This is a genomic window from uncultured Oxalicibacterium sp., from assembly GCF_913776015.1.
Classification (GTDB): Bacteria; Pseudomonadota; Gammaproteobacteria; order Burkholderiales; family Burkholderiaceae_D; genus Oxalicibacterium.
This window is the reverse complement of record NZ_CAJYMD010000067.1, coordinates 57672-115342: the sequence shown is the minus strand read 5'-3', so window position 1 is coordinate 115342 and position 57671 is coordinate 57672. Positions and strand designations below refer to the sequence as shown.

The following is a 57671-nucleotide window of genomic DNA, read 5'->3' as shown; positions in this document are numbered from 1 at the left end:
TCTTTCGGACGGCGCGAAGGTTGCACATAGGCGGCTCGCCAAGGTTCAGGGCCAATCGCACGCAGGAAGGTTGCGGTGTGCGAAGTGCCGGCGCCGACTTCCATGTCGTAGGGCTGCAGCAGGGCGCAGCCTTGCGCGTCCCAGTAGGACTGCAGCTTCAGGATGATTTGTTGAAATGTGAGCATCGTGGTGGTTTTTTGTTGTTCGTCCGGGAGGACGAGCGGCAAGCGTTGCCGAAACCCTGAATTTTAACGGGTTTTGGCTGCTTTCAGTACGGGAAAAGGTGCCGTGACCCATGCGTGTAGCCGGGCCTGATGAATCAGTGATGCTTTGCGCGGCGGCCGATCAACACGGCAGAGACCAGCGCCAGCAGGGCAAGCAGAACAATCGCTGCATTGCCAAGCAGGATGTAGGGCGTGGTACCGCGATAACCTTGTACCGATGCCGTTAGCGTATCCAGAGTGAAAGGCGCGAGTAGTGCAGCGACCTTGCCGTGCGGATCGATGACGGCCGTTGCGCCCGTGTTGGTGGCGCGCATCATGGGGCGCCCGGTTTCCAATGCGCGCAATTGCGAGATTTGCAGATGTTGCGGTAGCGCGATTGAATCGCCAAACCACGCGATGTTGGAAACGTTGAGCAGCATACTGGCTTCTGGCGTGCCATCAGCGCGGGCCGCACGTAACTGGCCGGCGATTTCTTCGCCGAACAGATCTTCGTAGCAGATATTAGGCAAGACCCATTGATCCTTGACGGCGAACGGCCAAGGTTTGTCGCTGCCGCGTGTGAAATCGCCGAGCGGGATGTGCATCATGTTGACGAACCAGCGGAAACCGAAGGGGATGAATTCGCCGAAAGGCACCAGATGATGCTTGTCGTAACGGTAGAGCTTCGGCGATCCGGTTTCTGCAGGCGCGATGCCGATCACGCTGTTGGCATAGGCTTGCGAACTGTCGCTGACGGGCACGCCGATAGCGAGGTGGCTGCCGGTCGCTGTCGCAAATTCGGCCAGGCGAGGCAGATAGTCCTCAGGCAACTGATGCAACAGCAGGGGCAGCGCGGTTTCCGGCGTGGCGATCAGATCGGCGGGTGCGGCGCGCATCAGGTCTTCGTACTGACGCAAGGTCAGGTTGGCCTGATCGACATCGAACTTGATTTCCTGCGGCACATTGCCTTGCAGCAGACGCACCGAAATCGGCGTGCCGTGCGGTTGCGTCCACAGAAAAGTCTGCAAACCCATGCCGCCGGCCAGCACGACAACCGGCAATGCGATCCATGCCTTGCGTTCGCGCACCAACAGCAGAGTGCCGGCGATCAGCGCGGCCAACCAGCCAATGCCATAGACACCGATCAGCGAAGCGTAGCCGGCCAACGGCGCATTGCTGTGTGCATAGCCGGAGGCAATCCAGGGAAAGCCCGTGAAAATCCAGCCGCGTGTCCATTCGGAGAGCGCCCACATGGCGGGCAGGACGAGCAACAGAAAAGCCGCGTGCGGCAAGGTGCAGCGTGTTCGCATCCATGCAGCAAAGGCAAAAGCGCCGGCAGGCAGCAGACTCAGAAATCCTGACAGCAGCAAGACGGCCAAGCCCGCCATTGGTGCCGGCATGCCGCCGTATTGATGCATGCTGATGAACAACCAGTACACGCCTGCTGCCAGCCAACCGGTGCCGAAAGCCCAGCCGATCAGAAAGCTTGTGCGTATCGAGGATGTCTGTGCCAGCAGATGGAGCAACAGAGCCAGCGTGGCATATTGCAAGGGCCACCAGCCGAATGGTGCAAAGCTGAAGACGGACAGGCCTCCGCCCAGCAATGCCAGCAGGATGGCATGCAAGGTCTTCGTCCGGGAAAAGGGAGGCGGCATGTTCACGCTGGCGAACCAATCAGTCCATGCTGATTGGTTGCGCGACGATCATTCCGCAACTGCTTGCTCGCTGGCCGGCAGTTTTTCCACCAGCAGCATGTGGATGTGACGGGCATCGGCACGTACCACGCGGAAGCGCAAGTCGTCGATGACGATCTCTTCGTCTTTCTGCGGCACACGCGCCAGATGATCAGTGATGAAGCCGCCAATCGTTTCGACATTCGGGTTGACTAGGGTCGTGCCGACTTCTTCGTTGAACTGGGCGATTTCGGTCAGTGCACGCACGCGCCAGCGTGGACCATCCTTGCCGGCGGCAATGGCGAGGATGTTGTCTTCTTCCTCGTCGAAATCGTATTCGTCCTCGATATCGCCGACGATCTGTTCCAGTACGTCCTCGATCGTGATCAGACCCGCGACGCCACCGTATTCATCCACCACGATCGCCATGTGATTGTGCTTGGAGCGGAAATCCGTCAGCAGTACATTCAGCCGTTTCGATTCGGGAATGAAGACGGCTTTGCGCAGCGATTGGCGTACGTCAAACGATTCTTCGGCGTAATAGCGCAGCAAGTCCTTAGCCAAAAGAATGCCGACGACGTTGTCACGCTCGCCATCGACGGCCGGGAAACGCGAATGCGCCGTTTCCAGCACCATCGGCAACCATTCCTCGATCGGCTTGCTGACATCGACCACATCCATCTGTGCACGCGGCACCATGATGTCGCGCGCGGACAGTTCGGAAACCTCGAACACGCCTTCGATCATCGACATGGCGTCGGCGTCGATCAGCTTGCGTTCGTGGGCGTCCTGCAGGATGGCGAGGAGTTCGGTACGGCTTTCGGGTTCCGGCGCGACCAGCGCCGTCAGACGTTCGAAGAGAGAGCGATGCGGCTTGGCATCGGCCGGCTTTTCAGATGGAGAGTTGTCTTGCATAAGGCGTAATGCCGGGTGCGGAGCGGTAGTTCAAGGACGATCAGGATACAACAAAACAACGCCGAGGCTCAAAAGTGCCGCTTCGAACGCCATGTTGAAACTTGCCGGTCAGGTCTGCTGGCAGAAAGATTAAATGTCATCTTCCTTTTGCGGCTGCTGGGCGCGGGCCTGATCGCGAAACTCCAGGAAAAGGTGCAATCCCCAGAAAACCCAAAGTGGCAGAGCGAAAACACAGAGAGCATAAAGCAGCGCGTTCATGGTGACCTCGGCATCAACTGTCGTTTTGATACGGATTGGAAAAACCAAGAGTTGCCAGAATTTCTACTTCCAGAGCTTCCATTTCATCGGCTTCTTCATCCGATTCATGATCGTAACCCTGAGCATGAAGCATGCCATGAATTACCAGGTGTGCGGCATGCGCTTCCAAAGTTTTTTTCTGTTCTTCCGCCTCGCGCACCAGTACGTCGGAACAGAAGATGATGTCGGCCTGCGTCTCGTCTTCCTCGTTTTCGGTATAGGCGAACGTCAGCACATTGGTCGCGTAATCCTTGCCGCGATAAGCTTGATTAAGCGCTCGGCCTTCTTCTGCATCGACGAAACGCAACGTGATTTGCGCCGGTGCGAACAGCGCCGCCTTGGCCCAGCGCCGCAGCAAGGGGCGCGTCAGGGTTTGTTGCAGGCTGGAATCGGCGTATTGCACCGACAGGGTGAGTTTGTTGGCTTGTTGCATGATCGCTTCTTGTGCGTCGATGTTCAGGTACGGGTGGCGCGGGGGCTGCGAGATTTTGCGGTAGTTGCGGCGGTTTTCGCAGCAGGCTTTTTTGCCTGATCATAGGCATCGACGATGCGTGCCACCAAAGGATGGCGCACCACGTCGGCGCTGGAAAACTGCGTGAATGCCAGTCCGCGTACCTTGCCGAGGACATCCATCGCTTCGACTAGGCCGCTGCGCTGGTTTTGCTGCAAATCGATCTGCGTAATGTCGCCCGTGATGACAGCCTTGCTGCCGAAACCGATGCGCGTCAGGAACATCTTCATCTGCTCGGGCGTGGTGTTCTGTGCTTCATCGAGAATCACGAAAGCATGATTCAGCGTGCGACCGCGCATGTACGCCAGCGGCGCAATTTCGATGGCTTGCTTTTCAAACATCTTTTGCGTGCGATCGAATCCCAGCAGGTCGTAGAGCGCGTCATACAGCGGGCGCAGGTAGGGATCGATCTTCTGTGACAGATCGCCGGGCAGAAAGCCCAGGCGTTCACCGGCTTCGACTGCGGGGCGGGTCAGGATAATGCGCTTGACTGCATCACGCTCCAGTGCATCGACCGCACAGGCGACGGCCAGATAGGTCTTGCCGGTACCGGCGGGCCCGATGCCGAAGGTGATGTCATGCTCCATGATCGCCTTCAGGTATTGCACCTGATGCGGCGTGCGGCCGCGCAAATCATGCTTGCGCGTCTTCAGCGTGATAGGTGTTTCCGTGACCGACTCGGTCGTTTTTTTCTTGCTGCCGCTTTTTGCGGGTGCGGTGATGATCAGGTCGGGTTCGGCCAGTTCGGCGCGTTGCTCAACCAGTGCCAGTTGCACTTCTTCCAGCGGAATGACGCGATCGGCCTCGTCGTAGAAGTGTTCGAGGATGGCGACGGCGCGTGCGGCATTGCTGCCGCTGACGATGAATTTCTCGCCGCGACGAAAGACGGTGACGTCGAGCGCAGCCGAAATCTGGCGCAGGTTCTCGTCCATCGGCCCGCACAGATGGGCAAGGCGCTTGTTGTCGAGCGGCTCGGGAATGAAATATGAAGGCTGGACGGCGGTTTTTGTTTTCAAGATAGGTCAGGAAAAGTGACTTACTGTTTGACAACGATTTCGCCGCGCAGCGTATAGCCGTGCGACTGCGTGATATTCAGATCGACCATCTGGCCGATCAGACGTTCCGCATGCGGGCCGCCGGCAAAGTTGACCACGCGATTGTTTTCGGTACGGCCTTGCAGGTCGTCGGCTTCCTTCTTCGATACGCTTTCTACCAGGACGCGCTGGATCGTGCTCACCATCTGGTCGCTGTAGCGGCGCGTATTAGCATCGATCACGGCTTGCAGGCGTTGCAGGCGGGCGAGCTTCACCTCATGCGGCGTATCGTCTTCCAGATTCGCGGCGGGCGTGCCGGGGCGTGGACTGAAGATGAAGCTGAAGCTGTTGTCGTAACCGATATCGGTGATCAGCTTCATCATCGCTTCGAAATCTTCGTCGGTTTCACCCGGGAAACCGACGATGAAATCGGACGAGATCGAAATGTTCGGGCGAATCGCGCGCAGTTTGCGCAAAACGGACTTGTATTCGAGCGAGGTGTAACCGCGCTTCATCGCTGCTAGGATGCGATCCGAACCGTGCTGTGCCGGCAGATACAAATGATCGACGAGCTTCGGCACCTTGGCATAGGTATCGATCAGGCGTTGCGTGAATTCCTTGGGATGGCTGGTCACGAAGCGAATGCGTTCGATGCCCGGCAGTTCGGCGATGTATTCGATCAGCAGCGCAAAGTCGGCAATCTCGCCATCCTCCATCTTGCCGCGATAGGCATTGACGTTCTGGCCCAGCAGCGTGATTTCCTTTACGCCTTGCGCTTCAAGCCCGGCGACTTCAGCCAGTACATCCTCGAAACGGCGCGAGACTTCTTCGCCGCGCGTGTAGGGCACCACGCAATAGCTGCAATACTTGCTGCAGCCTTCCATGATGGAAACGAAGGCGGTTGGTCCTTCGACGCGCGCCGGCGGCATGTGATCGAACTTTTCGATTTCGGGGAAGCTGATATCGACTTGTGAACGACCGCTGGTGCGGCGCTGCTTGAGCATCTCTGGCAGGCGGTGCAGGGTTTGCGGGCCGAACACGACATCCACATACGGCGCGCGCTTGACGATGGCATCGCCTTCCTGCGACGCCACGCAACCGCCGACGCCGATCAGCAGGTCGGGATTGTTACGCTTTAGTTCGCGCAGGCGGCCCAGATCCGAAAACACTTTTTCCTGCGCCTTTTCGCGCACCGAGCAGGTGTTGAGCAGGATGACGTCGGCTTCCTCGGGCTTGTCGGTCTTGATCAAGCCTTCCGATGCATTGAGGACATCGGCCATCTTGTCCGAGTCGTACTCGTTCATTTGGCAACCGAACGTCTTGATGTATATCTTTTTCTGCATGATTGCTACTTAATTGCTGCGTGGGTTGGTGTGTCACTCGTCACAGGGAGCGCAAATGGCGTGCCGTGCCGGTGACAGTCATTGACTGTTGCTATTCCGTCGTCTCAGTCGCGGGTTTCGGCGCCGGCTTCTTGATCTCTTCGTCGGTCAGAATCCACACGCGATCGATATTGCCTTCTATATCTTCCGTGTAGTGGACCGTCATCTGCGTGCTCGGCAGGCTGGCCGGCATCTGGATCAGGTTGTCGCGATTCCAGATGCGCGAACCGGCTGACAATCGGCGTGCCTTGCTGTCGAGCGTGATCTCGGGGTACATGCCCGGCGTCATGACACCGCGCTTGGCGCTTGGCGGAAACGGCCGCTCGAAGGCGTGTGCGCTCCATGTGGCAAAGGCTAGTGCGCAACAGATGACAAGACGAAACAGCGGCATGAGCGGCATGAAATGATGGTGTTCAGAAGAGACTGGCCCGCATGGGCACGCCGCGCAACCGGTTCGAAAGCGCACGGACTGTGCGAAACAAGACATGCCATACTGCATCGAATCGCCTGTTTTCGCGAACCCGCATGATATCACGCAGCCCTGCCGCTTACCGCCTGCATGTCGGCCGTTTCAATACATCCGCGAGGCTTGTGCTTGTATCAAGAAAATTCAGTATGATCATGATTCCACTTTGATGGGGACTACCACTATGGCAACCAAGAAAACCAATCCAACCAAGATCGATATCGGTATTTCCGAAAAAGACCGCGCCAAGATCGCCGAGGGACTGTCGGGCTTTCTGGCCGACAGCTACACGCTGTACCTGATGACGCATAACTTCCATTGGAACGTGACGGGCCCGATGTTCACCAGCCTGCACACCATGTTCATGACGCAGTACACCGAACAATGGGCCGCGCTCGATGAAATCGCCGAACGCATTCGCGCACTCGGTTATGCTGCGCCGGGCACCTATGCCCAATTTGCCAAACTGGCTACAGTCAAGGAAGTCGCCGGTGTGCCCAAAGCCATGGATATGGTGGCGTATTTGGTGGCAGCGCATGAAGCGACTGCACGTACTGGCCGAAACATTTTCCCCATCGTCGACAAGGCGAACGACCAACCAACGGCCGATCTGCTGACGCGTCGTCTGGAAGTGCACGAGAAAACGGCGTGGATGCTGCGCAGCCTGCTGGAAGAGTAAGCGCGACCGACACCTGCGGCTTTTACGCAGGCTGTCTTGAATCAAGCCGTGATCGCACAAGCTTTCACGGCTTTTTTTGTTGGCTGCGGCGCGGTGCCACCCTGTGCGGCAACGCTCCTGTTCTTATCAATGCAGTTGTGCGCCGCGTTGTGAACCGAACGTATCATCTTGGGGGCGTGTGGCAAGCAATACCCCAAGCGCTTCTACCGAAGCGGGTTTCGTCAAGTGGTGATGAAAGCCCACTTGCTTTGCCTGCACGATATCGGCCTCCGATCCCCAGCCGGTTAGCGCCACGAAAAGCGTGTTGTGCAAATCAGGCAGCTTTTGGAGCTGTTCAAGCACTTCATAGCCCGTCATGTCGGGTAAGCCGATATCGAGAAACACCATTTGCGGCTTGAAAGTCATGCTCGCTAGCAGCGCCTCCCGGCCACGATGGACTGCTCTTGTCTGATGCCCATAATGCGTCATGATTTCTGCCAGGCTGGATGCAGCATCCTCATTGTCGTCCACCACGAGGATGCGCAACGATGCCGGATTTCCGGTTTCTGGTTTTTCTACCGCCTGAGGCGCTTGTTCAGGAATGCTTTGGCGTAGCGGCAGCGTGACGATAAAGTTGCTGCCAAGACCACTGCCAGCGCTTTCCACGCGAACGTCGCCATCGTGTAATTCCACCAGTCGCTTGACCAGATACAGCCCGATTCCCAGGCCGCCCTGAGCGCGTTCAATATGGTTTGGTATCTGCGTGAACATGCCGAATACTGTTGCCAGAGCATCCGTCGGAATGCCGACACCGTCGTCCCTGACGCTGATCACAACCTGTTTTGCATTCTGCGTAACCGATAGATGGATGTTGCCACCTGCAGGCGTGTACTTGGCAGCGTTGTTAAGAAGATTGCTGACGACTTGTGCAATGCGGTGACGATCAATGGCGAGATGCAGGTTGCGATCGGCATTGTCTACCGTCAGACGGTGACGGCTGGCCTCGATCAGCGGCATGCTAATCTCGATTGCATCCCCTAGCACTTCGTTGAGTGAGGTGTCAGCTTTCTTGAGGTTGATCTTGCCACGCGTGATACGCGCCGTATCCAGCAGATCATCGACCAAATGGGTCAGATGACCAACTTGACGTTCAATCATGCGCTGTACGTTTGCCGCGTTTTTGAGCTTGCCTTCGCTCATGCGCAACAGTTCGAGGCCGTTGCGAATGGGTGCTAGCGGATTGCGCAGCTCATGCGCCAGCGTGACGAGAAACTCGCTTTGGCGGCGATTGCTTTCCGATAGATCGTCGGCGAGTACCTTGGTGTCATGAATATCCACCAGCGTTCCAACATGACCGATGAAATTGTTGTGTTCATCGAAATAGGGGGAGCCTGCATCGACGACCCAGCGATATTCGCCGTCGCGACGCAACAGGCGATAGTCAAAACTGAAGCGCGTTCGATCTGCAACGGCTTGCGCAAACTGCGCGCCAATCGCGGCGGCATCTGCTGGGTGAATTGCTTCCTGCCAGCCCGTGCCAAGATCGTCTTTGGCATTGCGTCCGGTGTAGTCTTGCCAGCGACGGCTCAGATAGGTACACATGCCTTTATCGTCGGTCAGCCAGAGAATGGCTGGCGACGAATCGACCAAGGACTGGAAGTAGCGCACGTTTTCTTCCAGAACATGACGACTCGCCTTGCGTTGCCGGCTGATGTGGATCTGACGTTGCGCCTGCGCCTGTAATTCCTTGGCCGAAAAAGGTTTGACCAGATAGTCATCTGCGCCTGCCTGCAGGCCTTCCAGCCGTGCCTCTTCGCCAGCGCGCGCCGAAAGCAGGATGATCGGCACATCGTGTATCTCGGGCGTATTGCGTATCTTGTGAATCAGACCGAAACCATCGAGACGCGGCATCATGACATCGCTCAGCAACAGATCAGGTGGTGAACGCAAGATGGCTTCATAGGCTTCTTCGCCGTCGGCACAGGTTTCGACAATGGCCTGTTTTTCAAACAGATGGCGAATGTAGCTACGCATGTCGCTGTTGTCGTCGGCGATCAGGATGCGCGCCGGTTGCGTGAGCAGGGTCTCGGCAGTTGTTTCTGCCGTCTGTGCGAGCGCGACGGTTTTCGTCGCAGCGTCGGGCAGCCAGCTCAATGCTTCCTGCAAAAAGGCAGCACCTTTGTGTGATGCATTTGGCTCGCTATCGGTATGACTGACGTTCTCGGCGGGCAGGTGTTCGTGGCCCAGCGGCAGGGTGACATGGAATGTCGTGCCGACATCGAGCGTGCTTTCTGCATCGATACTGCCACCGTGCAGCTTTACCAATTCCTGCACCAGCGCTAGGCCGATGCCCGAGCCTTCATAGGTGCGGCCTTGTGCTGTTTCAATGCGATGAAAACGTTCGAACAGTCGTGGCAACTCATGCGCCGGCACGCCTGTGCCGGTATCGTGAACCGACAAGCGCACCGTATCGTCTTCTTGCGCCAGATGGACGTTCACGCTGCCTTGCAGCGTGAATTTGAAAGCATTCGACAGCAGATTGAAGACAATCTTCTCCCACATGTCGCGATCGACATAGACATCTTCTGTCGTTGGCGCAACGCTGACGCGATAGTCGAGTCCGGCCTTTTCCATTGCTGAACGGAATACACTGGCCAGGTCTTCGGTCAGTCGTGCGAGATCGGTTTTGACATAGTGTGCCTGGATGCGTCCGGCTTCGATACGCGAAAAATCCAGCAAGCCATTGACTAGTTTCAGCAAGCGCTGGGCATTGCGATGCGTGACATCCAGTCGTTCGCGCTGCGTCTCGCTGAGCACTTCTTCGGTATCGGCCAGCGCATCTTCGAGCGGCCCCAGCATCAGTGTCAGTGGCGTGCGGAATTCATGCGACACATTGGAAAAGAAAACCGTCTTGGCGCGATCGATGGCAGCCAGTGCCTCGGCGCGTTTCTGTTCCTGCTCGTAGGCGACGATGTTGCCGACGGCCGTGTTGAAGGCATTCATCAGCAATTCGTAAAAACTTTCGTAATCCTTGTCGAGTGCGCGGCGCGCACTCACGCCAGCGACCACGAAACCGAACGGTTTCTCCTGCCCTGCAACCGTGATGGGTAAGAGCACCGCCGTGTGTGGCGCTTCCGGATAGGGTTCGCACACGAAATCGCCAAAGCGTGCAGCCAGATCGGACAACACCGTCAGCGTGCCGTTCTCGATCGTCTGCCCGAATGGCCAAGTCGATGCCTGATCGATGGCAACCTTGTCGATGGTCAGCGGGCAACCCACAGGCAAGCCGGCATGGCCGCCCAACTGCAAGGTCGTGCCATCGTCGTCGAAGGTATAGATCAGTAGAAATGGCAGATCGAGTTGCAATGCCGGATGCTGTTCCGCCGTCACCGTGCAGAGTTCTGTGACAGTCCGTGACTTGGCGATGTGCGCCGTCAGTTCGCGCAAGCCTTGTGTCCGGCGCGCTGCGAGAACCTTGTCCGTGCTTTCTGAAATCGGGTGGAAGACGCCGCCGACATTGCCGGATTCGACACGGATCGGCGAAAACGAAAACGTCATGAACGCTTCTTCCAGATAGCCGTAGCGATCGAGGAACATGCGCTGATCGCGAATGTAAGTGCCTTCACCCTCATGCGCACGATCAAAGGCATCGCCGACGACCGGCAGGGCCGAAGCCCAGCAGATCTTGAAGTTCTGTCCCATCGATGCAGGATGCAGATCGCCGCAGATGGGGCGATAGGCATCGTTGTAGATCTGGATATCTTCCGGCCCCCATGCTACCAAGATCGGAAAAGTGGAAGAAAGGCAAAGGCTGACCGAGGTGCGAAGGCTTTGGGGCCAGGTCTCGACCGGGCCGAGTGCCGTTTGCGACCAGTCCATCGAGCGGATCAGTTTGCCCATGTCGCCGCCGCCGGACAGCCAGCTCAGATCGGTAGAGGATGGTTCCATATTCCTGAAGAAAGTGTGGTGGACTCAGACCGAAGAAGCTTGGCCGGGAAGGGTGATGCGCAGTTGTAGACACAGGTTCCTACAAATCGTGCGCTTCGGAAAGCAATTTCTGCGAATGAAAACAAAAAACCCGTTCCAGCCGAAGCGTGAAACGGGTTTTAGGACGTTCCGAAGAACATGTCTTGGTGGTGATAGGTGGATTTGAACCACCGACCCCAGCATTATGAGTGCTGTGCTCTAACCAACTGAGCTATATCACCAGATAGCCCGCGATTATGGGTGTTTTCAGAAGGCTTGTCAACCATCGTCTCGTGGTTGTGTGTCCGTCAAGATGCGGGCGTATCAGGATGACAAACGGGACAAACTGCGCTGTATGGTTTGCAAAATGATAGTTGGGGCATTGGTGCTCAGACAATCCACGACGATGCGGTCCGGCATGGCGCGCAGCCACGTGATTTGCCGTTTGGCGAGCTGGCGCGTGGCAACGATGCCTTTTTCACGCAATTCGGCCATGCCGTAATAGCCATCCAGATAATCCCAGGTCTGGCGATAGCCAACACAGCGGATGGAAGGCAGGCCCGGATGCAAATCGCCGCGTTTGCGCAAGGCTTGGACTTCATCGATCAGAGCGTCATTGCGCAGCATCGCATCGAAACGCTGTGCAATGCGACGATGCAGCACACTGCGATCCGACGGTTCGAGTGCAATCGGCAAGAGATCGAAAGGCAATTCCTCTTTCGGTGCGCGTGCCAGCAGGGAAGACATGGGCTGGCCGGTGAGCTGATGGATTTCCAGCGCGCGCTGGATGCGTTGCGAATCGTTGGGTTTGAGTCGTGCTGCCGTGACAGGATCGACGAGGGCAAGTCGTGCATGCATGGCGGGCGTACCGTGCTTTGCTTCTTCGGCATCGAGTGCGGCACGAATCGCGGGATCTGCTTGCGGCAGATCGTCGAGACCGTCACGCAAGCCTTTGAAGTACAGCATGGTGCCGCCGACCAGTAGCGGTAATTTGCCACGCGACTGGATGTCGGCGACCAGCCGAATCGCATCGTTGCGAAACTGCATGACCGAATAGGCATCGAGCGGATCGAGAATGTCGATCAGGTGATGCGGGGCCTGTGCGCGCTCTTCGATGGTCGGCTTGGCCGTACCGATATCCATGCCGCGATAGACCAGTGCGGAATCGACCGAAATGATTTCGCTCGGCAGATGATGTGCGATCTTGAGTGCGGCGGCAGTCTTGCCCGACGCTGTCGGGCCCATGATGGCAACAGCCAACGGTTTGTGCGCGGAGATGTTCATGCGACTACGCGATTCACTGGCCGCGCAGGAACAGTTTGTCCAGGTCGGACAGACCCAGTTGTACCCAAGTCGGACGGCCATGATTGCATTGGTCTGCTCGTTCGGTAATTTCCATCTGGCGCAACAGCGCATTCATTTCGGGGATGGTCAGGCTGCGATTGGCGCGCACGGCGGTATGGCAGGCCAGTGTGCCGAGCATTTCATTACGTCGCTCTACCAGTATCCGTGAACCGCCGAATTCGCGTACGTCGCGCAGGACATCGCGCGCCAGCGATTGCGCATCGGCATTCTTCAACAATGCCGGTACGGCGCGTACCGCAAGTGTGGTTGGCGACAGTGGCGTGATGTCGAATCCCAGAGAGCGCAGGATGTCCTGGCTTTCGGTAGCGGTGCCGACTTCGACTTCATCTGCATAGAAAGTCACGGGGATCAGCAGCGGTTGCACTTGCATGGCATCGCTGTCGAGCGCGTTCTTCAATTGCTCGTAGAGGATACGTTCATGAGCGGCGTGCATGTCGACCAGCACCAAGCCCTTGCGGTTTTGTGCGAGCACGAAGATGCCGTGCAGCTGCGCCAGCGCGAAGCCTAGCGGATGTTCTTCCTCATCCGACATCGTGCTGTTCGATGGCAAGCCAATGGTATCGACAGGCGAGCCAGTTACGGTGTCGGTAAAAGTAGCTGAGAACGCAGGTCTGTCGGTTTGCGAAGTCGAGAACAGTGCGCCGTAATTCGCGGTTGTTTGCGCGACACCAAAACCACCACTACCGGCGAATTGACTGCTGAACGATGTCTGTTGCTGTTCGCGCAGCCATGGCAACACCGAGGACGAAGCGGGTGTCGGTGCCGGCGCGACACCGTGCGCCGTAGCCGAGGTTTGCGCCAGTGCACGCTGTACTGCATGGAACACGAATTGGTGCACGGCACGACTGTCACGGAAGCGCACTTCGATCTTGGACGGATGCACGTTCACATCGACCAGCGCCGGATCGAGATCGAGGCTGATCGCATAGGACGGATAGCGGTCGCCATGCAGCACATCCTGATAAGCCGAGCGCACCGCATGGGTGAGCAGCTTGTCGCGCACGAAGCGGCCATTGACATAGAAATACTGCGCATCGGCGCGTGCCTTGGCGGCAGTCGGCAAACCGATGAAGCCCGACAACGTGAGCGGACCGGCTTGCGCTTCGATCGGCAGGCGGGCACCGGCGAAGTCATTGCCGAGAACGTGTGCACTGCGCTTGGCAATGTCGGTCACATTCCAGTGATCGACCGTCTTGCCGTTGTGCGTGAGCGAGAAAGCGACGTCAGGGCGCGACAATGCAATGCGTCGCAGGACTTCGGCGCAATGGCCGAACTCGGTCTGTTCGGTTTTCAGAAACTTGCGGCGCGCCGGCGTATTGAAATAAAGGTCCTGCACATCAATGGTGGTACCGACTGCACCGGACGATGGTGCTACCTGCGCATTGTGATTGCCGACGATTTCCCATGCATGCGGGGCATCGGCAGTGCGCGAGGTCAGCGTCAATTGCGCGACCGAGGCGATCGAAGCCAGCGCTTCGCCACGAAAACCCAGTGTGGCGACGTTTTCGAGTTCATTCAGCGAGGCGATCTTGGAGGTTGCGTGACGCGCCAGTGCCAGTGGCATCTGCTCGGGCGGGATGCCGCGGCCGTTGTCCGTGATGGCAATGCGCTTGACGCCGCCTTGTTCGAGCCGCACCGTGATTTGCGTGGCACCGGCGTCGAGCGCGTTTTCGAGCAGTTCCTTGACGACTGCGGAAGGACGTTCGACCACTTCGCCGGCGGCGATTTGCGAGATGAGCTGGTCGGAAAGCGGCTGGATCGGCCGATGGGAAGACTGGGTGGCATGCATCGCCGCATTATAGCGGCTACGGATGGCGACTGCGGAAGGATGCGCTGTGCCTGACATTCTTCATGGCTGCGGTGGTGCGACGATTTCTGATGTCGTTCTGACCACATTTCATGGCTCAGGTATCATGTGCGGGCAACCAAGGAGAATTATGGAATTCATGCAGTTGGTCGACATGATCTTGCACGTCGACAAGTATCTCGGTGTCTTCATCGCACAATACGGCCCCCTCATTTATCTGGTCCTGTTCGCCATCATCTTCAGTGAAACCGGACTCGTGATTTTCCCCTTTCTGCCGGGCGATACCTTGCTGTTCATCGCGGGCGCTTTTTGCGCCAGCGGTGCCATGCATCTGGGCTTGCTGATTTTCTTGCTGAGCGTCGCAGCCATTCTGGGCAACACGGTCAATTACTGGATCGGCTCTGCCATTGGCGACAAGGTCTATACGCACGACTACCGCTGGCTGGATCGCAATGCATTGCAACGCACGCACGCCTTTTATGAAAACCACGGCGGCAAGTTTCTGGTGCTGGCGCGCTTCCTGCCCATCGTGCGCACGTTCGCGCCTTTCGTGGCGGGCGTATCGAAAATGACCTTCGGTAAATTCCAGTTGTTCAATTGCACGGGTGCGCTGTTGTGGATCGTGGGTTTGGTGACGGCCGGCTATTTGTTCGGCAACATTCCCATCATTCGCGACCACTTGAGTTCAATCGTTTTGATTGGCGTTGCCGCGGCGGCGGGTCCGGTGCTGATCGGTGTGTTGTGGAAGTTCGGCAAGCGCTTTGCACGCAAGCCTTCCTGAAGCACGGAGCAAAGAAAAAGGCGTGGATTTGATCCACGCCTTTTTTACATCATGCGGCCTTTTGCCAGCGGCGGATTCTTCGCAAAGTAGCGTTTGATACCTTGTGCGATGGCCTCGGCCATGCGGTCCTGATAGGCATTGTCGTTGAGGCGCGCTTCCTCTTCGGGGTTGGAGATGAAGGCGGTTTCGATCAGGATGCTGGGAATGTCCGGCGCTTTCAACACCGCAAATCCGGCCTGTTCGACCGCATTCTTGTGCAGGCGGTTGATGCCGCCGATTTCCTGTAGCACGGCCTTGCCCAGTTTCAGGCTGTCGTTGATCTGCGCGGTAGTCGAAAGATCGAACAGCACGCTGGCTAATTGCTTGTCGGCACCCGCTTTGAGGTTGGCGCCGCCGATCAGATCGGCCGCATTTTCCTTGTTCGCCAGCCAGCGTGCGGCGGTCGAGCTTGCGCCTTTTTCCGAGAGGGCAAAGACCGATGAACCATTGGCAGTCGGTTTTACAAAGGCATCGGCGTGGATCGACACGAACAGGTCGGCTTGCACACGCCGCGCCTTTTGCACACGCATGCCGAGCGGCACGAAGAAATCGCCGTCGCGCGTCAGCATCACGCGCATATTGGGTTCACGTTCGAGCTTGGCCTTCAGGCGTTTGGCGATCGACAGCACGACGTGTTTTTCATAACTGCCGCGTGCACCGATGGCGCCCGGGTCTTCACCGCCGTGGCCGGGATCGAGTGCGATCGTCAGCATGCGGGAAACTTGCGGTTTGCGTCCGGGCTTGGTTTCCGGCACGGGTGGGGAGACTTCCGCCATCGGTGGCGCAGAAGGCGTGTTCGGTGCCGGCGCTGGCGAAGGCGATGAAGGTACGGCCTCTGCAACCGGGTCGTCGATCGACCATTTGCCGTCGCGAATCAATGCGGCAATCGGATCGGGCGGATTGACCGGATAAAGATCGAATACCAGACGATGTTGATATTCGCCGACAGGTGCCAGCGTGAACACCTGCGGATTGATCTTTTCCTTCAGATCGAACACCAGCCGTACCACATGCGGCTTGTTTTGCCCGACGCGGATCTTGCTGACATACGGATCGTTGGCCTGCACCTTGGCGACCAGACTCTTCAGTGTCGGATTGAGGTCGATGCCTTCGATGTCGATGACCAGCCGATCAGGATTGTCGAGCGTGAAATGCTGCGTCTTGAGATCAGTATCGTTTTCCAGCGTGACGCGTGTGTAGTCTTCTGCCGGCCACATGCGCACCGCCAGAATCTGGGCGGCACGTGCCGTGATCGGCGTCAGCAGGGAAATGAGGAGCGTGCTGCCGGCCTTCAAGACCGTCCGGCGTCGCTTGGCGATTACAGATTGGGAGCGAATTTCAGTCGGTTCAGACATGCAATACCTTGATCGGACAACGCCAGCAATTCTACATCACGCCCCTGACCCGCGACTGCGAGGCTGATACGCAGATCGGGATCGGGCAGGACGCCTTCGGCCTTTTCCGGCCATTCGATGATGCAGACGGTTTCTGCGTTGAAATGTTCCCGAAAACCTGCATCGAGAAACTCTTCGGCGCTGCTCATGCGATACAGATCGAAATGAATCACCGTCAACACCCCGTTCGCTGTCGTGATCGCGTAGGGCTCGGCCAGTGTGTAGGTCGGGCTCTTGACATGGCCGGTATGACCCAATGCATGCAGCAATGCGCGCGTGAGTGCAGTCTTGCCGGCACCCAGATCGCCATGTAGGTAAATCGTGAGGCCGGGCATGATTGCGGCCGCCAGTGCGTTGCCAAGCGCGAGTGTGGCGGCTTCTTCATGCAGATGGGCGTGGATGGTTTGGGTCATGCGAATGTCCGGTTGGCGAGGGCGGGTAGTACGCAGGCGTGGATTAGCCAGCATGCACTTGCGCGAGGCATTACTGTAGCAGTGCCAGCCACAGAGGCAAACTTGCCATCGACAGCAAGGTGCTGGCAGAAATCAGGAATGCCGTGAACGGCCCGTTGCCACCCATGCGCACGGCCAGCACGTAGCAGCTCGATGCGGTCGGTAGCGCGGCAAACATTACCACCAGCGTCAATTGCTCTTGCGAGAGTCCGGCCCAGATGCCGAGTCCGTAGGTAATGGCAGGCACAACCAGCAGTTTCACTGTGAGGAACCATGCGGCGATGCCCTTGGATTCGTGCAGCCCCGTCATGCGCAGGCCTGCACCGACCATGATCAGGCCCAGTGCAATCGACGCATTGCCGAGGCGCGACAGGAAAGCCGATGCCAGTTCCGGCAGATGCAGACCGGCCAGATTGAATAGCACTCCGCTCAACGTTGCCACCAGCAGCGGATTCTTCAATAGTTCAAGCAGCAGCCCGCCCTTGTCTTTCACGAGCGCATGCACTGCCGCCATATTGCAGAGCGGTACGGCAAAACCGATGATCAGGCCCATCAGCGAGGTGCCTTCGGGGCCGCCGAGACGACTGGCGATCGCCAGTGCGATATATGAATTGAAACGGAAGGCCGTCTGCACACCCGATTCGAACATCATCGGCTTGGCCTTGAACAGCGGTTTGGCGAACCAGCCGAACACGATGCCGGAGATACACGCGGCCAGCGCAATCTGCAGAAAGGTACCGGTTTTCGAGAAATCGATAGGCGAGCGAGCGGTGGAATAGAACAGCAGTGCAGGGAAGAGGATGTAATAGATCATCTTCTCCATGCCTTCCCAAAATGGCGTACCCCATTTCGTGACGCGAATCAGGAGCGCGCCGAACAGAATCAGCAAAAAGTCCGGCAGCAGAAGGTTGACGATATGCATGGAAGATCGTGATGGGCGAATGGGCCGTTAAGCAGGTATCGATTCGGCAATCAATCAAAGATCGTCAGTAAAACACGAAGCGCATTGTTGCGGCTTGAAAAATAATGAAGGCGAGCATGCAGCTCGCCTTCGGATGTTGTTTCGGGTGGCACGCCGTTGTTTTACTTCAGCAGCCGCGCCAGTTCCACCGCTGTCTTGACGTTCATCTTGTCGAAGATGTGTGCACGATGGACTTCCACGGTACGCATCGAAATGCCGAGCTTGTCGGCGATCACCTTGTTCATCTTGCCTTCGAGGATCAGGTCCAGCACTTCGCGTTCACGGCTTGACAGCGCCGCCAGACGCGTATGAATCGCGGCGCTGGCAATCGCTTCTTCGGAAGCGATCAAGGCTTCCTGAACGCGGTCCATGAGCTTGTTGTCGTTAAATGGTTTCTCGAAGAAGTCGAAGGCGCCACGCTTGAGTGCATCGACCGCCATCGGCACGTCGCCATGACCAGTCAGGAAGATGACGGGGAAGGTTTGCGTCAGGCCACGCGTGGCCAGCAGATCGAACAGGGCAATGCCGCTCAGATCGGGCATGCGCACATCCAGCAGCAGGGCATGGCCCTGGGCGCCAGTACGTTGCATGGTGTCAAGCATGGCGAGAAATGCCTTGCCGTTTTCGTGCGGGATGGCGGGAATGCCACGCGACTTGGCTAGCCATAGCAGCGAATCGCGGATCACTTCTTCGTCGTCAATAATGTGCAGCATTGCAAAAATCCTGTCAGTCAGCCATGTCGTCAACGGCAGAGGTTTACGACATTTTCATGCCACGATAAAGATGCGTATCGTGCACGAAGCAAAAGCGGTACGTGTTAAAGAAGCGTTATTTTAGCTGGTCTGTGCTGGCGCGCATGGTCGATCCTATCCAGCGGTTGTGCAAGGCTGGGACATAGGCCGGTAGCGAGAAGCGGAAAATCGTGCCGCCGCCTGGATTGTCTTCGTGCGTGAGTGCGCCACCGTGGAATTCGATGGCAGTGCGGCAGATCGACAGACCCATGCCCATGCCATCCGCTTTGGTAGAAAAGAACGGTGAAAACAGGCGCGATGCGACATCGGGCGAAATGCCATGTCCCTGATCGATGATGGAAACGATCACATTGCGCGGCGAGCCATCATTGGTGGCCGCCGTGATGCGTAGCACTTGCTTGGACGGCGGCACGTTCTGCATGGATTCAATGGCGTTACGCGTCAGGTTCAGCAGCACCTGTTCCAGCAGCACGCGATCGGCGAGTACGGGAGGCAAATCTTCCGGTACGTCCATTTCGATGGAGACGAAATATTTTTGCGCCTGCAACTCGACCAGCGGCGTGACAGCTTCGATCAGTTCGGCCACGGTGATCGGTGCGCGCATCGGTTCGCGTTTCTTGACGAAGGTATGCACGCTGCGAATGATCTGACCGGCGCGCTGGGCTTGTGCATTGGTCTTTTCCAATGCTTCCTGCATCATGCCGAAATCCAGATTCTTCGGATGCTTGCTGTCGAGCATGTTCAGCGCGCCCGTTGTGTAGCTGGAGATGGCGGCTAGTGGCTGGTTCAGTTCATGCGCCAGCGTCGAAGCGATTTCACCCATGGTGGCCAGACGTGCGCTGGCCTGCAGTTTTTCCTGCTGCTGACGGTTCAGGTCTTCGACGCGCTTGCGGTCCGAAATGTCGAGGATCGATCCCATCCAGCCGGTCTGTTTGCCGGTATCGTCCACCAGCGGCGATTCGAAGAAGAGGACGGGAATGCGCGTGCCGTCGGCATGTCGCAGCACGGTTTCGAAACCCTGAGGTGTCACGGTGCCGGCCACCACCTGTGCAAAACGGCGCTGGTATTCGTTCATGGCCTCGGGCGCCCAGTAGAGCATCGGCGGATATTTGCCGACAATTTGCTCGGCCGGCATGCCAACCATTTCGCAGAAGGCCGGGTTGACGTAAGTGACGCGACCATCGAGGTCGCGTGCGCGCAAGCCGGTGATCAGCGAGTTTTCCATCGCCATCCGGAACGATACCTGTTCGCGCAATGCCGATTCGGCGGCGTTGCGTCGGTTGATGTCGCGCCACAGCGCGATCAGGCTCCACATCAGCCCGACCGATAGCAAGATGATGGCGTCGACCAGCAGGCTCGGCAGCAGCTTGGGCGCGCCCTTGATGCTGTCGGTTGCCAGTTGCAATGACACACCGGCCAGGTTCAATGCGCGTCGATGGGTATAGATGCCACGGCCCGCGCCACCTGACGCGCGCTTGTGGATGACGGTGCCATGGATGTCGGTCAGCGCAATCTCGTTGTCCTGCGCGAACCACCACGGCACCATGTCGTCCAGAATGCTGGAAGCCAGATAGCTGGCGATGATGCTGCCCGCGTATTGCTCATCGACGAAGATCGGTACGTGATAATCGAGCATGACCGGGCCCGTCTTGTCGGCGGCAGGCTGACTGTAGAGTGCGGAGCGTGTGGTGCGGGCTCGTTGATCTGCCTGACGCGAAGGCGTAGACAGGCTGTCGAGCGACATCAGGGTTTCATCTGTCGAGGTCAGCAGCTTGCCGTTGGTGTCCAGATAAATGATGCGATGGATTTCGTGATTGTTGCGGATCAGATTTTCCATGCGCTCTTGCAGGCGACGGCCTTTCAGATAGCCGGCGGCGACCTCGGCCGCCATCAGGCTCAGGCTTTCTTCATTGCGCTGCAATTGAAAACGGATGGTTTGCTCCACCCACAACGAATCGGCGACCAGTTGTTCCTGGCGCTCGGCGGTTTCCTGTTCCTTTTCATGGATCGGCAGCCAGATCAGGGTGGTGATGAAAAGCAGGCCGAGAAAGAGCGGCAACAGCCAGCGCCATGCCTGCTTGCGGCTGGGAAAGCTGAAGTTGGAAAAGCGTAGCTGTTTTGACATCATAGGAATAGGCGAAAGGCACATGGCCCGATACGCTTGTTGCGGGAAGGCATTGCATGACCCGAGGCATCGCGGTATGGTTCATGCAGGCGTCACGATACGCTTGTAATGCATGCGATCCTAGTGTCTGCGGTTTTCCACACTTGTGACCGTTCAGGCGACTGCGCATAGTACCAACAAAACTATAATTCGAGACTCCCCATTTCGCGCATGAAAATAGCAAGGAATTTGCATCTGTTTGTGCTCGGCCTGTTGCTGTTACTGGTCAGTGCAACCGTATCTGCGCAAACTACCACCGTCATCAAGTTCAGTCTGGTCGCTGAAATCGATACGCCAAAGGCGAAGGCCGCACAACGCTTCAAGGAAATCGTCGAGCAAGCAAGTCAGCGTCGCATTCGCGTCGATGTCTATCCCAACAACCTGTTATATAAAGAAACCGACGAGCTGGAAGCGCTGCAACTCGGCGCCATCCAGATGGCCGCACCCACGCTGTCACGCCTTTCGCAATTCGGCATCCAGGAATTCGAAGTCTTTGATCTGCCTTTCCTGTTCCGTGATCGCACGATGGTGTCGCGGGTCACGGATGGTCCGATCGGTAAGGCCATGTTGAAGAAGGTTGAAAGCAAGGGGATGGTTGGCCTGGCTTACTGGAATAATGGCTTCAAGGTCATGACGGGCAATCGGCCCATGCGCATGCCTGCGGATTTCGTCGGCATGAAAATGCGCATCTATCCCTCGCGCGTGCTTGACAAGCAGATGGATGTGCTCGGCGCCACGTCGCAAATCATCGAAAGCAAGCAGATTCATCTGGCGATGAAGGCGAAGCTGATTGATGGCAGTGAGGGCATTCCCTTGAGCATCTACACGCGCAAGCTGGATGAGGTACAGACGAATCTCACTGTGTCCAATCACGGTTACATGGGCAGTGCCGTCGTCGTCAACAAGAAATTCTGGGACAACCTGCCTTCGACTTCGCGCACCATCATCGAGCGCGCCATGCGCGAAGCCACGGCTTACGGGAACGATCTGGTGGAGCAGGACAATGCCCATGCCCTCTCGCTCCTGAGAAAAAATCCCAATCTGCGTATTCATGTCCTGACGAGTAGCGAAGAGCAGGCATGGCGACAAGCCTTGCAGCCAGTCCGCACGGATCTGGAAAACCGTATCGGCAAGGCGATTGTTTCCGCTGTCTATACGGAAGCAAGCCGCATTCGTCCTTCGGAGTAAGTGTTATCCCCTATTAGATGATGCGCGATCACGGCGCACCATCCATTCCCCCTGTTTACAAGCGGCTTTTTTACTTTGTCGATGCGCGACACTGTCATGGTTCCCTGCGTAAACTTTGTTGCGGGCTACAAATAAAATGGTTAGTCTTGGCTCACGCAAGCCTCGTGAAAGGTTCCATTCATAAAATGAGGCGCGATTGAAGGTGCTATAGCGGGCAGCTGACATATCTGTTTGATTCAAATCGTTATGTCGGCATGACCCGTCAAGGCAAAAAGGCAGATGGCGTCGCGATCGTCGTCCATCCACGATCCCAAAATAAATCCAATTCAGGAGACATCACATGCGTAACAAGATCCTCAAGACGCTGGCCGGACTCACATTGCTTGCCAGTGCCTTTGGCGCTTCTGCCCAAAATTATCCGAACAAGCCGATCACCATGGTCGTGCCGTTTGCAGCCGGCGGCCCTACCGATACGGTGGCACGTCTGGTCGCCCAGTCGATGGGCAATTCGCTCAAGCAAACCATCATCGTCGAAAACGTCGGTGGCGCCGGTGGCACGATCGGTGCTGCGCGTGTAGCGAAATCGCCGAACGACGGTTACACCTTGTTCCTGCATCACATCGGCATGTCGACCGCGCCTTCGCTGTATCGCAAACTCAGCTACAACGCCGTCGACGATTTCGAGCCGATCGGCCTGATCACCGATGTGCCGATGACCTTCATCGCCCGTGCGAATTTCCCAGCCAAGGACTTCAAGGAACTGCTGACCTACGTCAAGGCGCACAAGGCAAACGTCACTTATGCCAACGCGGGCGTGGGTTCGGCCTCGCATCTGTGCGGCATGCTGTTTATGACGGCGATCGATACCGAGTTGACCACGGTTCCCTACAAGGGCACCGGTCCTGCGATGAACGATATCCTCGGCGGCCAGGTTGATTTCATGTGCGATCAGACCACCAACACCACCAGCCAGATCAAGAGCGGCAAGGTGAAGGCGTATGCCGTGACCACCAAGACACGCGTGCCATCGCTGCCAAACCTGCCAACCATGAACGAAGCTGGTCTGCCTGGCTTTGAAGTGGCCGTCTGGCACGGTTTGTATGCACCAAAAGGTACGCCGAAGCCAGTAGTTGATGCATTGTCGACCGCGCTCAAGGCTGCCCTGAAAGATCCTGCCGTCATTCAGCGTTTTGCCGATCTCGGTACCGAGCCGGTGGCAAGCGACAAAGCCACGCCCGAAGCGCTGCGTGCGCATCTGAAGGCAGAGATCGCGAAATGGGCGCCAATCATCAAGAAAGCCGGCGTCTACGCGGACTGATTTTCCCGCTATTCCATCTGAAGAAGTGCCGGCCCGCAATGCCGGCATTTCTTCGTGATGCGCTGCCAATCTTTCACGCCGAGATGGCGTCCGTGTAGAGATTGCGGCTGAAGAGTTTCAAAACAAGGAGGCGCACGTGCCGTCATTCATCAAACATCACAAAGACTTCTGGACGGGAATCATTTTCGTCTTCTTCGGACTGGCTGCGGTCATCATCGGTCGCGATTACCCGATGGGTACCGCAGGCCGCATGGGTCCCGCTTACTTTCCCACTGTGCTTGGCTGGTTGCTGGCATTGGTAGGCGTGATTGCCATTGTGCGCTCCTTCTTTCGCGAAGAGCCTGATCGCATGGGCCGTTTCGCGATCAAGGAAACCATTCTGGTGTTGCTGGGCGTGATTCTGTTTGCCTTCACGGTACGCGGCGGCGGTTTGGTCATTGCCGTCATGCTGTTGATGATGGTCAGTGCATTCGCCAGCGCCAAATTCAAACTCGGCAGCAGTCTTGCTGTCGCGGTCGGCATCACGGCTTTTGCCGTGCTGGTTTTCATCAAGGCGCTTGGATTGCCACTGGCAATCATCGGCCCGTGGTTTGGTGGTTGATCGGACAAGCGGAGAAGGAAAAACATGGAACTGTTCAATAATCTCGCGCTGGGTTTCGATACCGCGCTGACGCTCGCTAATCTGGGCTACTGCCTGTTCGGCGTCTTTATCGGTACGGCCGTTGGCGTCTTGCCAGGCTTGGGGCCGATTGCCACCATTGCCATGCTGTTGCCAGCCACCTTTGGCTTGCCACCGATTTCGGCACTCATCATGCTGGCCGGCATTTATTACGGTGCGCAATACGGTGGTTCGACCACGGCCATTCTGGTGAATTTGCCAGGTGAGTCTTCCTCGGTCGTGACCGCAATCGATGGTTATCAGATGGCGCGTAACGGTCGTGCCGGCAAGGCGCTGGCTACCGCTGCGATTGGCTCGTTCTTCGCAGGTACGGTGGCAACGCTGCTGTTGGCACTGTTTGCGCCGCCGCTGGCTGATCTTGCGTTGAAGTTCGGTCCTGCCGAGTATTTCTCCCTGATGGTGCTGGGTCTGGTGGCATCGGTCGTGCTGGCGAGCGGTTCCTTGCTCAATGCGATCGGCATGGTGATTCTGGGCCTGCTGCTGGGTCTGGTCGGCTCTGATGTGAATACCGGTACGGCACGCTATACCTTCGATACGCCCGAACTGGCCGATGGCATCAACTTCGTGATCGTGGCGATGGGGATGTTCGGTCTTGGTGAAATCATCCGCAACCTCGAACACGAGGAAGGTCGCACGCTGGTCATGAAGAAGGTTTCGGGCCTGATGCTGGCGAAGGAAGATTTCAAGCGCATCATCGCGCCGGTACTGCGTGGCACGGTGCTCGGTTCAGCCCTCGGTATTCTGCCGGGCGGCGGTGCGATGCTGGCTTCGTTCGCTGCCTATTCGATCGAGAAGAAGGTATCGAAAAATTCCAAGGAGTTTGGCAAGGGTGCGATCGAAGGCGTGGCGGCACCGGAATCGGCGAACAACGCCGGTGCGCAGACATCGTTCATTCCAATGCTCACGCTCGGTATTCCATCGAACCCTGTGATGGCGCTGATGATCGGTGCCATGATCATTCAGGGCATTCAGCCAGGTCCAGCCGTGATGACCGAGCAGCCGACGCTGTTCTGGGGTCTGATCGCCTCGATGTGGGTCGGTAACTTCTTCCTGATCGTGCTGAACCTGCCGATGATCGGCCTGTGGGTGCGCATGATCATGGTGCCTTACCATCATCTGTTCCCGGCGATTCTGATGTTCTGCGCGATCGGCGTGTTCAGTTTGAACAATAGCGATTTCGACGTCTATCTGATGGCGCTGTTTGGTCTGTTCGGTTATATCTGCGCCAAGCTGCAGGCAGAGCCGGCACCGATGCTGTTGGGCTTCATCATCGGTCCGATGATGGAAGAGTATCTGCGTCGTGCACTGTTGTTGTCGCGCAGCGATCCGATGGTTTTCCTGCAACGTCCTATCAGCGCCACCATGCTGGCGCTGGCCGTGATTGCGCTGATCGTGGTTCTGTTGCCGTCATTGCGTAAAAAACGCGAAGAGGCGTTCAAGGAAGATTGATTCCGCTTTGCATTTCATGAAAAAGGCACGTCTGTGGACGTGCCTTTTTTGTTTTGAAAATCATGGGCTTGCAGAACTTCTCTCATATTTATGGTAAGTGCCACCATCATGCATTGATCGTGTCAAATGAAATGTTTTGAATTATTTCTTGCTTTCAATCTTGGCCATTTCTATAATCGCCCCAAGCGCTGCGAATTCATGCTTGTCCAGGCAAGCTAAGAAGGGGGAGCAGCTAAAACCAACACGGCATCAATGTCGGGATCAGCGAGGAGACCTGTATCGAATACAAGTTGCGATGGACACCATACGCAACGGCGATACAGAGTGGTATTTGAGAGGCGCATCGTACCGGCGATGCGCCTTTTTGTTTTATGCTGTGACTTTCTCCGGTTACGGCTTTTCTCATGCGTTCTTCCCAACAAGATCGGCTGTTCTCCGCCATTGTCGAAGCACGCTTCGGTGCCGTTGGCGTGCGGAGTGAAGCCGGTTTGATTCGCGAAATTGTCTATCTGCCTCCTTCATTTCATGAAAAGGCCGCCAGCGACGCGGTCGCCGAACGCGCGGCGGAGCAACTGACGCGTTACCTTGCTGATCCCGACTACCGTTTTGATCTGCCATTGGCGCCAGCGGGCACAGCCTTTCAGCAGAAAGTCTGGGCGGCGATTTCCGCCATTCCGCGTGGTGACGTTCTGACCTATGGCGATATTGCCCGCGGCATTCGCTCGGCACCGCGCGCGGTCGGACAGGCTTGTGGCGCCAACTGGTTTCCGTTGGTGATTCCCTGCCACCGCGTGACAGCTGCCGGTGGTCTCGGCGGGTTTGCGCATTCGGATGATGAAACGGGCTTTCATCTCGGCGTCAAACGCTGGTTGCTGGCGCATGAGCAGGTGGCAGGATATTGCTGATGGCCGCATCGAGCACGAAAAAGCACGCAGAAAAGACGGGTGAGATGACTGCTGACATGGACGCCCCGATGCAGGCAAGTCAGTCGCAGATCGATGCCTTCTGCGATACCTTGTGGCTCGAAGACGGGTTGTCAAAGAACACGCTCGAAGCGTATCGCCGCGATTTGCGCTTACTGGCAACCTGGCTGGCGCAGCAGCGTGGCAAGCATTTGCAGCAGGTGCAGGCCGAGGATCTCAACGCTTATTTCTTCGCTTGCCACACTGACACCAAGGCCACCACCTCCAATCGGCGTCTCGCCGTCTTCAAGCGTTTCTATCAACTGGCGATTCGCCATCGCGCCATGACGGTCGACCCATGCGTGACAATGCGTTCGGCTAAACAGCCGCCGCGTATTCCCAAGGTGCTGAGTGAGGCGCAGGTAGAGGCGTTGCTGGCAGCGCCCGATTTGCGTACCCCGCTCGGTTTGCGGGATCGCACCATGCTGGAGCTTATGTATGCGAGTGGTTTGCGTGTCAGTGAACTGGTGTTGCTCAAGACCGTTGAAGTCGGCATGAATGAAGGCGTGCTACGCGTGACCGGCAAGGGCAGCAAGACGCGACTGATTCCCTTCGGCGAGGAAGCGCGAACCTGGATCGAACGCTATATGAAAGAAGCGCGCCCGGCTATCCTTGAGGGGCAGATTGCCGATGCGCTGTTCGTGACGGCACGCGGCGGCCCGATGACGCGGCAAATGTTCTGGACGCTGATCAAGAAGCACGCTCGGGCAGCAGATATCCACGCGCCGCTATCGCCGCACACGTTGCGCCATGCCTTCGCGACCCACCTTCTCAATCACGGTGCCGATTTGCGCGTGGTGCAGCTCTTGCTCGGCCATGCAGATATTTCGACGACGCAGGTGTATACCCATGTCGCGCGTGAGCGTCTGAAATTGCTGCACAAGCAGCATCATCCACGCGGCTAGCATTTTACGGCGCTCGCCAACCGCATTTTTTCTGCAACTTGCCGTAGGGGACGTTATCCAAGAGCAGTTCTTGTATTCATAGCATGACAGTTTCCTGATTCGTCATGCATGAGATATCTCCGCTACACTGACTTTCGCATTGATGCCATCAACGTGCACGGTGGATTGCTGCGACGCCAGTAAATCTTGTTAATAGATTTAATGCATAGAAGTATTAGAAACATTTAATTTTATCTATTAGCTAGGGCTGGCTATCATCGACCCTGACAATCACACAAAGGAGCCGACCCCCATGAGCACCCCCAACGACAGCCAAGAAAAGCCATCCACTGGCAAGTGCCCGTTCAACCACGGTGGTAGCAATACCGCCCAGGCAAAACACGGCGCAGGTGGCGGGACCACCAATCGCGACTGGTGGCCGAATCAGTTGCGCGTCGACCTGCTGCACCAGCATTCGTCAAAATCCAATCCGTTGGGTAGCGGTTTCAACTATGCGGAAGAATTCAAGAAGCTCGACTACGAAGCCGTGAAGGCCGATCTACGCCGTCTGATGACAGATTCGCAGGATTGGTGGCCGGCAGATTTTGGTCATTACGGTCCGCAGTTCATCCGCATGGCCTGGCATGCAGCCGGTACCTATCGTACTGGCGACGGTCGCGGTGGTGCCGGACGCGGACAACAACGATTTGCGCCGCTCAATAGTTGGCCTGATAACGTCAACATCGATAAATCGCGCCGCCTACTGTGGCCGATCAAGCAGAAGTATGGCCAGCGCATTTCGTGGGCCGACCTGCTGATCCTGACTGGTAATGTCGCGCTGGAAACCATGGGCTTTCGCACCTTCGGTTTTGCCGGGGGCCGTGAAGATACGTGGGAACCGGATCAAGATGTTTATTGGGGGGCCGAGAAAACCTGGCTTGGCGGCGATGTGCGTTATGCACATGGGTCCGATGGCGTGCCGAAATCGCGTGACGACTCGGTGCTGGTTTCCGAAGATGACGCTGATGGCGATGTGCACAGCCGCAAGCTGGAAAATCCGCTGGCTGCCGTACAGATGGGTCTCATCTACGTCAACCCGGAAGGCCCGGACGGCAATCCCGATCCATTGTTGGCAGCGCATGACATTCGCGACACGTTCGCTCGCATGGCGATGAACGACGAAGAAACCGTCGCGCTGATCGCTGGCGGCCATACCTTCGGCAAGACGCACGGCGCTGGTCCTGCAGACAATGTCGGTGCCGATCCCGAAGCAGCCGATCTTGAGCAGCAAGGTTTTGGCTGGGCCAGCAAATTCGGCAGCGGCAAGGCAGGCGACGCCATCACCAGTGGTCTGGAGGTCACGTGGACCACCACGCCTGCGCAATGGAGCAACAACTTCTTCGAGAACCTCTTCAAGTTCGAATGGGAGCTGGAAAAATCGCCCGCCGGTGCCCATCAATGGGTTGCCAAGGATGCCGAGGCTATCATTCCCGATGCACATGATCCATCGAAAAAGCGCAAGCCGACCATGCTGACAACCGATTTGTCGCTGCGTTTCGATCCAGCGTACGAAAAGATTTCGCGTCGCTTCCTCGATAATCCTCAAGCCTTCGCTGAAGCCTTTGCGCGCGCCTGGTTCAAGTTGACGCACCGTGACCTTGGTCCGAAAGCGCGCTATCTCGGTCCGGAAGTGCCGAAGGAAGATCTGCTCTGGCAAGATCCGTTGCCTGGGGTGACGCATGCGCTGATTGATGCCGCCGACATCGCTACGCTGAAAGCCAAGCTGCTGACTTCCAGCCTGACCGTATTCGAACTCGTCGGTACCGCCTGGGCATCGGCTTCGACCTTCCGTGGCTCGGACAAGCGCGGTGGTGCCAATGGCGCGCGCATTCGTCTCGCACCGCAAAAGGATTGGGCCGTAAATCAACCCGAGCAACTCGCCAAGGTAATTGGTGTGCTCGAAGGCATTCGCAGCGAATTCAACAGTGATGCGCGTGGTGGCAAGCAAGTCTCACTGGCCGATCTGATTGTCCTCGCGGGTAACACGGGTATCGAACAGGCTGCCAAGGCTGCGGGTCGCAACATCAGCGTACCGTTCACGCCGGGCCGCACCGACGCTTCGCAAGAACAGACCGATGTGGAATCGTTCTCCGTGCTTGAGCCGATTGCCGATGGCTTCCGCAATTACCTCAAGGGCCGCTACACCGTGCCGGCCGAAGCACTGTTGATCGACAAGGCGCAATTGCTGACGCTGACTGCGCCGGAGCTGACGGTGCTGATCGGTGGCTTGCGCGCCATCAACATCAATGTCGGTGGCACCACGCTGGGTGTACTCACGCAACGTCCGGGTCAGTTGACGAATGACTTCTTCGTCAATCTGCTCGACATGGGTACGGAATGGAAAGCGATGTCGGACGACAAGAATCTGTTCGAAGGCCGCGACCGCAAGACCGGCGCAGCCAAATGGACAGGATCACGCGTCGATCTGGTGTTCGGCTCCAACAGCATCCTGCGTGCCCAAGCCGAGGTCTATGCCAGTGCCGATGCCCAGGACAAGTTCATTGATGACTTCGTGGCGGCATGGACGAAGGTGATGGAGCTGGATCGGTTTGATTTGAAAAAGTAAGCGTATCGAGAACTGATATCTCCTCCTCTAAAAAGCCCGGTTGAATTTTTCAATCGGGCTTTTTATATACGAATACTGGTCGCGGAAATTATTTGATTGTTGCTTTATGTTTCCTTGAATCGCCTCGAACCATTTTTCCTTCTTTCATGAGTAGTCCCAATATGCTCCAACTCAAATAATCTTTGGAACCTCCGAGGTAATCGCTTTGAAGACCTAAGGCTTTTGAAGCATCAGAATTTGTTATGCCTTCTGGATTAGCCTGAGCGAGTTCCATCACAGTCGCCTTAAGAAGTTCAAGAGCGATTTGCGCTTTTTCTACAGAGCCAGATGGAATCACTAAATCTTTTCTGAATTTTTGCGTCTGTCCGCTAGGAGAAACGGTATTGGTAAGAATCCCGCCATTAGAAATGGTGCCGAAAGCGGAAATAAGTTCTGCTTCCAATTTCAGCGCTTGTACCTCTGTTAAGTCATTAGCAAGAATAGTCGTAACTACTGCGTGGCCGTCATGCTGAATCTGCGAGATTCGCTTTCCTTTTAAAGTTTGATCAACCTTAATCGTATGTTCCCAAGCGCGATTGCCTGTGCCCTTACCGATATAAAACGGTTGAGCAGGAGAGCCTCGTGGATCCTTGAGTGCATAAATGTAGTACGGATTCATAGTGGTCTTGCGAACTAACTTTTCGTGAAAGTGTGGTGCGTCGTTTTAATAAGCTGTGTATCGCTTGATATAAGCGTCGTCACGCCAACGGCAAATCCGATACATCGTTGTCGTACAAGCCAACCCGCACAAGCACAATCCCGTGATCGGTCGCCTGTGGCTGCTTGAAGAGCATATGGTCGTTCAAGTAGCGCACATCGAGCACTTCGCCGATCGCGCCTGGCAGTTCAGGATTGAAGGCGGCGGAAACGAGGATGTGGTCGATCGTTTCATAGCTGCCGTCATGGATATGCGTATAGCCGACATCGCGTAGTGGATCGCGATGCGACTGGATGCGGTAACTCTCGAACAGACGGTCGTCGATACGTTCTTCGTCGGCGGCGTCGTAGCGGCCCAGACCCATGACCATGCGCGTGGAAATGGCATCGGCGACATCGTTGAAATCGCCCATGACGACGATGGGGCGACGCGTGGTGCGTAACTGCCGCGCCAGCAGATAGCGCAGACCCAAAGCATCGGTGCCACGCCGAATCAGGGAACGCAGCATGGCCATGCCTGCGAGGTCGGGCAGGGCGATGTCCTTGTCGTGGCGGAAGTCGGGCAGCTTGGATTTCAGGTGGCAGACGTACACATCGATACTCAGTGCCGATGAAACTTCGATTTGTGCGTGCAGCACGGGGCGGGTAAAGCGGCGCATGGGCTGGTTCACGCCGGGAATATCGATGCTGAGGTTGTCGGGCAGGTCGGTGACCACGCCAGCGCCTGGTGCAACCGGCAGGCGCGAAATCAGGGCGACGCTGGGGGTGAGTTTGTCGGCTTGCGGATCGGGATCGATGCCGACATGGTGCGCATCGCGATAACGCTGCGTGCGGGCGAGCACATCCTTGACTGCCGTCTGCGCGAAGATTTCCTGCAGGCCGATCACGTCGGCATCGAGGCGGTCGAGCTGCTGCGCAATCCACATGATCTTGGCTTCGTACTCAGCTTCGGAGTAGGGAGGCTGGTCGGCGTAGAATGTCATCCCCGGCAGCGCCAGGTTGCAGACGTTGAAAGTCGCAAAGCGAAGTTCTTGCTGCATAATGTGCTCCTTTTTTGATTGAGCGTAACACGATGGCAAGAAAAGAGCATGTGTCGGAAACGCCCGCGACGCAATGGCTGCGCCGCCACGCGGTGGCATTTTCCGAACATCCTTACGCGTACGAAGAGCATGGCGGTACCGAAGGTTCGTCGCGTGCATTAGGGGTGGATGAGCATATTGTCATCAAGACACTGGTCATGCAAGACGAAGCGGCCAAACCGCTGCTGGTGCTCATGCATGGGGACTGCAAGGTGTCGACCAAGAATCTGGCGCGGCAGATTGGCAGTAAATCTGTCGAGCCCTGCAAGCCCGAAGTCGCCAACCGGCATTCCGGCTACCTGATTGGCGGCACGTCGCCGTTCGGCACGCGCAAGGAGGTGCCTGTTTATGTGGAAGAAAGCATCCTCGCGCTGGATCGCATCTACATCAATGGTGGACGTCGCGGTTTTCTGGTGAGTCTGGTTCCCGCAGCGTTGCGCGATGTGCTGGGAGCCAAGCCTGTGCAATGCGCACTGGCGGATTAAATGAAAGAACGCTGCGTGAAGTCATGCACGCAGCCATTGGAAAGAAGAGAAGGAAATGAATACAGCGTTGTTTGTTCTGGCCGCCTATCTGATCGGCTCGATTTCGTTTGCCGTGGTGGTGAGCAAGGTCTTCCGACTCGATGATCCGCGCAGTTACGGCTCCAAGAATCCGGGCGCGACCAATGTGCTGCGTACCGGCAACAAGAAAGCAGCCTTGCTGACTTTGCTCGGCGATGGTGCCAAGGGTTTCGTCGCTGTCTATCTGGCAAAGACTTGTGGTGCAGCCTATGGCATCGATGAAACAGGCATTGCACTGGTGGCGATTGCGGTATTCCTTGGCCATTTGTGGCCGGTGTTCTTCCGCTTCGTCGGCGGCAAAGGCGTGGCGACAGCACTTGGCATCCTATTGGCAATCAATGGCTGGCTCGGCTTGGCGACACTGGCGACGTGGCTGATCATTGCCTATGCGTTCCGTTACTCGTCGCTATCGGCTATCGTGGCGGCGATCTTTGCGCCGTTCTTTTATGTGCTGATGTTCGAGATGGATGCGATTGCCTTGTCGATTGCGGTGATGAGCGCCTTGCTGTTGTTCCGCCATCAGAAGAACATTGCCAATCTGCTCGCCGGCAAGGAAAGCCGTATCGGCAGCAAGAAGAAGTGATGGCGATATGTGTAAATAAAAATCCCGCAACGGCGGGATTTTTTATTGGGCATGTTGAATGTATTTAAAGGACGTAGCGAAATTAAGGTGCCGTCAAACTATCGAGCGGCCAGCGCGGCTTGACGTTGAAGGCGTAGTCCTTTTGCGCCAGCGTTGGATCGATCTGCAAGCGCATGGCGCCGGCGAAGGCAATCATGGCGCCGTTGTCGGTACAGAATTCGAGTTCGGGGTAATAGACCTTGTAGTGGCGTTTGGCGGCAGCGGCATTCAGCGATTCGCGTAACTGGCGGTTGGCGCCGACGCCACCGGCGATGACGAGGCGCTTGAGGCCGGTTTGCTTGAGCGCGGTCATGCACTTGGCGGTCAGCACATCGACAATCGCATCGACGAAGCCGCGCGCTATGTTGGCCTTGTCCTGTTCGCAGATGTTGGCATCGCCGTGGTTCTTCACGACGGTCAGCACAGCCGTTTTCAAACCGGAGAAGCTGAAATCCAGATTCTTCGAGTGCAGCATCGGGCGCGGCAGGGTGTAGGCGGTTGGATCGCCGAATTCGGCCATGCGTGAAATCGCCGGGCCGCCTGGATAACCGAGGTCGAGCAGCTTGGCCGACTTGTCGAAGGCTTCGCCAGCGGCATCGTCCAGTGTTTCACCCAGCATCTCGTAGCGACCGACGCCATCCACGCGCATCAATTGTGTATGACCACCCGATACCAGCAGCGCAATGAACGGAAATTCCGGTGGTTCGCTGGCCAGCAAGGGTGACAGCAGATGGCCTTCGAGGTGGTGTACGCCGAGTACGGGTTTGTCGAGCGCGAGGCCGAGGCCGCACGCAACTGATGAGCCAACCAGTAGTGCGCCGGCCAAGCCCGGGCCTTGCGTGTAGGCGATGGCATCGATGTCATCGCGTTGTGCGCCGCTTTCGTCGAGCACTTGCTGCAACAGCGGGATGGCGCGGCGAATGTGATCGCGCGAAGCCAGTTCGGGTACCACGCCGCCATATTCCTCATGCATCTTGACCTGCGAGTAAAGGGCGTGCGCGCGCAGACCGTGTTGTGTGTCATACAACGCGATGCCGGTTTCGTCGCAGGAGGATTCGATTCCGAGGACAAGCATGAAGATGAGGGTATATTGGTGCGATTCTTGCGTGCGATTGTAGCGTATTCCGTCCCGCAGCCTGCGGCTGCTCCTCTGACTGATTTGCATGACCTCACATAACAAAGTCGATATGCGCTCCCTGCGCATCGTCGTCGTCAATACCTTGCTCTCGCCTGAAGCCGATCTCGAAGATGATCTGGCGCTGGAGCAGGATGAGCGCGCACGCGCCTTGCGCATCGGTCTGCTGGAAGCCGGCTATAACATCGTCGCCGTGTTCCCGGCCGATATGCATTTGCCCGAGCGCGTGATGCAATTGCAGCCCGACATGATCATCATCGATGCTGAATCGGATGCGCGCGATGTGCTGGAACACGTGGTGATGGCCACGCGCGAAGCGCCACGCCCGATCGTGCTGTTTACCGAAGACCACGCGCCATCCAGCATGGAAGCGGCAATGGCGGCCGGTGTGTCCGCCTACATCGTCGCCGGTTTGCAGGCTGAGCGCGTCAAGCCGGTGCTGGACGTGGCGCTGGCGCGTTTCAACGCCGACCAGAAACTGCGCAATGAACTGTCCGACACCAAGCTCAAGCTGGCCGAACGCAAGACGATCGAACGCGCCAAGGGTTTGCTGATGGAGCGGCACAAGATTTCCGAAGACGAGGCTTACAGCAAGTTGCGCCGCATGGCGATGGACAAGAACGTCAAGCTGTCGGAACTGGCGCAACGCCTGATCGATATTGCCGATCTGCTTGGTTGAGTGAGCCGCGAGCGACTACCGTAATGCTTGAGATCTTGTTGGTGGTTGGTGTCGACGTCGCTGGATTGTGTTCGTGCTGCGCTTTAAATAGTGCATTTGTGATGCACTAAATCAATGCGATGCACGAAAACAGCGCGCTTGGCAAAGCGCTGATCAACCTGGGTTGCTGGTATTGGTTGCCGCAAACGCCGCAACCGTTTCTCCTCTTAAAATGGCTCGGTTGGCGATGACTTTCATAAACTGGCATATGAATTGCTAGTTTCAATTCAGTACCAACGGCGGTACTAAAAATACACCACGATGATGACCAATGGCGGTTGTCATCTCAGGACAACGACGTCCGGTGTTGCAGAAGCATGTGCTTTTGCGACGCCGGACGTTTTTTCTTTTCCACTTCGCTATCGAGGACGACATGACAACGCACGACGGGAAAACCAACATGACACGACGCACCATTATCAAGGCAGGTACCGCCGCCGCAGTGGGCGCATTTGGCGGTTTGGCAACCGGCGGTGTCTGGGCTGCCGGATCGGACAAACCAGAGAAGGAAGAGGTCAAGATCGGTTTCATTCCGCTGACCGATTGCGCGTCGGTTGTCATGGCATCAGTCATGGGCTTCGACAAGAAGTACGGCGTCAAGATCGTGCCGACCAAGGAATCCTCGTGGGCTGGTGTGCGCGACAAGCTGGTCAATGGTGAACTCGATGCAGCGCATGTGCTGTACGGCCTCGTGTATGGCGTGCATGAAGGCATAGGCGGTGCCAAGAAAGACATGGCCGTGCTGATGAACCTAAACAACAATGGTCAGGCCATCACGCTCTCGAAAAAGCTCGCCGATGCCGGTGCGATCAACGGCCCGGCGCTCGCGAAGCTGATGCAGATGGAAAAGCGCGAGTACACGTTTGCGCAAACCTTCCCGACCGGCACACACGCCATGTGGCTGTACTACTGGCTGGCAACCTATGGCATCAATCCGATGAAGGATGCCAAGGTCATCACCGTGCCGCCACCGCAGATGGTTGCCAATATGCGTGTCGGCAACATGGATGGTTTCTGCGTTGGCGAACCGTGGAATCACCGCGCCATCGTCGATGGCATCGGCATCACGGCGGCGACCACGCAAGACATCTGGAAAGATCATCCTGAAAAAGTGCTGGGTACGACGTCGGACTGGGTTGCCAAGAATCCCAACACCGCACGCGCCGTGACGGCCGCCATTCTCGAAGCCGGTCGCTGGATCGATTCCTCGCTGTCGAACAAGGCCAAGATGGCTGACACGATCGCGGCCAAGGCTTATGTGAATACCTCGGTCGATGTGATCAACGAACGCATTCTCGGTCGCTATCAAAACGGCCTCGGCAAGACCTGGGACGATCCGAACTACATGAAGTTCTACAACGAAGGCGCGGTCAACTTCCCGTACCTGTCGGATGGCATGTGGTTCATGACGCAGCACAAGCGCTGGGGTCTGGCCAAGGGCGAGCCGGATTACCTGGGCACGGCGAAATCGATCAACCGTATCGCGCTCTACAAGGAAGCCGCTACCGCAGCCAAGGTGCCGCTGCCGAAGAGCGAAATGCGTTCGTCCAAGCTCATCGATGGTGTGGTCTGGGATGGCAAGAATCCGAAGGCATACGCCGAATCGTTCAAGATCAAGGCATAAGGAGTCCTCATGAATACCGCAGTCGTTGCAGAAACCTTATCTCCTGTCGTCCACGCATCGAGCACCAGGGCCGACAGCACCACCCAAGGCGGTGCTGTAGCGGCAGCGGTGGACACCAAGGCCGTCGGCAAGCCGAAGAAACCGTCTTCGCTACGCCCCTTCATGATGAAGATTCTGCCGCCGTTGTTCGGTGTGTTTTTCCTGATCGTGGTGTGGGAAATCATCGCTGCCAAAAACAGTGGCATTCCCTCGCCATTCGTGACGTGGAAATCAGCGCTTGACCTGTTCGCCGATCCGTTCTACAGCAACGGCCCGAATGACCAGGGCATCGGCTGGAATATTCTCGCTTCGCTCAAGCGCGTTGGCCTTGGCTTCGGCGCGGCGGCGTTGGTAGGTATTCCGCTGGGCTTCATGATTGGTCGCTTCAGTTTTCTGTCGGGGATGTTCAATCCGATCATCAGCCTGTTGAAACCGGTGTCGCCCCTGGCCTGGTTGCCGATTGGTCTTCTGGTATTCAAGGCTGCCGATCCGGCTGCGATCTGGGCGATCTTCATCTGCTCGATCTGGCCGATGATCATCAACACCGCTGTAGGCGTGCAGCGGGTTCCGCAGGATTACATGAATGTGGCACGTGTACTGAATCTGTCGGAGTGGAAGATCATCACCAAGATTCTTTTTCCTTCCGTATTGCCGTACATGCTGACCGGCGTGCGTCTTGCCATCGGTACCGCATGGCTGGTGATCGTGGCGGCAGAAATGCTGACCGGCGGTGTCGGTATCGGCTTCTGGGTGTGGGATGAGTGGAACAACCTCAATGTGCCGCACATCATCATCGCCATCGTCGTCATCGGCGTCGTCGGCCTGATTCTCGAACAGATTCTGGTTGGTATCGCACGCGCCTTCACCTACGAAGATGTGAAGAGCTAAGTGTAGATCATCGATAAGCAACACAAAAATCGCATGCGGTCGGCAACGCGTATCCCAGCCGGCCGCATGCAAGGCGAGATGTCATCACAACGACCCCGCATCCATACGCAGAAGGAAACCATCATGGACAGCACCAACAGCAAATACATCGACATTCAAAACGGTGAAATGTCGTTCCACACCAAGAAGGGCGTTTTCAATGCGCTGCGCGACATCAACCTGACGGTTGCCAAGGGTGAATTCATCACGCTGATCGGTCACTCGGGTTGCGGCAAATCGACATTGCTGAATCTGATTGCCGGCCTGACGACGGCAACCGGTGGCGCACTATTGTGCGGCAATCGCGAAATTGCCGGCCCGTCGCCTGAGCGTGCGGTCGTGTTCCAGAACCATTCACTGTTGCCGTGGTTGACGTGTTTTGAAAACGTGTATCTGGCTGTTGAGCGTGTGTTCGGTGGCAGCGAATCGAAAGCGCAATTGCAGGCACGCACCAGGGCTGCGCTGGCGATGGTGGGCCTAACGCATGCGGAGCAAAAGCGGCCGAATGAAATCTCGGGCGGCATGAAGCAGCGCGTCGGTATTGCGCGTGCGCTGTCGATGGAACCGAAAGTGCTGCTGATGGACGAACCGTTCGGTGCACTCGACGCCTTGACGCGTGCGCATCTTCAGGATGAGTTGCTGAAGATCGTGGCCGCGACCAATTCCACCGTCGTCATGGTCACGCACGATGTGGATGAAGCCGTGCTGCTGTCGGATCGCATCGTCATGCTGACCAATGGCCCATCGGCCACCATCGGCGAGATTTGCGAAGTGAAACTGGCCCGTCCGCGTGAACGCGTGGCGCTGGCTCAGGATCCGCAATACATGCAATACCGTTCGGCGGTGCTGGAATTCCTGTATCACCGTCAATCGCATCCGGCGAAGGAGGCTGCCTGAGCGCGCCCGCGGCTTCGGCCGCGAACGTCATTCCGATGCGGCAGACGATCACGCTGCCCATGGCCGCAAACGACAAGCATGCAGATCGGTCTGCCGTGGTGCCGGCAGTCGGAACTGCGCCGCTTATCCATCAGGAAGCCGAGCAGGACAGCGGTATCGTCCCGCTGTCGGGTGAAGTGTTCGGCATGCTGATCAATCTGTCGGGGCGTCGTCGTTTTACCTCGCAACGGCTGGTCTTGTATGCGGTGCTCGGTGCGCAGGGGCGCGAGAATGCCACGAGCACGGCACGCGAAGCACTCAAGCTATTCCGCGACGCGCACCAGTTGCTCATGCGGCCTTCAGGGCAATTGCCAGGCGTATTCTGTGGCGAACTTGAACAGGCGTATTTCGGTACACAGGAAGGTGATCGCAAGATACGTCACTTCATGGATCTGGCCGAGCGTGCGCTCAATGCAATCGACGACAAGTTGCGCCATGCGCCACAACTGCTGGAAGAACTGGTGGATGGCACGACCGCCTTGCTGGCCGTGCTGAATCAACTTACGGCGATCTATGAAGCCGAATCGAAAAAGCATGCGCGGTTGATGCACGCGCAATTGCATGGCGTGATGACGGATATTGAAACCATTGCACGCGAAGCCAAGATGGTGGCATTCAATGCCCGTATCGTTGCGGCGCGTGCCGGGGAAGCCGGCAAAGAATTTTCGGTGGTGGCTGGCGTGCTGTCGCGTATTACCGGTGAGATCGATGATCTGGTCAAAGCGGCGCTGGAAGAGGCCGTAGCCTGAATTGGTGCCGCGCTTCACAAAAGAACGGCCTGCACGTTTGCTGCAGGCCGTTTTGTTTTTCAGCGTCTTAGTGTCTTAGCGCACCACCAAAAGATAAAGCAGCAAAAGATTCGTCACCACCGATACCAGCGCAATCGCACGCCACAAACTGGTTGGGTCGCGCTCTGCCAAGGGCTTTTTCGGCAGACGATCGATAGGTCGCGCTGCACCGCGTTCGAGTGCCAACTGAAATTCTTCTGCCGTTTCAAAGCGATCTGCAGGATCGCGCGCTACTGCCTTGAGCAATACGTTCTCCAGCCACATCGGCAGATCGCGACGATAGCGGCTTGGCGCAACCGGTGTGCCGAAGCGCGGCGACTGGAACGGTTCGATCTCGCCATAGGGAAAATGGCGCGTCAGCAGCAGATACAGCGTCACGCCAACCGCGTACAGATCCGTGGCGCGTGAGGCAGGTGCGGCATCGAACTGTTCGGGGGCCAGGAAGGACGGCGTGCCGGCGCGCGGTGCACGCACTTCGTCTTCGGCTTCCAGCCCCGATTGCGCCACACCCAGATCGAGAATTCGCAACTCGCCATCCGTGCCGAGATGAATGTTGGCCGGTTTGATATCGCGGTGAATGATGCTGCGCCGATGCAGCGCACCGATGGCGCGGATCAGTTTGCTGCCATGCGCTAACGCATCAGGAATCGTGAAATGCTCGCCCACATCGAGATGCTGCTGCAGCGTGCTGCCTTCATGCCACGTCGTCAGATAGTAGTGATAGCTTTTGTTTTCGGCAGCGATTGCCTGCGGAAAGAAGCGCGCGACGACACGCCGCGACAGCCATTCTTCATGGGCGAAGGCGGAACGCTCGTGCGGATCGTCGGCCTTGTCGGGATGCAGCGTTTTCAGTACCAGCATGCGCGGTGCTGCGCCGGTCTGGCGCAGCTCGCTCACGCGATAGAGCAGCGTAGTGGCCGACGCATGAATCTGTTCTTCGATGCGATAGCTGTCGATGGTCTGCCCGACCTTGAGGCGCGGCGGAATGGGCAACCGCTGCGATTCCGAAACAGCATCGCGCAAGTTCATCTCGGGCAGGTTCTGCACGCGTATGACGATGGCGCTCACGTTGTCGCGCGAACCTTTTTCGAGTGCATGATCGAGCAGGGCGTTGGCAACGGTTTCGGCATCGCGCTCTGTGCTGACCGTTTGCAGGTGCTCCTGCAATTCGTAATGCGATAAGGTATCCCACACGCCATCGCAAGCCAGCAGGAACACATCGCCCTGCTGCAGATTGCCCATGCCGTGATCAATGGCGAGGCGTGAATCGAGGCCGATCGCACGTGTCAGCACGTGCTGCATTTCGGGACGATCCCACACGTGGTCGGTGGTTAGTAGTGTGAGCTTGTCGTCGCGCAGCAGGTACAGACGCGTATCACCCACATGCGCGAAGTAATAGAAATGGCCGCGCAGCACCAGCGTCGTCAGCGTCGAGGCCATGCCGGCCAGTTCGGGGCGGATCGAACCCTGTTGCTGTACCCAGCTATTGATGGCCTTGATCACGCGATCCAGCGATTGTGTCACGGGCCACGTATCGGAGGTGGCGTAGTAATCGCCCAGTAGGCCGCGCACCGTGTATTCGGATGCCTGCCGACCACCATCATTGCCCGAGACGCCATCGGCCACGGCGGCGAGAAAACCCTTGCTCGACAGATCCGGCTCGGGCGGCATCACCATGCCGACGAAATCTTCGTTGGCTGGCCGCAGTCCGGCGCGTGAGGCATGGCCGGCAGAAAGGGTCAGTGGCATGGCGAATCCGGCGTTGTCACGAAAGCAGGGCGCATCATATCTTGGCGTTAGTCATGGCGGCGCTGCCCCATGTGGTGCGCCAGCGTTTCTTGACGGTCGAGAGACCGATCAGTGCAACGATGGCCAGCGCGGCAAACAAAATCAGGCCAGCTTGATAGGTTCCCGTCAACTGCTTGGAATAGCCGAGGCTGGAAGCCAGATAGAAACCGCCGATACCGCCAGCCATGCCGACCAGGCCAGTCATGACACCGATCTCCTTGCGGAAGCGTTGTGGCACCAACTGGAACACAGCACCGTTGCCGGTACCCAGCGACAGCATCGCCAGCACGAACACGAGTGCCGCCATGATCGGCGACGGCAGGCCGATGCTGGCGATCAGCAGGAAGATGGCGGCCAGCATATACATTAGCGACAGCGTGCGAATACCACCGATGCGATCGGCCAGACGACCGCCGATCGGGCGCACCATCGAACCGGCGAACACGCAGGCTGCCGTGAAGTAACCGGCCGTGACGGGTGACAAACCATATTGCCCGTTGAAGTAGATCGTCAGCGAAGATGCCAGACCCGAAAAGCCGCCGAAGGTGACGCTGTAGAAGAACATGAACCACCAGGCATCCTTGTCTTTCAGCACTTGCAGGTACGCGACCAGCGATTTGGCGGGCGGCGCATTCGGCGCATCCTTCGCGAATACCAGATACACGACGAAGGCAACCGACAAAGGAATCAGGCACAGGCCGAACACGTTTTGCCAGCCGAAATGAATTGCCAGCGTCGGCGCAAACAGGGCCGCCAGTGCGGTACCGGAATTGCCGGCACCGGCGATGCCGAGTGCCATGCCCTGATGTTCTGGCGGATACCAGCGCGAAGCCAGCGGCAGCGCCACCGCGAAGGCGGCACCGGCAACACCGAGGATGATGCCAAAGGCGAGCAGTGCGTGATAGCTGTGCAGATCGCCGAGCCAGGCCCAGACCAGACCTGCCATCACGATAATCTGGCCGATCACGCCCGCCTTTTTCGGTTGCAGGGCATCGACCAGTACGCCCATCACCATGCGCAGCAATGCACCGGCAAGCAGCGGCGTGGCGACCACGAGTCCTTTCTGCGCCGGGGTGAGGCCGACATCGGCAGAAATCTGTACCGCCAGCGGCCCCAGAATCACCCACACCATGAAGCTGAGATCGAAATAGAAGAATGAGGAAAGCAGTGTCGGCGTGTGGCCGGCTTTCCAGAACGAGGTTTTTTGCATGACAGTCCGCACAAGTTGAGTGATGCGGGAAAAGATGCAAGTGTTATGCCACTTTTTTGAAACCCTTGTAGAGCAAGGTTTTTGTTTTGATGGGCATTCTTGGTGCGCTTTTTGTTGCGTCAATGCACTTCGCAGGTGCGTTGCATGGCATGTCTTTTTCAAATTGTGCATTTCATGCGCATATTTAATAGCAGGCCATGAAAAACGGCAGAATAAAACTGGCATCTGTTTTGCTTATTTAGGTCAGAACAATACTTTTCTGTGGGATGCAGCGATGAAAAAGATGAAACTGGTCATGGTCGGTAACGGGATGGCAGGCGTGCGCACATTGGAAGAATTGCGCAAGATCGCCCCCGATCTGTATGACATCACGGTGTTCGGCTCCGAGCCATACGCCAACTACAACCGTATCCTGCTGTCGCCCGTGTTGGCCGGTGAACAGACGATCAAGGACATCATGCTGAACGATGTCGATTGGTATGAAGCGAACGAGATCAAGCTGCATCTCGGCAAGAAGATCGTCAAGATCGATCGCGTCAAGCGCCTTGTCGTCGCCGACGATGGCACGACGGCGGAATACGATCGCCTGCTGCTGGCGACCGGTTCCAATCCCTTCATGCTGCCGGTGCCCGGTCGTGAACTTGATGGTGTGATCGGCTATCGCGATATTTACGATACCAACACCATGATCGATGCGGCCACCAAGTACAAGCATGCGGTCGTCATCGGTGGCGGCTTGCTCGGTCTGGAAGCCGCCAACGGTCTCAAGCTGCGTGGCATGGACGTGACGGTCGTGCATTTGCCGGAAACGCTGATGGAGCGCCAGCTCGACAAGACTGCCGGCAAGATGCTGCAGAAGTCGCTGGAAGATCGTGGCCTGTCTTTCCTGCTCGGCAAGAATACGCAGGAACTGCTTGGTGATGGCAATGGCCGCGTCAAGGCGGTGAAATTCAGCGATGGGTCGGAAGTGCTGGCCGATCTGGTAGTGATGGCGGTCGGCATTCGCCCGAATACGCAACTGGCCGAAGAAACCGGTATCTATTGCAACCGCGGCATCGTCGTCAACGACACGATGCAAACCTATGATCCGCGCATCTACGCTGTCGGCGAATGTGTGAATCATCGTGGTATCGCCTATGGTCTGGTGGCGCCATTGTTCGAGATGGCAAAGGTCTGTGCCAATCATTTGGCCAACTACGGCATTGGCCGCTATCAGGGTTCGGTTACGTCCACCAAACTCAAGGTCACGGGTATCGATCTGTTTTCGGCCGGCGATTTTCTCGGTGGCGATGGCATGGAAGAAATCATGCTGTCCGACCCGATCGGCGGCGTGTACAAGAAGCTGGTCCTGAAAGACAACAAGCTGGTTGGTGCCTGCCTGTATGGCGATACGGTCGATGGCAGCTGGTATTTCAACATGCTGCGCGAAGGTAAGGACATTACCGAGATTCGCGATTCGCTGATGTTCGGCGAAGCCAATCTGAGCCGTCCCGGCGATACCGGTCATGAAGGTTTCAACAAGGCTGCAGCCATGCCCGATACCGCCGAAGTCTGCGGTTGCAATGGTGTGTGCAAGGGCACTGTGGTCAAGGCGATCAAGGAAAAAGGCCTGTTTACCATCGAGGATGTGCGCAAGCATACGAAGGCATCGGCTTCATGCGGTTCGTGCACGGGGCTGGTCGAGCAGATCATCATGGCGACGGTCGGTGGCGATTACTCGGCATCGAAAAAGGCCAAATCGATGTGCGGTTGTACCGATCACACGCATCAGGACGTGCGCGACGCGATTCGCGAACAGCACATGCTGACGGTGGCGGAAGTCATGGGCAAGATGAACTGGAAAACGCCGAACGGTTGTTCGAGCTGCCGTCCGGCGATCAACTACTACCTGATCTCGACCTGGCCGCATGAGGCGATCGACGATCCGCAATCGCGCTTCATCAACGAACGTGCGCACGCCAACATCCAGAAGGACGGTACGTTCTCGGTGATTCCGCGCATGTGGGGCGGCGAGACGAATGCATCCGAACTGCGCCGCATTGCCGACGTGGTGGATAAGTTCAAGATCCCTACCGTCAAGGTAACGGGGGGCCAGCGCATCGATTTGCTGGGTGTGAAGAAGGAAGACCTGCGCGAAGTCTGGCATGACCTCGGCATGCCGGCCGGTCTCGGTTATGCCAAGGGCTTGCGTACCGTGAAGACCTGCGTCGGGTCGGAATGGTGCCGCTTCGGTACGCAGAATTCCACTCTGATGGGGCAACAGCTCGAACGTCAGCTCGCGTTGATGTACACGCCGCACAAGACCAAGCTGGCAGTCTCGGGTTGCCCACGTAATTGTGCGGAATCCGGCATCAAGGATGTCGGCATCATCGGTGTCGATTCAGGCTGGGAGCTTTATGTCGGCGGTAACGGCGGTATCAAGACCGAAGTCGCGCAATTCTTCGTCAAGGTGAAGACGCATGAGGAAGTGCTCGAATATACGGGCGCCTTCCTGCAACTCTATCGCGAAGAAGGCTGGTATCTGGAACGAACCGTGCATTACCTTGATCGTGTCGGCCTCGAACACGTGAAGAAGCGTGTGCTGGAAGACGAAGCCAATCGCAAGGCGCTCTACGAACGCTTGCTGTTCGCGCTCGAAGGCGAGGCAGACCCATGGCATGAATCGGAAAAGGCGCATGTCGATGTGCGCCAGTTCTCCCCGCTCACGGTGTGAAGCGCTTTCACGGAATAGCCTCAAAGGAAACAAAGCATGTCGAATGAATGGAAAGTAATCTGCAAGGTCGAGGACATCCCGGTACTGGGCGCACGCGTGATACAACGCGCCGATCAGCCGAATGTGGCGATCTTCCGCAACAGTGAAGATAAAGTATTTGCGTTGCTTGATCGCTGCCCACACAAAGGCGGGCCCTTGTCGCAAGGCATCGTGTTCGGTGAGCGCGTGGCCTGTCCGCTGCACAACTGGAGCATTGAAATGCAGTCGGGTTGCGCCGTTGCTCCGGATGAGGGCTGCACGCAATCGTTCAGCGTCAAGGTCGAGGCCGGCAGCGTGTATCTGGATGCGGTTGAGCTGGCGACACCAGCCGCACCGTTCCTGCCGGCAGGGTCGGCCAATGCAGGAGAAGCCGCGGCTGCCTGAGTGACGTCGTGAGGGATGGGTTTTGCCGGAGAAGAACGTGAACGGGTTATTGCCCAATGAAACACGCGCCACCTGCTGCTACTGCGGTGTCGGCTGTGGCGTGCTCGTACAGACCGATGGCCAGCAGGTCACGGGTGTGCGTGGCGATCCCGATCATCCTGCCAATTTCGGCAGGTTATGCACCAAGGGCAGTACGCTGCATTTGACGGCACGTCCTGCGTTGCAGCAGCAGGCGCGTGCGCTGTATCCTGAATTGCGCTTGGCACGTGACGCTGCGCGCAGCCGTAGCGATTGGGACAGCACGCTCGATTATCTGGCGCGCAAGTTTGCCGCCACGATTCGCGAACATGGGCCCGACAGTGTCGGATTCTATCTGTCGGGCCAGCTGCTGACCGAGGATTACTATGTCTTCAACAAGCTCGCTAAAGGGCTGATCGGCACCAATAACGTCGATACCAATTCGCGCCTGTGCATGTCGAGCGCGGTGGCCGGCTACAAGCAGACGCTGGGGGCCGATGCGCCACCGCCGTGCTACGAAGATATCGATCACGCCGAAGTGATTTTCATCGTCGGTTCGAATACGGCCTACGCACATCCGATCATCTATCGTCGTATCGAAGATGCGCGCAAGGCCAATCCCAACCTGAAGATCATCGTCGCCGATCCGCGCCGTACCGACACTGCGCGCGAGGCCGATCTATTTCTGCCCATTCTGCCCGGTACCGATGTCGCCCTGTTCAACGGCATGCTGCATATCTGCCTGTGGGAAGACATGATCGATGCCGCGTGGATCGATGCACATACCGAAGGTTTCTCGGAGCTGAAAGCCACGGTACGTGAATACACCCCGCAATACGTGGCGCAAACCTGTGGCATCAAGGAAGCCGATTTGATGCAGGCCGCGCGTTGGTTCGGCGCATCGAAAGCATCGCTGTCGATGTATTGCCAGGGCTTGAATCAATCGTCGTCGGGTACGGCCAAGAATGCGGCACTCATCAACCTGCATCTGGCAACGCACCAGATCGGCAAACCGGGCGCAGGTCCGTTTTCTCTGACGGGGCAACCGAATGCGATGGGCGGTCGCGAAGTCGGCGGACTGGCGACCATGTCGTCCGCACACCGTGATCTCGATAATCCGCAGCATCGCGCCGAAATCGCCAAGCTGTGGGGCGTGGACGATGTGCCGGCCAAGCCGGGCAAGAGCGCGGTCGAAATGTTCGAAGCGGTGCGCACTGGCGAAATCAAGCTGCTGTGGATTGCCTGTACCAATCCGGCGCAATCGATGCCCGAACAAAAGCTGATACGTGAAACCTTGCAAAAGGCCGAACTCGTCGTCGTGCAGGAAGCCTATCGCACCACGGTCACGTGCGAATACGCCGATGTGCTGTTGCCGGCGACGACGTGGAGCGAGAAGGAAGGCACGGTCACCAATTCGGAACGCCGCATCACGCGTGTGCGTTCCGCCATGCATAAACCTGGTGAGACGAAACACGACTGGGAAATCGGCATGGCCTTTGCACGTCGTCTGGAAGCGCTACTCGCGCCGGGCAAGCCCAGCCTGTTTCCATACGAAACCACCGAGCAAATCTGGAACGAACATCGCGAATCCACACGCGGTCGCGATCTCGATATCACCGGCTTGTCCTATGCCTTGCTGGAACAGCAGGGGCCACAGCAATGGCCGTTTCCCGAAGGGGCGACGAGCGGTCGCAAACGTTTGTATGAAGACGGCATTTTTCCGACGGCTTCGGGGCGTGCAAAATTCGTCAACACGGTTTACAAGCCGGTAGCCGAGCGCGTTGATGCGCGCTTTCCTTTTCATCTGACGACCGGTCGCCTGCGCGATCAATGGCATGGCATGAGCCGTACCGGCACGGTGGCACAACTGTTCTCGCATGCTTCCGAGCCGACGGTCGTGATGTCCAAGGTCGATGTCGAACGCCGCCTGCTCAAGGAAGGCGATCTCGTGCATGTGACGAGCAAACACGGTTCGCAGATTCTGCCGCTGGCGATTGGCGACGACATGCGTGCCGGACAGGTTTTCATCGGCATGCATTGGGGCGAGGAATATCTGTCGGGCCGCGGTCCGCATGGTGAGGGTACACATGGCGTCAATGCGCTGACCTCGCCGGTATTTGATCCCAGTTCCAAGCAGCCGGAACTCAAGCATGCGGCCGTCAAGATGCTCAAGGCGGAATTGCCGTGGCGCTTTGTCGTGTTCGGCTGGATCGACGAGTCGCAGGTGCTTGCCTTGCAGGCGGCGCTGCGTCCCTTCATGCGGCAGTTTGCGTACGCATCCTGCACGCTGTTCGGTCGCGACAGGGTTGGGGTGCTGTTCCGTGCCGGAGATGATTATCCGGCCGACGCGACATTGATGGCAGAGATCGAAGCGCACTTCGGTATTGCCGGCGAACAGGTCTTGCGCTACGACGATAAACGCCGTGGCAATGCGCGGCACATTTTGATCGCAGACGGCAAGTTGCAAGCCGTGGCATTGGCGGGCGATGCCAATGCTGAAAGCTGGCTCAAGGAATATCTGGAAAGCGAGCAACCGGTTGCCGCGCTGGGTCGGCTGCTCCTGATGCCGTCGTCGCAACCGCCGCAGGCATTCAAGTCGCGTGGCCGCATCGTCTGCAATTGCTTCAATGTCGCGGAAACCGAAATTGGTGATGCGCTATCGACCATGCAATGCACGCCGGATGAAGCGCTGGCGCAATTGCAGGGACGACTCCAATGCGGCACCAATTGCGGCTCTTGCGTGCCTGAACTGAAAAAGATCGTGCTCGCGCATGGGGAAACGGTAAAGGCAGCCTGAAGAAACCAGGCATCGCCATCAAACCCGGTGATAGATGGCGATGCACGGAATCTGAAAGCGGCATATGCCATGCCGTGGCGGCACGTTACGTTGCGCTATTCATAACCCCTTGTCGGCACGCCTTCGTTTTGTCTTCGGTGTATCCTCCCACGCATGTCAAATATCACATCCAACATCACACCTAACGAACCATTCGCTGCCGCCCGTTTCATCAAGGAAATCGGGCGTGGCGTCAAAGGCGCGCGCAGCCTGTCGCGTGACGATGCGTGTCTTCTCTACAGTGCCATGCTGGATGGCCGCGTCTCCGATCTGGAGATGGGTGCGATCCTGCTGTCCATGCGTATCAAGGGCGAATCGGCTGAGGAATTAGCTGGCTTCATCGAAGCCGCCGAAGCTTCGTTCCCGGCGCTTGATGCACCGGCTGGTGATTACGCGCCGATCGTGATTCCGAGCTACAACGGTGCACGCGCCTTGCCGAATCTGTTGCCCTTGCTGGCCTTGCTGCTGGGACGGGCAGGTGCACCCGTGTTCATTCACGGCGTGACGACCGATCCGGGGCGAGTGACAAGTGCGGAAATTTTCAGCCAACTCGGTTACACACCGAGCCTTGATGCCAAGCAGGTGGCAGAACAGTTCGCACGTAATGCGCCGGTGTTCATGCCTATCGAAAAGCTGGCACCACGGATGTTTCGTTTGCTGGCGTTGCGGCGTGTGCTGGGTTTGCGCAATTCGACGCATACGCTGGTGAAGATCATGCAGCCGTTTGCCACACCGGCATTGCGTCTGACCTCTTACACGCACCCCGAATACCTGACGACGCTGACCGAGTTTTTCTCGACGGTCGCGCCTGCAGGTCGCGGCGATGTGTTCCTGATGCGTGGCACCGAGGGTGAAACCGTGGCAAATGCCAAGCGAGCACAGCAAATTACCTGGATTCACGATGGGGAATGCACGGTACTGGTGCAAAAGCAGGAGCCGGTCGATGACATGCCGCCGCTACCCGCCGATCGTGAAGCCGCTACAACCGCAAAATGGATCGAAGCCGCGCTGCGCGGCGAGGTTCCGATCCCGATTTCCATCACCGAGCAGGTGGAACATTGTTTGCTTGTATCCAAGAATCTACAAAGCAGACACGCAGGATCGCATCATGGAAGTCACGAACACATCAGCACCTGAAGTCAAGGCGACAACGACCGCAGGCAAAGTCATTCTGGTTGGTGCGGGCCCCGGCGATCCGGAACTGCTGACCATCAAGGCCGTCAAGGCAATTGCCGCTGCCGATGTGGTGCTGATCGATGATCTGGTCAATCCCGACGTGCTCGACCATGCGCGCGCCGATGTGCGCGTGATTCCGGTTGGCAAGCGCGGCGGCTGCAAGCAAACGCCGCAGGAATTTATCGAGCGCCTGATGCTGGCCGAAGCGCAAGCCGGCAACTGCGTGGTGCGCCTGAAAGGTGGCGATCCCTTCATCTTCGGTCGTGGCGGTGAAGAGCGCGAACATTTGCAGGCAGCCGGGATTGCTGTTGAAGTCGTCAACGGCATCAGCAGCGGTCTTGCAGCACCGGCATCCATCGGCATTCCGCTTACGCATCGCGACTGGACGCAGGGTGCGGTCTTCATCACGGGCCACGGCAAGACGCCCGAAGCCAATCCTGATTGGGATGCGCTGGCCAAGCTCGATCTGACGCTGGTGATCTATATGGGTATCGCACGTTGTGCCGAAATCCAGGCGGCATTGCTGGCAGGCGGCAAGTCGGGCAAGACGCCGGTTGCGGTGATCCAGTCGGCAACCGGCCATCGTCAGGCACAACTGATCACGACGCTGGAAGCACTGCCGCAGACATTGGCTGAATCAGGGATCGGTAGCCCCGCCATCATCGTCGTCGGTGATGTGGTGCGTTGCGCTGATCGTTTCTCGGTTGCATTCGTTACGCAGGCGGCAACGCAGTGTGATGTCGCAGCGGAAACCTTGCCATCCCGTCTTATTGCCTGACATCTCACCGTATATTCCAGCCACGCGGCAGCATGGCTGCCAGTACAATCGCGGCTTGATTCGTTTTCAGGCAAGCCATGACAACACAGTTTGATGTCGCCGTCATCGGCGCGGGTGCGGCCGGCATGATGTGCGCGGCGGTCGCCGGGCAGCGCGGCCGCAAGGTCGTCCTTATCGATCATGCTGAGCGGCTGGCGGAAAAAATCCGTATCTCGGGTGGCGGTCGCTGCAACTTCACCAATCGCGACGCCACGCCACAGAATTTCCTTTCGCAAAATCCGCATTTCTGCAAAAGCGCCTTGTCGCGTTACACGCCGCAGGATTTTCTCGCGCTGATCAAGCGGCATCGCATTGCATGGCACGAGAAGCACAAGGGCCAACTGTTTTGCGACAACTCGGCCGAAGACATCATTGAGATGCTGAAGGCCGAATGCCAGCTTGGCAATGTGCAATGGCGCATGCCGTGCGGCGTGCAATCGATCGTCAGTGAGGGGGAAGGCTTCCGCATTGCGACTGCGCAGGGCGCGTTGCTTTGTCAGAGCATTGTCATCGCGACGGGCGGCTTGTCGATTCCCAAGATCGGGGCGACGGATTTTGCCTGGCGTATCGCCAAGCAATTCGATCTGCGTATCGTTGAGCCGCGTCCGGGGCTGGTGCCGCTGACGTTTGATAGCAAGAGCTGGCAGCCTTTCGTGCCGCTGGCCGGCATTGCCTTGCCGGTGGAAGTCGAAACAGGCGTCAAGAAAGCGCGTGGCTGGTTCCGTGAAGATTTGTTGTTCACACATCGTGGGTTGTCCGGCCCGGCGATTCTGCAGATATCGAGCTATTGGCAATCCGGCACGCCGCTGACGATCAATCTGTTGCCCGAGGTCGATGTCGCGCAGGAACTGATCGAAGGCAAAGGTACGCTGAAGAAAAATCTCGGCAATTTGCTGGCGCAGTGGCTGCCCAGCCGCTTGGCGGAAGGGTGGCTGCAGGTGAATGGTTTCACTGCCGATGCACGCATTGCCGACATGCCGGACCGTGAATTGCGTCGTCTGGGCGCATCGCTCAATCAATGGCAGATCGTGCCAGATGGCACCGAGGGTTATCGCAAGGCTGAAGTGACGCTTGGCGGCATCGACACGCGTGAGCTGTCGCAGCAAACCATGATGGTCAATAAGGTGCCGGGCTTGTATTTCGTCGGTGAAGCGATTGATGTAACGGGTTGGCTGGGCGGCTACAACTTCCAATGGGCCTGGGCGTCGGGTGTGGCGGCAGGGCAGGCGGCTTGATGGCGCTGTCTGGTTTCTAAAATGAAAAGCCAGATTTCATGCGGGTTTGCGCCCCGCTTGTTGTTTCCTTGCCCGCCAATTCGATGATCGGGCTTCCATTTGAGGAAACCGGGTGCTATACTTTCCGACTCTCTACCAACATTGCTTTAGTTAGTTCACACATGACCACTATTCGCGTTAAAGAAAACGAGCCGTTCGAAGTTGCCATGCGTCGCTTCAAGCGCACCATTGAAAAAACCGGTCTGCTGACCGATTTGCGTGCGCGCGAATTCTACGAGAAGCCAACTGCCGAGCGCAAACGCAAGCTGGCCGCTGCCGTGAAACGCCACTACAAGCGTATCCGCAGCCAGCAGTTGCCTAAAAAACTGTACTGATTTCCATGCGGCTGCGCGCTTTTGCGTGCGGTTCGGAAATTAGTCGCAAACCCGCTCCGGTGTTGGTCCGTAGCGGGTTTTTGTGTTTTGAGGTCGGATTCTGACTATTCGACTTTCAAGCGGCTTTCAAGATCGACATTTGATATCAGTGGAGTGGCATATGGGCCTCAAGGAACAGATCACCGAAGACATGAAAACAGCCATGCGCGCCAAGGATGCGGGCAAGTTGGGCGCGATCCGTCTGATCACGGCTGCGATCAAGCAGAAAGAAGTCGATGAGCGCATCACGCTTGACGACGCGCAGGTGCAGGCGATTGTCGAAAAAATGATCAAGCAGCGCAAGGATTCGATTGCGCAGTTCGAGGCGGGCGGTCGTCAGGATCTGGTGGAAATCGAACAGGCCGAACTGGCAGTGTTGAGTGCCTACATGCCCGCTGCCTTGTCTGACGCCGAAGTGCAGGCGGAAGTGGCCGCGGCTATCGCGGCAACCGGCGGCGCTGGTCCGCAGGATATGGGCAAGGTCATGGGCGTACTCAAGGCCAAACTGGCCGGTCGTGCCGACATGACGGCGGTATCCGGCCTCGTCAAGGCTGCCCTGACCAAGGGTTGATCGGCTGCTGCCGACTCAGGGTCGCGAGTATCGTGCATCGTGCACGTATTGCGTGCATCTCGATGCGGCAACACATAAAGACCACGCCAAGTGATTCCTCAATCCTTCATCCAGGATCTACTTAACCGCGTCGATATTGTCGATGTGGTGGGCAAGTACGTCCAGCTCAAGAAGGGCGGTGCCAATTTCATGGGGCTGTGCCCGTTTCATAACGAGAAATCACCGAGTTTCACCGTCAGTCCGACCAAGCAGTTCTATCACTGCTTCGGTTGTGGTGCACATGGTACGGCGATCGGATTTCTGATTGAGTATTCCGGACTGGGCTTCGTCGAGGCCGTCAAGGATTTGGCGCAGGGTGTGGGCATGGTCGTGCCCGATAACGATGATCGTTTGCCGCCAGCGCAACGCGCCGAGCAACAGGCCAAAAGCATGGCCTTGTCGGAAGCGATGTCGCGTGCCTGCGATTACTACCGCAAGCAGTTGCGACAGGACGAGCGCGCCAAGAATTATCTTAAGGGACGTGGTCTGACTGGCGAAGTCGCGGCGCGTTATGCAATGGGTTTTGCGCCCGATGCATGGGATGGTTTGCGTTCGGTTTTCCCCGATTACGATGCCGAGGCGCTGGTCGAATCGGGTCTCGTGATCGACCGTGTCGAAGAAGGCGAATCGCGCCACAAACGTTATGACCGTTTTCGCGATCGCATCATGTTCCCGATTCGCAATACCAAGGGGCAGGTGATCGGTTTCGGTGGACGTGTGCTCGACAAGGGCGAGCCTAAATACCTGAATTCACCCGAGACGCCGCTGTTCCAGAAAGGCAGCGAACTCTACGGCTTGTTCGAGGCGCGGCAGGCGATTCGCGAGGCCGGTTATGTTTTGGTGACAGAAGGCTACATGGATGTCGTTGCACTGGCTCAGCTTGGTTTTCCGCAAGCCGTCGCCACGTTAGGAACAGCATGTACGCCGATTCATGTGCAAAAGCTGTTGCGTCAGACCGATCACGTGATTTTCAGCTTCGATGGCGATGGTGCGGGCCGCCGTGCAGCGCGTCGCGCGCTGGAGGCGAGCTTGCCGTATGCGGGCGACAATAAGGTGATCAAGTTCCTGTTCCTGCCGAGCGAACATGACCCTGACAGTTATGTGCGCGAATACGGGCAGGAAGCATTCCAGCGGCAAGTACAGGATGCGATGCCGCTGTCGCAATTCCTGTTGCAGGAAGCGGTGGGCGAAAACGATCTGAACACGCCGGAAGGCCGTGCACGCGCGCAATTCGATGCCAAACCTTTGCTGCAGGCCCTGCCGCCATCGGCCTTGCGTCTGCAGATCGTGCGTAGTCTGGCGCAGGTGACGGAAAGCGCATCGGCCGAAATTGAAACCTTGTTCGAACTGGCACAGCCGGTGGCACGCAAGCGTATCGCGCCACCACGAACCAAGCGCGCTGCACCGTTGGGACTGGAGCGGCAGATCATGCGTTTGCTGGTGGCGCATCCGGTGCTGGCAGATGAATTCGATGCCGCGGCGCTCGATGCCGTCATGCAACTGGCACCGGATCATGCCGACATGCTTGCGCAACTCGTCAGCTTGTGTCGCGATATGGGCGGCAATGCCAATTTCGCCGCGCTCGCCGAATCTTTGCGCGAAATTGGTGACGATTTCGAGCCCATGATTGCGGAGATCGCTGCTGATGTGGAGTCGGAGGTCGATGTCGTGCGCCTAGAGTTGCGCGGTGCGATTCGTCAGGCACGATTGCAGACGATCAAGGCAGAAATGGAACGAATGACGGTCGGCGGGTTTGCCGATGATGCTGCCAAGAACCGTTATCGCGAACTGATGATGTTGCAGGAGCAACTGAAGCGACAGGCACAGGCCGAAACAGCGGGACGAAGCTGATTTCGCCTCTTGTGTAAAGGGGGAAGGTGTCCCCATATGTTATAATGAAAGGCTTTCGATTCAACATCTTGCAATCAGGCATCGCAGGCAAGAGATGAATCGGGAAGAAAATCAACGAACTTGCGCGGACAGGAAAACATTCGCGCAAATCTGCTCGTAGAACGTTGCAGTCTCGTTTCGCGAGCCCTAACCACTTGGCAGTGATCCAATGGCAAACGCAATGAAGAAACCAGCGAAAACTCCGACAGCGCCGGCAAAGCCCAAGCCCGCAGCAACGAAGTCGAGCAAATCCGTTGAACAGAAGGCAGTTGTCGCCAAGCCGGCAGGCAAGGTGAAAACCGCCACGACAAATACAAAAACAGCAACGCCGGCAGGCAAGGTCGCCAAGAATGCTGCCCCTGCAGCCAAACCCACATCCGGGACCGCAGCCAACGTTGCTGGCAAGTCAGCAGCCAAGCCATCGAAAGTAGCCGTGACAAACAAGAAATCTGAAGTCAAGCCAGCCTCCAAGGCTTCCAAGCCGGAAACCAGCACTGCCGCACGCGCCAGCATGAGCCCGCCAGCCGTCAGCCAGACGACTGACGCCGCCGCATTGGCTGCGATCGATACCTCCGGTTACATTTTGCCCGGCGTCAAGGTGCCGGGCCGCCGTGGCCGCAAGCCCAAGGAATATCAACCAGAGAGCGAAGAGGTCGCAGCACTGAATGCGGTCGAACGTGCTGAGTTGAAAGCCGCAGACAAGGCGCGCGCCAAGGATCGCAAAGCCAAGGAAAAGGCGCTGCTCAAGGACGCACTGTCGGCCGATAGCGAAGCCAGCGAAGAAGAACTCGAAGCGCGTCGTCAGAAATTGAAGACGCTGATCAAGCTCGGCAAGGAGCGTGGCTTCCTGACCTATGCAGAGATCAACGATCACCTGCCGGAAAACATTATCGATCCGGAAGCGATCGAAGGCATCATCGGCACGTTCAACGACATGGGTATCGCCGTCTACGAACAGGCGCCCGATGCTGAAACGTTGCTGTTGTCCGACAACGTTGCCTCTGATACCAGTGATGACGAAGCCGAGGCGGCTGCTGAAGCAGCACTGTCGACTGTCGATTCCGATTTCGGTCGTACTACTGATCCAGTCCGCATGTACATGCGTGAAATGGGTTCGGTCGAACTGCTGACGCGCGAAGGCGAAATTGGCATTGCCAAGCGTATCGAAGATGGCCTGCGTGACATGATTCAGGCGATTTCGGCATGCCCGACAACGATCGCCGAGATCTTGCAGGCAGCAGATCGCATTGCCAAAGAAGAAATCAAGATCGACGAAATCGTCGATGGCTTGGTCGATCCGAACGCAGTGGACGAGCAAGCGGTTGCCGCCGTCGCCCCACCTGCAGCCTCTTCCGATGAAGACGACGAAGAGGAAGAGGAAGAAGGCGAGGAAGAGGACGAAGAAGAATCCAGCTCTGGCGGTGGCGCTGCCGGGTTCTCGAATGAGCAGCTTGAACAGCTCAAGCGTGACTCCCTCGCCAAGTTCGACAACATTGCCCAGCAATTCGACAAGATGCGCAAAGCCTTCGAGAAGGAAGGCTACAACTCCAAGCCTTACGTCAAGGCGCAGGAAACCATCTCCAACGAATTGCTCAGCATCCGCTTTACGGCGAAGGTCGTTGAGAAACTCTGCGATACCTTGCGCGGCCAGGTTGATGAAGTGCGTCAGATTGAGAAGCAGATTCTCGACGTCGCCGTGAATCGCAGCGGCATGCCACGCAGTCACTTCATCAAGGTCTTCCCAGGCAATGAAACCAATCTTGCCTGGGTTGATGGTGAAGTCGAAGGCAACCACGCTTACAGCACGGTGCTGAACCGTAATGTGCCCGCCATCAAGGAACTGCAACAAAAGCTGATCGATCTGCAAGCGCGCGTCGTGTTGCCGTTGCCTGATCTGCGCGCCATCAACAAGAAAATGGCTGCCGGTGAAATGAAGGCGCGCAAGGCCAAGCGCGAAATGACCGAAGCTAACTTGCGTCTGGTGATTTCGATCGCCAAGAAATACACCAACCGCGGTCTGCAATTCCTCGATTTGATCCAGGAAGGCAACATCGGTCTGATGAAGGCGGTGGATAAGTTTGAATACCGTCGCGGTTTCAAGTTCTCGACGTATGCAACGTGGTGGATTCGTCAGGCAATTACGCGTTCGATCGCCGATCAGGCGCGCACCATTCGTATTCCGGTGCACATGATCGAAACGATCAACAAGATGAATCGCATCTCACGCCAGATTTTGCAGGAAACGGGTGCCGAGCCGGATCCGGCAACGCTGGCGATCAAGATGGAAATGCCGGAAGACAAGATCCGCAAGATTATGAAGATCGCCAAGGAACCGATTTCGATGGAAACACCAATCGGCGACGACGACGACTCACATCTGGGCGATTTCATCGAGGACAACAACACGCTGGCACCATCGGACGCGGCGTTGCATGCGTCGATGCGCGGTGTGGTCAAGGACGTACTCGATTCGTTGACGCCACGCGAAGCCAAAGTCTTGCGTATGCGTTTCGGTATCGAAATGTCGACCGACCACACGTTGGAAGAGGTCGGCAAGCAGTTCGACGTCACGCGTGAGCGTATCCGTCAGATCGAAGCCAAGGCGCTGCGCAAGCTGCGTCATCCTTCGCGTTCGGACAAACTGAAGAGCTTCCTCGAAGGTAACTAAGCTCGGCCAAGTTAAGGGCCTCTAGCTCATGCTTGGTTAGAGCAGCGGACTCATAATCCGTTGGTGCCCAGTTCGACTCTGGGGAGGCCTACCAATAAAATCAAGGGGTTACGATGATTCGTAACCCCTTTTTTTCGCTCACGCAGAATTAATGCTGCATTAATGCTGCAATCGATTCGGCCATGAGATGCATCTAGCGCTATACCCTTATTTCAGCATAGGAGAAGTAAGGATGGCATCAATTACAAAAAGAGGACCTTTCCAATTTCAAGTTCAGGTACGTCGCAAAGGTTTTAAGCCTGCTCAAAAGACGTTCGAGACAAAGAAAGAGGCGGAGGCGTGGGCAGCCACGACTGAGTCTGAGATGTTCAGAGGCCTCTACGTGGACCGGTCAGAGGCTGAACGGACTACGTTGGGAGAGTTGCTTATTCGATATGAGAAAGAGAAAACCCCTGGGAAGAAAGGGCGGAAAGCGGAAAAAAATCGAATTGCCCAACTCTTGCGCCATCCACTTGCTCTGAGAAAGCTTGCGACGTTACGCAGTGTGGATTTCGCCAATTATAGAGATGAGCGTAGCGAATCTGTATCAAGTGCCACTGTAAGGTTAGAGTTGGCGTTGCTATCACACGTACTTACAACAGCGAAGAAAGACTGGTCAATTCCAGTTGAAAACTGCATCAAAGACATTGCCAAACCCGCGCCGAGCAAATGGAGGAACAGGCGACTACTGCCGAAGGAAGAAAGGTTGCTAACCTGGCTTGCGTTTGAAGGTAATAGCAACTGTCTTGCGCAGTGCATAATCTTGGCAATTGAAACCGGTA

48 protein-coding genes and 2 tRNA genes (2 of these 50 cut by a window edge) are annotated in these 57671 nt (G+C 57.1%); 28 read left to right on the top strand and 22 right to left on the bottom strand.

The features are described 5' to 3' along the window. The 8 genes from glyQ to QZ725_RS12060 form a co-directional block, all read right to left on the bottom strand. Nucleotides 1-185: the beginning of a glycine--tRNA ligase subunit alpha gene (gene glyQ, locus QZ725_RS12095; RefSeq protein ID WP_293779844.1), read on the bottom strand. The gene continues 745 nt to the left of window position 1, outside the view; only the first 185 of its 930 coding nucleotides appear in the window; it begins with the start codon at nucleotides 183-185; its stop codon lies beyond the left edge, outside the window. 134 nt (nucleotides 186-319) lie between these two features. Then, nucleotides 320-1828: an apolipoprotein N-acyltransferase gene (gene lnt / locus QZ725_RS12090; RefSeq protein WP_293779842.1), complete on the bottom strand. Its 1509-nt coding sequence runs from the start codon at nucleotides 1826-1828 to the stop codon at nucleotides 320-322. A gap of 78 nt (nucleotides 1829-1906) precedes the next feature. Further along, nucleotides 1907-2791: a transporter associated domain-containing protein gene (locus tag QZ725_RS12085; protein ID WP_293779840.1), complete on the bottom strand. Its 885-nt coding sequence runs from the start codon at nucleotides 2789-2791 to the stop codon at nucleotides 1907-1909. Nucleotides 2792-2920: 129 nt separating this feature from the next. Next, nucleotides 2921-3049, bottom strand: a complete 129-nt coding sequence (locus QZ725_RS12080) for a hypothetical protein (protein WP_293779838.1) — start codon at nucleotides 3047-3049, stop codon at nucleotides 2921-2923. A 13-nt stretch (nucleotides 3050-3062) separates the two neighbouring features. Further along, nucleotides 3063-3521 (bottom strand): rRNA maturation RNase YbeY, encoded by a 459-nt coding sequence (ybeY, locus tag QZ725_RS12075; RefSeq protein ID WP_293779836.1) that lies wholly within the window; start codon nucleotides 3519-3521, stop codon nucleotides 3063-3065. Between the two features lie 23 nt (nucleotides 3522-3544). Next, the gene (locus QZ725_RS12070; RefSeq protein ID WP_293779834.1) at nucleotides 3545-4615 is read right to left on the bottom strand and encodes a PhoH family protein; all 1071 of its coding nucleotides are present in this window, start codon (nucleotides 4613-4615) and stop codon (nucleotides 3545-3547) included. 20 nt (nucleotides 4616-4635) lie between these two features. Then, nucleotides 4636-5976, bottom strand: a complete 1341-nt coding sequence (miaB, locus tag QZ725_RS12065; protein WP_293779832.1) for a tRNA (N6-isopentenyl adenosine(37)-C2)-methylthiotransferase MiaB — start codon at nucleotides 5974-5976, stop codon at nucleotides 4636-4638. A 91-nt stretch (nucleotides 5977-6067) separates the two neighbouring features. Continuing rightward, nucleotides 6068-6415, bottom strand: a complete 348-nt coding sequence (locus QZ725_RS12060; protein ID WP_293779830.1) for a hypothetical protein — start codon at nucleotides 6413-6415, stop codon at nucleotides 6068-6070. Nucleotides 6416-6665: 250 nt separating this feature from the next. Here QZ725_RS12060 and QZ725_RS12055 point away from each other — a divergent pair, with 250 nt between their 5' ends. Continuing rightward, on the top strand, nucleotides 6666-7160 hold the full coding sequence (locus QZ725_RS12055) for a Dps family protein (protein ID WP_293779828.1): 495 nt from the start codon (nucleotides 6666-6668) through the stop codon (nucleotides 7158-7160). 126 nt (nucleotides 7161-7286) lie between these two features. Here the strand turns inward: QZ725_RS12055 and QZ725_RS12050 are convergent, their stop codons facing one another. The 4 genes from QZ725_RS12050 to mutL all read right to left on the bottom strand — a co-directional run bounded on the left by QZ725_RS12050 (nucleotide 7287) and on the right by mutL (nucleotide 14259). Next, nucleotides 7287-11087 (bottom strand): ATP-binding protein, encoded by a 3801-nt coding sequence (locus QZ725_RS12050; RefSeq protein ID WP_293779826.1) that lies wholly within the window; start codon nucleotides 11085-11087, stop codon nucleotides 7287-7289. Nucleotides 11088-11270: 183 nt separating this feature from the next. Continuing rightward, nucleotides 11271-11347, bottom strand: a tRNA-Met gene (locus QZ725_RS12045). An 82-nt stretch (nucleotides 11348-11429) separates the two neighbouring features. Next, nucleotides 11430-12389: a tRNA (adenosine(37)-N6)-dimethylallyltransferase MiaA gene (gene miaA / locus QZ725_RS12040; RefSeq protein WP_293779824.1), complete on the bottom strand. Its 960-nt coding sequence runs from the start codon at nucleotides 12387-12389 to the stop codon at nucleotides 11430-11432. Nucleotides 12390-12402: 13 nt separating this feature from the next. Beyond that, a complete protein-coding gene (mutL, locus tag QZ725_RS12035) occupies nucleotides 12403-14259 on the bottom strand; it encodes a DNA mismatch repair endonuclease MutL (RefSeq protein WP_293779951.1) in 1857 nt (618 codons plus the stop codon). 148 nt (nucleotides 14260-14407) lie between these two features. Between mutL and QZ725_RS12030 the strand changes: the two genes are divergently transcribed. Next, nucleotides 14408-15058, top strand: a complete 651-nt coding sequence (locus tag QZ725_RS12030; protein ID WP_293779822.1) for a VTT domain-containing protein — start codon at nucleotides 14408-14410, stop codon at nucleotides 15056-15058. A gap of 44 nt (nucleotides 15059-15102) precedes the next feature. On the opposite strand, the gene QZ725_RS12025 is transcribed toward QZ725_RS12030, so the two are convergent. The 5 genes from QZ725_RS12025 to QZ725_RS12005 all read right to left on the bottom strand — a co-directional run bounded on the left by QZ725_RS12025 (nucleotide 15103) and on the right by QZ725_RS12005 (nucleotide 20781). After that, a complete protein-coding gene (locus QZ725_RS12025) occupies nucleotides 15103-16452 on the bottom strand; it encodes an N-acetylmuramoyl-L-alanine amidase (RefSeq protein WP_293779820.1) in 1350 nt (449 codons plus the stop codon). Beyond that, complete coding sequence (gene tsaE, locus QZ725_RS12020; RefSeq protein WP_293779818.1) at nucleotides 16416-16904, bottom strand: tRNA (adenosine(37)-N6)-threonylcarbamoyltransferase complex ATPase subunit type 1 TsaE; 489 nt, start codon at nucleotides 16902-16904, stop codon at nucleotides 16416-16418. Before tsaE ends, QZ725_RS12025 begins: the two co-directional genes overlap by 37 nt. A 70-nt stretch (nucleotides 16905-16974) precedes the next feature. Further along, on the bottom strand, nucleotides 16975-17865 hold the full coding sequence (locus tag QZ725_RS12015) for an AEC family transporter (protein ID WP_293779816.1): 891 nt from the start codon (nucleotides 17863-17865) through the stop codon (nucleotides 16975-16977). Between the two features lie 161 nt (nucleotides 17866-18026). Further along, nucleotides 18027-18617, bottom strand: a complete 591-nt coding sequence (locus tag QZ725_RS12010; protein ID WP_293779814.1) for a response regulator — start codon at nucleotides 18615-18617, stop codon at nucleotides 18027-18029. 115 nt (nucleotides 18618-18732) lie between these two features. Then, nucleotides 18733-20781: an ATP-binding protein gene (locus tag QZ725_RS12005; protein ID WP_293779949.1), complete on the bottom strand. Its 2049-nt coding sequence runs from the start codon at nucleotides 20779-20781 to the stop codon at nucleotides 18733-18735. 210 nt (nucleotides 20782-20991) lie between these two features. Between QZ725_RS12005 and QZ725_RS12000 the strand changes: the two genes are divergently transcribed. The 7 genes from QZ725_RS12000 to katG all read left to right on the top strand — a co-directional run bounded on the left by QZ725_RS12000 (nucleotide 20992) and on the right by katG (nucleotide 29926). After that, nucleotides 20992-22008, top strand: a complete 1017-nt coding sequence (locus QZ725_RS12000) for a DctP family TRAP transporter solute-binding subunit (protein WP_293779812.1) — start codon at nucleotides 20992-20994, stop codon at nucleotides 22006-22008. 340 nt (nucleotides 22009-22348) lie between these two features. Then, complete coding sequence (locus QZ725_RS11995; RefSeq protein WP_293779810.1) at nucleotides 22349-23326, top strand: tripartite tricarboxylate transporter substrate binding protein BugD; 978 nt, start codon at nucleotides 22349-22351, stop codon at nucleotides 23324-23326. A 136-nt stretch (nucleotides 23327-23462) separates the two neighbouring features. After that, the gene (locus tag QZ725_RS11990; RefSeq protein ID WP_293779808.1) at nucleotides 23463-23927 is read left to right on the top strand and encodes a tripartite tricarboxylate transporter TctB family protein; all 465 of its coding nucleotides are present in this window, start codon (nucleotides 23463-23465) and stop codon (nucleotides 23925-23927) included. Nucleotides 23928-23951: 24 nt separating this feature from the next. Further along, nucleotides 23952-25454, top strand: a complete 1503-nt coding sequence (locus QZ725_RS11985) for a tripartite tricarboxylate transporter permease (protein WP_293779806.1) — start codon at nucleotides 23952-23954, stop codon at nucleotides 25452-25454. 404 nt (nucleotides 25455-25858) lie between these two features. Then, nucleotides 25859-26359 (top strand): methylated-DNA--[protein]-cysteine S-methyltransferase, encoded by a 501-nt coding sequence (locus tag QZ725_RS11980; RefSeq protein WP_293779804.1) that lies wholly within the window; start codon nucleotides 25859-25861, stop codon nucleotides 26357-26359. Between the two features lie 44 nt (nucleotides 26360-26403). Beyond that, nucleotides 26404-27321, top strand: a complete 918-nt coding sequence (gene xerD / locus QZ725_RS11975) for a site-specific tyrosine recombinase XerD (protein ID WP_293779947.1) — start codon at nucleotides 26404-26406, stop codon at nucleotides 27319-27321. Between the two features lie 292 nt (nucleotides 27322-27613). Further along, nucleotides 27614-29926, top strand: coding sequence for a catalase/peroxidase HPI (katG, locus tag QZ725_RS11970; protein WP_293779802.1), 2313 nt, complete (start codon nucleotides 27614-27616; stop codon nucleotides 29924-29926). Nucleotides 29927-30014: 88 nt separating this feature from the next. Here katG and QZ725_RS11965 read toward each other — a convergent pair whose 3' ends face one another. Together QZ725_RS11965 and QZ725_RS11960 are read right to left on the bottom strand one after the other, a co-directional pair. Beyond that, nucleotides 30015-30584: a GIY-YIG nuclease family protein gene (locus tag QZ725_RS11965; protein WP_293779800.1), complete on the bottom strand. Its 570-nt coding sequence runs from the start codon at nucleotides 30582-30584 to the stop codon at nucleotides 30015-30017. 79 nt (nucleotides 30585-30663) lie between these two features. Beyond that, complete coding sequence (locus QZ725_RS11960) at nucleotides 30664-31662, bottom strand: endonuclease/exonuclease/phosphatase family protein (RefSeq protein ID WP_293779798.1); 999 nt, start codon at nucleotides 31660-31662, stop codon at nucleotides 30664-30666. A gap of 32 nt (nucleotides 31663-31694) precedes the next feature. On the opposite strand from QZ725_RS11960, the gene QZ725_RS11955 reads away from it, so the two are divergent. Further along, on the top strand, nucleotides 31695-32186 hold the full coding sequence (locus QZ725_RS11955; RefSeq protein ID WP_293779796.1) for an aminoacyl-tRNA deacylase: 492 nt from the start codon (nucleotides 31695-31697) through the stop codon (nucleotides 32184-32186). A 55-nt stretch (nucleotides 32187-32241) separates the two neighbouring features. Continuing rightward, nucleotides 32242-32847, top strand: coding sequence for a glycerol-3-phosphate 1-O-acyltransferase PlsY (gene plsY, locus QZ725_RS11950; protein WP_293779794.1), 606 nt, complete (start codon nucleotides 32242-32244; stop codon nucleotides 32845-32847). An 82-nt stretch (nucleotides 32848-32929) separates the two neighbouring features. Here the strand turns inward: plsY and tsaD are convergent, their stop codons facing one another. Further along, the gene (gene tsaD / locus QZ725_RS11945; protein WP_293779792.1) at nucleotides 32930-33961 is read right to left on the bottom strand and encodes a tRNA (adenosine(37)-N6)-threonylcarbamoyltransferase complex transferase subunit TsaD; all 1032 of its coding nucleotides are present in this window, start codon (nucleotides 33959-33961) and stop codon (nucleotides 32930-32932) included. Nucleotides 33962-34073: 112 nt separating this feature from the next. Between tsaD and QZ725_RS11940 the strand changes: the two genes are divergently transcribed. The 5 genes from QZ725_RS11940 to QZ725_RS11920 all read left to right on the top strand — a co-directional run bounded on the left by QZ725_RS11940 (nucleotide 34074) and on the right by QZ725_RS11920 (nucleotide 39014). Further along, entirely contained in the window at nucleotides 34074-34700 is a 627-nt protein-coding gene (locus tag QZ725_RS11940; protein WP_293779945.1) for an ANTAR domain-containing protein, read from the top strand. A 412-nt stretch (nucleotides 34701-35112) separates the two neighbouring features. After that, the gene (locus tag QZ725_RS11935; RefSeq protein ID WP_293779790.1) at nucleotides 35113-36363 is read left to right on the top strand and encodes a CmpA/NrtA family ABC transporter substrate-binding protein; all 1251 of its coding nucleotides are present in this window, start codon (nucleotides 35113-35115) and stop codon (nucleotides 36361-36363) included. Between the two features lie 9 nt (nucleotides 36364-36372). Beyond that, a complete protein-coding gene (gene ntrB / locus QZ725_RS11930; RefSeq protein WP_293779788.1) occupies nucleotides 36373-37290 on the top strand; it encodes a nitrate ABC transporter permease in 918 nt (305 codons plus the stop codon). Between the two features lie 123 nt (nucleotides 37291-37413). Further along, a complete protein-coding gene (locus tag QZ725_RS11925) occupies nucleotides 37414-38226 on the top strand; it encodes an ABC transporter ATP-binding protein (RefSeq protein WP_293779786.1) in 813 nt (270 codons plus the stop codon). A gap of 185 nt (nucleotides 38227-38411) precedes the next feature. Continuing rightward, the gene (locus QZ725_RS11920; protein WP_293779920.1) at nucleotides 38412-39014 is read left to right on the top strand and encodes a methyl-accepting chemotaxis protein; all 603 of its coding nucleotides are present in this window, start codon (nucleotides 38412-38414) and stop codon (nucleotides 39012-39014) included. Nucleotides 39015-39089: 75 nt separating this feature from the next. Here the strand turns inward: QZ725_RS11920 and QZ725_RS11915 are convergent, their stop codons facing one another. Both QZ725_RS11915 and QZ725_RS11910 read right to left on the bottom strand, forming a co-directional pair. Further along, nucleotides 39090-40802, bottom strand: a complete 1713-nt coding sequence (locus tag QZ725_RS11915; protein ID WP_293779784.1) for a bifunctional protein-serine/threonine kinase/phosphatase — start codon at nucleotides 40800-40802, stop codon at nucleotides 39090-39092. 34 nt (nucleotides 40803-40836) lie between these two features. After that, complete coding sequence (locus QZ725_RS11910; RefSeq protein WP_293779782.1) at nucleotides 40837-42051, bottom strand: nitrate/nitrite transporter; 1215 nt, start codon at nucleotides 42049-42051, stop codon at nucleotides 40837-40839. A 274-nt stretch (nucleotides 42052-42325) separates the two neighbouring features. Here QZ725_RS11910 and nirB point away from each other — a divergent pair, with 274 nt between their 5' ends. From nirB to QZ725_RS11850, 12 genes are all read left to right on the top strand, one after another. Continuing rightward, nucleotides 42326-44764 (top strand): nitrite reductase large subunit NirB, encoded by a 2439-nt coding sequence (nirB, locus tag QZ725_RS11905; RefSeq protein ID WP_293779780.1) that lies wholly within the window; start codon nucleotides 42326-42328, stop codon nucleotides 44762-44764. 36 nt (nucleotides 44765-44800) lie between these two features. Continuing rightward, a complete protein-coding gene (gene nirD, locus QZ725_RS11900) occupies nucleotides 44801-45187 on the top strand; it encodes a nitrite reductase small subunit NirD (RefSeq protein WP_293779778.1) in 387 nt (128 codons plus the stop codon). Nucleotides 45188-45224: 37 nt separating this feature from the next. Then, nucleotides 45225-48002, top strand: coding sequence for a nitrate reductase (locus tag QZ725_RS11895; protein ID WP_293779776.1), 2778 nt, complete (start codon nucleotides 45225-45227; stop codon nucleotides 48000-48002). A 153-nt stretch (nucleotides 48003-48155) separates the two neighbouring features. Further along, nucleotides 48156-49178 carry a DNA-binding protein YbiB gene (gene ybiB / locus QZ725_RS11890; RefSeq protein WP_293779774.1) on the top strand — a complete coding sequence of 341 codons (1023 nt, stop codon included), beginning with the start codon at nucleotides 48156-48158 and terminating at the stop codon, nucleotides 49176-49178. Beyond that, nucleotides 49150-49995, top strand: a complete 846-nt coding sequence (gene cobA, locus QZ725_RS11885; RefSeq protein WP_293779772.1) for a uroporphyrinogen-III C-methyltransferase — start codon at nucleotides 49150-49152, stop codon at nucleotides 49993-49995. The genes ybiB and cobA overlap by 29 nt, the downstream gene beginning before the upstream one ends. A gap of 77 nt (nucleotides 49996-50072) precedes the next feature. After that, nucleotides 50073-51269, top strand: a complete 1197-nt coding sequence (locus QZ725_RS11880) for an NAD(P)/FAD-dependent oxidoreductase (RefSeq protein ID WP_293779770.1) — start codon at nucleotides 50073-50075, stop codon at nucleotides 51267-51269. A 161-nt stretch (nucleotides 51270-51430) separates the two neighbouring features. After that, nucleotides 51431-51643, top strand: a complete 213-nt coding sequence (gene rpsU, locus QZ725_RS11875) for a 30S ribosomal protein S21 (RefSeq protein ID WP_188382143.1) — start codon at nucleotides 51431-51433, stop codon at nucleotides 51641-51643. A 160-nt stretch (nucleotides 51644-51803) separates the two neighbouring features. After that, entirely contained in the window at nucleotides 51804-52253 is a 450-nt protein-coding gene (locus QZ725_RS11870) for a GatB/YqeY domain-containing protein (RefSeq protein WP_293779767.1), read from the top strand. Nucleotides 52254-52343: 90 nt separating this feature from the next. Next, nucleotides 52344-54143 carry a DNA primase gene (gene dnaG / locus QZ725_RS11865; protein ID WP_293779765.1) on the top strand — a complete coding sequence of 600 codons (1800 nt, stop codon included), beginning with the start codon at nucleotides 52344-52346 and terminating at the stop codon, nucleotides 54141-54143. A 208-nt stretch (nucleotides 54144-54351) separates the two neighbouring features. Further along, nucleotides 54352-56850, top strand: a complete 2499-nt coding sequence (gene rpoD, locus QZ725_RS11860) for an RNA polymerase sigma factor RpoD (protein ID WP_293779763.1) — start codon at nucleotides 54352-54354, stop codon at nucleotides 56848-56850. 15 nt (nucleotides 56851-56865) lie between these two features. After that, a tRNA-Ile gene (locus QZ725_RS11855) sits at nucleotides 56866-56944 on the top strand. A gap of 138 nt (nucleotides 56945-57082) precedes the next feature. Further along, nucleotides 57083-57671: the 5' portion of a site-specific integrase gene (locus QZ725_RS11850; protein ID WP_293779761.1), read on the top strand. 416 nt of this gene lie beyond the right edge of the window; only the first 589 of its 1005 coding nucleotides appear in the window; the start codon lies at nucleotides 57083-57085; its stop codon lies off the right edge, out of view.

Coding starts and splice junctions, on each gene's coding strand:
- QZ725_RS12085 (WP_293779840.1), bottom strand. CDS start 2,791: ATGCAAGACAACTCTCCATCTGAAAAGCCGGCCGATGCCAAGCCGCAT.
- QZ725_RS12080 (WP_293779838.1), bottom strand. CDS start 3,049: ATGAACGCGCTGCTTTATGCTCTCTGTGTTTTCGCTCTGCCACTTTGG.
- ybeY (WP_293779836.1), bottom strand. CDS start 3,521: ATGCAACAAGCCAACAAACTCACCCTGTCGGTGCAATACGCCGATTCC.
- miaB (WP_293779832.1), bottom strand. CDS start 5,976: ATGCAGAAAAAGATATACATCAAGACGTTCGGTTGCCAAATGAACGAG.
- QZ725_RS12060 (WP_293779830.1), bottom strand. CDS start 6,415: ATGCCGCTCATGCCGCTGTTTCGTCTTGTCATCTGTTGCGCACTAGCC.
- QZ725_RS12055 (WP_293779828.1), top strand. CDS start 6,666: ATGGCAACCAAGAAAACCAATCCAACCAAGATCGATATCGGTATTTCC.
- QZ725_RS12050 (WP_293779826.1), bottom strand. CDS start 11,087: ATGGAACCATCCTCTACCGATCTGAGCTGGCTGTCCGGCGGCGGCGAC.
- miaA (WP_293779824.1), bottom strand. CDS start 12,389: ATGAACATCTCCGCGCACAAACCGTTGGCTGTTGCCATCATGGGCCCG.
- mutL (WP_293779951.1), bottom strand. CDS start 14,259: ATGCATGCCACCCAGTCTTCCCATCGGCCGATCCAGCCGCTTTCCGAC.
- QZ725_RS12030 (WP_293779822.1), top strand. CDS start 14,408: ATGGAATTCATGCAGTTGGTCGACATGATCTTGCACGTCGACAAGTAT.
- QZ725_RS12025 (WP_293779820.1), bottom strand. CDS start 16,452: ATGTCTGAACCGACTGAAATTCGCTCCCAATCTGTAATCGCCAAGCGA.
- tsaE (WP_293779818.1), bottom strand. CDS start 16,904: ATGACCCAAACCATCCACGCCCATCTGCATGAAGAAGCCGCCACACTC.
- QZ725_RS12015 (WP_293779816.1), bottom strand. CDS start 17,865: ATGCATATCGTCAACCTTCTGCTGCCGGACTTTTTGCTGATTCTGTTC.
- QZ725_RS12010 (WP_293779814.1), bottom strand. CDS start 18,617: ATGCTGCACATTATTGACGACGAAGAAGTGATCCGCGATTCGCTGCTA.
- QZ725_RS12005 (WP_293779949.1), bottom strand. CDS start 20,781: ATGTCAAAACAGCTACGCTTTTCCAACTTCAGCTTTCCCAGCCGCAAG.
- QZ725_RS12000 (WP_293779812.1), top strand. CDS start 20,992: ATGAAAATAGCAAGGAATTTGCATCTGTTTGTGCTCGGCCTGTTGCTG.
- QZ725_RS11995 (WP_293779810.1), top strand. CDS start 22,349: ATGCGTAACAAGATCCTCAAGACGCTGGCCGGACTCACATTGCTTGCC.
- QZ725_RS11985 (WP_293779806.1), top strand. CDS start 23,952: ATGGAACTGTTCAATAATCTCGCGCTGGGTTTCGATACCGCGCTGACG.
- QZ725_RS11980 (WP_293779804.1), top strand. CDS start 25,859: ATGCGTTCTTCCCAACAAGATCGGCTGTTCTCCGCCATTGTCGAAGCA.
- xerD (WP_293779947.1), top strand. CDS start 26,404: ATGACTGCTGACATGGACGCCCCGATGCAGGCAAGTCAGTCGCAGATC.
- katG (WP_293779802.1), top strand. CDS start 27,614: ATGAGCACCCCCAACGACAGCCAAGAAAAGCCATCCACTGGCAAGTGC.
- QZ725_RS11965 (WP_293779800.1), bottom strand. CDS start 30,584: ATGAATCCGTACTACATTTATGCACTCAAGGATCCACGAGGCTCTCCT.
- QZ725_RS11960 (WP_293779798.1), bottom strand. CDS start 31,662: ATGCAGCAAGAACTTCGCTTTGCGACTTTCAACGTCTGCAACCTGGCG.
- QZ725_RS11955 (WP_293779796.1), top strand. CDS start 31,695: ATGGCAAGAAAAGAGCATGTGTCGGAAACGCCCGCGACGCAATGGCTG.
- plsY (WP_293779794.1), top strand. CDS start 32,242: ATGAATACAGCGTTGTTTGTTCTGGCCGCCTATCTGATCGGCTCGATT.
- tsaD (WP_293779792.1), bottom strand. CDS start 33,961: ATGCTTGTCCTCGGAATCGAATCCTCCTGCGACGAAACCGGCATCGCG.
- QZ725_RS11940 (WP_293779945.1), top strand. CDS start 34,074: ATGCGCTCCCTGCGCATCGTCGTCGTCAATACCTTGCTCTCGCCTGAA.
- QZ725_RS11935 (WP_293779790.1), top strand. CDS start 35,113: ATGACAACGCACGACGGGAAAACCAACATGACACGACGCACCATTATC.
- ntrB (WP_293779788.1), top strand. CDS start 36,373: ATGAATACCGCAGTCGTTGCAGAAACCTTATCTCCTGTCGTCCACGCA.
- QZ725_RS11925 (WP_293779786.1), top strand. CDS start 37,414: ATGGACAGCACCAACAGCAAATACATCGACATTCAAAACGGTGAAATG.
- QZ725_RS11920 (WP_293779920.1), top strand. CDS start 38,412: ATGCTGATCAATCTGTCGGGGCGTCGTCGTTTTACCTCGCAACGGCTG.
- QZ725_RS11915 (WP_293779784.1), bottom strand. CDS start 40,802: ATGCCACTGACCCTTTCTGCCGGCCATGCCTCACGCGCCGGACTGCGG.
- QZ725_RS11910 (WP_293779782.1), bottom strand. CDS start 42,051: ATGCAAAAAACCTCGTTCTGGAAAGCCGGCCACACGCCGACACTGCTT.
- nirB (WP_293779780.1), top strand. CDS start 42,326: ATGAAAAAGATGAAACTGGTCATGGTCGGTAACGGGATGGCAGGCGTG.
- nirD (WP_293779778.1), top strand. CDS start 44,801: ATGTCGAATGAATGGAAAGTAATCTGCAAGGTCGAGGACATCCCGGTA.
- ybiB (WP_293779774.1), top strand. CDS start 48,156: ATGTCAAATATCACATCCAACATCACACCTAACGAACCATTCGCTGCC.
- cobA (WP_293779772.1), top strand. CDS start 49,150: ATGGAAGTCACGAACACATCAGCACCTGAAGTCAAGGCGACAACGACC.
- QZ725_RS11880 (WP_293779770.1), top strand. CDS start 50,073: ATGACAACACAGTTTGATGTCGCCGTCATCGGCGCGGGTGCGGCCGGC.
- rpsU (WP_188382143.1), top strand. CDS start 51,431: ATGACCACTATTCGCGTTAAAGAAAACGAGCCGTTCGAAGTTGCCATG.
- QZ725_RS11870 (WP_293779767.1), top strand. CDS start 51,804: ATGGGCCTCAAGGAACAGATCACCGAAGACATGAAAACAGCCATGCGC.
- rpoD (WP_293779763.1), top strand. CDS start 54,352: ATGGCAAACGCAATGAAGAAACCAGCGAAAACTCCGACAGCGCCGGCA.